Source organism: uncultured Shewanella sp., from assembly GCF_947501225.1.
In the GTDB taxonomy this organism is placed as follows: Bacteria; Pseudomonadota; Gammaproteobacteria; order Enterobacterales; family Shewanellaceae; genus Shewanella.
Window position 1 is genome coordinate 1 of record NZ_CANMUW010000012.1, and the last position, 57,671, is coordinate 57,671.

Sequence of the window (57,671 nt, forward strand, 5' to 3'; positions counted from 1 at the left end):
CACATCTCCATGAGATGTAGGCTGTATGCCTGCTGCGCCGTGTCAGTGGTTGCGCATTATAGGGATCTCGGAGCAGATCACAAGGCCTTTTTTCCACTTTCATGTTTATACGCCGAAGTTTTGTTCAGAGCGGTACTTTTTCGCTTAATTTTACTTCAGCTTGTTCATGAATCGGCCAGCGACTCCAAAGCAGGGTAACTATTAAGTTCATTTTTTCAGCAATAGGCTAGTGTAATGCTAAATAATTCATTACCATATACCTGCTATTAACAGTTATTTATCAATTCTTCAGAGAACATATATATGCAAAAGCCATTTCTTATTGTTTTGATTATCGCCATCCTCGGTGCGTTAGCGATTAACTTCGTCGCTCCAGAGCTAAACGCTGCCGTTGCTTTTTTTGTTGGTGCTATTATTGCGAGCGCTGTCTTTACCCTTCAAGGTCAAACTTCATCATCGAGTGACAATGCGTCCAGCGTTGAGCAATACACAGGCCCAACGATGACATTATATGTAGGAAACTTGCCTTATCGCGTACATGAAGGTGAAGTAAAGGAGTTATTCGGCAAATATGGACCGGTCAACTCAGTGCGTTTGGTTCGTGACCGTAAGACCGGTCGACGTAAAGGTTTCGGATTCATCGAAATGTCAGAGGCTGGTGCTAAGAAAGCCATGTCTAAATTAAATGAGTACGAGTTCCAAGAGCGTACATTAAAAGTGAGAGAAGCAAAGTCACAGGATTCAGACAAGAGCGAGAAGCCGGCAGCCAGTTAACTCGCTCCCTTAATTGTTAAAACTCATTAGTCAGGTTGGACTCTTTCAATCTTAGAGAATCCAATTTTGGCTAATGTGTTTTTAAGTCCCCCTTCAATTTCCTTAGCCGTATAGAGTGCAGTCATCTCTTTCTTACCCTGCTCAATAACTGCTACCTCCATAGAGTCTCTAACTCTGACTTCGTCCGCCGACTGACACAGGCTGGTTACTCTTGCCGCCACAGCCTTCGCAGAATCCAGTAACAGGACATCTTTACCTAAATAGTCCTTAATTTCGGCTTTCAACATCGGAAAATGGGTACAGCCTAATACCAGCGTATCGATACCGCTCAATTTAACCGGTTTTAATATGTGATCCATTTCGACTCGGGAGATCTGATACCCGGCAGCTTTTCTTTCTGACAACAATACAAGTTCAGATGAGCCATATAACTCAACCTTACAATTACCACCAAACTTCTCTATCAGCTCATGAGTATAGGGGCGCCTTATGGTTCCCGGCGTTGCAAGTACACCAATATGTCTCTTTTTTGATACTGCTGCAGCGGGCTTAATAGCGGGCACGACTCCTACAACGGGAATATTCAATGCCCCCCGGAGCTCAGGTAACACTAAGGTGCTTGCGGTGTTACAAGCAATAACGACTAAAGATGCCTCCAACCGTTTAACCATAGTGGTGATAAGAGCCCTACAACCATCAATGAGTATCTCCTCTTCCAACTCACCATAGGGCAGGCGTGCATTATCGAAAAGATAGCAATAGTCTTTATTCGGTAGTACTTGTCTGATCTCATCAAGAATAGATAGACCACCTATTCCTGAATCAAAAACAAGTATTGGTCCTGACAAATCACTTCTCCCCTTATATATACCTACACGAATTTTCACACAACATCCGTAAAATCGGAAGCCAGAAACTGGACATCCTCGCTATCTAGTATAATAATTCCGCCCCAAATCAAACCAAGGGTGATCAAGAAATGAATTTAGCAGCAATGGATCCTAGTACCTATGATGCGCAACTCGAAGAAAAACGTATCAAGCTGGAACAGATATTCACTGACTTTGATACACCAAAACTAGAAGTTTTCAGCTCCGAGCCAGCTCATTATCGTATGCGTGCCGAATTCCGCATATGGCATGACGGCGACGACATGTACTACTATATGTTTGATAAGTCTCTTAACAGCAAAGTTCGTTGCGACCAATTTCTGCCGGCAAGCGAATTGATCAATAAGGTGATGCCTGCTCTTATCGATGAGCTAAAGCCTAACCCAACGCTAAGACATAGGTTATTCCAGATAGATTTCCTCTCAACTCTAAGCGGTGAGATCTTGGTGTCTTTGCTTTACCACAAGCAACTTGATGCACAATGGGAAGTTGAAGCTAAAACCTTAAAAGAGAAGTTAGCAGACAGTTTCAACATCAATCTAATTGGTAGGGCTCGAAAGCAGAAATTGATAATGGACAAAGACTTTGTCATCGAATCTTTAACTGTTAACAACGAGCAGCTTCAATATCATCAGATTGAAAATAGCTTCACACAACCCAATGGTAAAGTCTCAGTGAAGATGCTCGAGTGGGCAATAGATGTCACTAAGAATAGCCAAGGTGATCTGCTGGAACTCTATTGTGGTAATGGTAACTTTTCGATTGCTCTGGCACAAAACTTCGAGCGCGTATTAGCCACAGAACTGGCTAAACCATCTGTTGAATCTGCTCAATACAATATCAAGATAAATAAGATTGATAACTTGCAGATCATCCGTATGTCGGCAGAAGACTTTACTGATGCAATGGCAAAGAAGCGTACCTTCAGACGGTTAGAGGGTATCGATCTGGACAGTTATAACTGTAATACCATTTTCGTCGATCCGCCCAGAGCCGGTATGGACCCGGACACGGTAAAACTGGTGCAGAAGTATGAGCGTATCGTCTACATATCATGTAACCCCAATACCCTTATCGACAACCTGGTGGAATTAAACAAGACGCACAAGATCACCCGTTTTGCACTGTTCGACCAGTTCCCATATACAGATCATATGGAATCCGGGGTTTTCTTAGAGAGGCGCTGATAGGGACCTACAGCAGAAAGGGCCGCAAGGCCCTTTCTCGTCACTGAGAATACAGCTGAATCATTGGCTTCATTTTAACTTCGCAACAAAACGTTACTTATTATCAGCCTTTTGTTGTAATACTTCGGCACCTTTGGCCACCATACGCAGCTGTATAACTAATCTATCGGCGAGTACCTTCCTGTCAACCCGCTTCATATCCAAAGCTGCAGCCCCCGCATTAAAGACCAGAGTCACCAGTGCCTCGGCCTGAGCCCTGGCTAACTCCGGGCTTCGTTTCGCAGTGGCTTCGGTATAGTGGGCCAACTCAGAGATAAAGTGTTCAATTTCACGAGCCACAGCCGCTCGAAATGGTGCCGATGTCCCGGAGCGCTCATGCAATAAAATCCTGAACACATTAGGGTTAGACTCTAAAACTTCCATGAAAGTGTCGACAGAGATTCGGATAACACTTCCACCCGCCTCGGCCCTCTGCCGTCCTTTTCGCATCATCTGTCTAAGGGTTAATCCCCCTTCATCGACCATGGTGAGCCCAAGCTCATTCATATCTTTAAAATGACGATAAAAGGAGGTCGGCGCAATTTTGGCTTCCCGCGCAACTTCACGCAAGCTCAGACTGGAGAAACTACGCTCAGCATTTAATTGATTGAACGCCGCATCGACGAGTGCCCGACGAGTCTTCTCTTTCTGCTGTGCTCTTATACCCATCATGCTGGCTCCGTAATCTTAAGAGTGATCACGAGATGATACATTTTTTGATAACAAAACGCAGCCCTTTGATATCGCTCATTGCTTGACCTATTTAGCATTGCAATGCTAAATTAGCGTACAGATGTACGCTCAAAATAGGACTAAAAAATAATAATGAATAAACCCCCGTTAATTTGGACCAATGTATCGCTATTTGCCATCACGTTTATTGGGGCCGTGTTCCTTGTACCTTGGTATGGATATCAGCATGGTTATGGCGCAGGTGAGTGGTTGGCTTTCATCGGCTTTGCCTTTGCCAGCGGCCTATCAATCACGGCCGGCTACCACAGACTGTGGTCCCACAAAACTTACAAAGCCAGTTCACCTGTACGCTTTATCTTCGCTCTGGGTGGCGCTCTTGCTTTACAAAACAGCGCCCTTCATTGGTCTTCAGATCATCGAGTACATCACAAACATGTCGATAACAACGACAAGGACCCCTACTCGGCAAACATGGGTTTTTGGTATAGCCACATAGGTTGGATGTTGAGGGAGTATCAGGCTCAGCGTTATCACGACTATAAAAATGTTCGGGATCTGCAAAATGACAAGATTGTCATGTGGCAGCATAAATATTACTTAGTATTAGTGGTCTTGATGAATATCGCTCTGCCCGCACTGCTTGGGTGGCTCAACGGTGACATTATCGGCATGCTCTTAATGGCTGGCTTGTTAAGACTGGTCGTTGTTCATCACTGTACTTTCTTCATCAACTCTCTGGCACATGTCTGGGGAAGTCAGCCCTATACCGACCGGAACACTGCCAGAGACAACGGCATAATTGCTCTTCTTACCTATGGTGAGGGGTACCATAATTTTCACCACATCTTTGAGAATGACTATAGAAACGGAATTCGGTGGTGGCAATACGATCCAACTAAATGGCTTATCAACCTGCTCAACTGGCTTGGTTTAGCAAAAGATCTACGTGTTACACCACAAGAGCGAATCGAGACTGCCATGTTACAGATGCAACTAAAGCGAACCCAGAGCCTGGTGGCGAACCTAAGCAACTGTGATGAAGCGTTAGAGAAACTGCAGATGGAGTATGAGCTGTTAAAGTCACACCTGGCAGACTACTACAAGGCAAAGAAGAGGTTGCTTGAAGCTAAGCGGAAACAGTTAGCCAATAAGCAGTTGGTTTTAGACGTTAAGGAGCTGAAAAAACGCTTCCATACTCAACAAAAAAACTGGCGGCTACTGACAGCAACTTACGCATAACCTATGCGGGAACACAGGGCTACAGGAAACGGTAGCCCTTAGGAGTCATAACCTGACGCCTAACCCATAAGCTGAGAGGTTTCAGATGAGAGCCTGTTATCGACTTGCAAAGTCGCACTTTATTGAAGTGATCTGGCTATAGGACTATGATGTCCGCCTAACAATCTTATCAACGGACTTTTTGCGTTCATGTCAGAATCAGAAATAAAGCTTACCGAATACAGTCACGGTGCAGGGTGTGGCTGTAAAATATCCCCAAAAGTCCTGAGCACAATATTAGCATCTCAACTTCCTGTCTTCGAAGATCCCAATATCCTGGTTGGAAACCAAACCAGAGATGATGCCGCCGTTTATAAACTCAACGATGAAACCGGTATCATAAGCACTACCGACTTCTTTATGCCAATTGTCGACGATCCCTTTACCTTTGGTCGTATCGCGGCAACTAATGCCATCAGTGATATCTACGCCATGGGCGGCACGCCCATGATGGCCATCGCAATCTTAGGCTGGCCAATCAATAAATTACCTCCTGAGGTGGCACAACAAGTTGTAGACGGCGGGCGACAAGCCTGTGCCGACGCCGGTATAATGCTTGCCGGAGGCCATAGTATCGACTCTCCCGAGCCGATATTCGGACTCGCTGTATCGGGACAGATCCCTCTTTCTGAGCTAAAGCAGAACAATACGGCACAAGCCGGAGACAGACTCTATATCACTAAGCCTCTTGGTATTGGCATATTAACCACGGCGCAAAAGCAGAAGAAGATAGCACCGGAGGATACCCAAATTGCCGCCGATGCTATGTGCCAGCTCAATACCTTAGGCCCTGTAATAGCTAAGATACCCGGCGTTAGTGCGATGACCGACGTTACAGGTTTCGGCCTGGCCGGGCACCTGATTGAGATGTGTCAGGGTGCCGGTTTAAGCTCAAAGATTAATGTATCCGCTATTCCACTACTTGCCAAAGCGGAACACTACCTTGACATGGGGTGCATACCGGGTGGCACTCACAGAAACTTCGACAGCTATAGCGAACACCTGCCAAAACTTAGCGATAAACAGAAGGCCATTATCTGCGACCCCCAAACCAGCGGTGGCTTATTGATCTCAGTTTCTGAAGAGGCGGAGAGTGAACTAATAGCTCTGCTCGCCAAGCACGGGGTTCCATCCGACTGCATCGGGAGCCTTGACGACTCAAACCAATCGACATTAGTGGAGCTCCTCTGATGAGCAAGAATATTGTTCCCAGGAGTGCCTACCGAGAGCTCATGCTCAGCGGTCACCCTATGATGGATGTCAGGGCACCTATTGAGTTCTCCAAGGGAGCCTTTCCCTCCAGCACAAACTTACCGCTCATGATGGACAATGAACGTCAGAAGGTGGGAACTTGCTATAAAAACAAGGGCCAGGAGGCAGCTATTGCACTCGGCCACTCTTTGGTAAATGGAAAGGTAAAGCAACATAGAGTCGAAGCATGGCTTGCCTTTATTCGCCAACACCCAAATGCCTACCTTTACTGCTTCCGCGGAGGACTCAGATCCCAGCTAACTCAGCAGTGGTTAAAAGAGGGCGGTATCGATATCCCCTATATTGAGGGTGGTTATAAAGCCATGCGTCAATACCTGATCGAGGTGATTGATGAAGCCCCCTCATTGAGCCCTATCCATATTCTCAGCGGCATAACCGGCAGTGGTAAAACTGACTTTCTGCTGCAACGCTCTGAGGCTATCGATCTGGAGGGCCTGGCTCACCACCGCGGCTCCAGCTTCGGGCGATATCATGAACCACAACCTAGCCAGATTAATTTCGAGAATAGCCTGGCAGTCTCACTGCTCAAACATCAACACAGGGCGGAAAAATGTCTGCTTGTCGAGGATGAGAGCTTCCTTATAGGGCGTTCGGCAATACCTAAGAAGTTTTACTCCGGTATGCAGGAGGCAGATATGCTTGTGCTTGAAGAGCCGGAGGAAGCCAGACTGGAAAGGCTGTTGAACGAATATGTTCATAAGATGCACTCCGGCTACGTAGAGCGCTTAGGTGAAGAAGCCGGGTTCGATGCTTTTTCACAGTATCTGACTCAAAGTATCACAGGGATTAAGAAACGACTCGGCGGCCAACTCCATGACGAGTTTCAATCGATCATAACCAATGCACTCGATATTCAACACCAACGTGGCGATACTCAGCCACACCTGGAGTGGATATCACTTCTGCTCACAAGATATTACGACCCTATGTATAGGTATCAGCTGGATAAAAAGCAATCCAGAATCATTTTCAAGGGCTCCCATCAAGCCATGCATGAATGGCTTGATGAGTATTCATCAAAACGATAGCAATCCCGGCACCTTATCCGGCTTGGAAAGCGGGAGCCTTTATAGTCAATTAAAGGCTCTTTCTGATAAGCTTTCAGTCCAAGGCCACAATAAGCCTTGTCACTCCCCTTCTCCCCTGCCCGATAGACTTCGACACATCCGAATCCCGGATAGTAATATAGCGCTTGGTAAAGGCGGCAAGTCTAGAGGGAAACGCATCGGCTAAGAGCGAGTAGTCGAGCTTCGAAAGATACACCAACTCCTGAGCTGACAGGGCAAGCTCGACGCGATTCACCATCTCACTCAAGGCTGGTGCATGTTTAGCTATATCTTCGTGAGTCATAGGCTGAGGCAGGTTACACTCGACAAGCATCCCGCACCTCCTCAGCAACCCAGAGCACCAATCACCTCCCAGAGAACCACTGACCAGGATGCGCACAGGTCTTATTGAGAGGTGCTGCAGCCAAAACAGCGCCAAAGGCGACCTGGCAGAACCTAAGAGCAAGGCCGCTTCCGTTCTGGGGATGAGGTCCCTATCAACCACAGTCACCGACCTAACTACCCTTGAGTGCAGATAAGCGATAAATCTTACCCCCAGTTCAGGCTGCCTGAGATAAAGAAACAAGCCAACGGCAAGATTAGTCATTGCCAACAACAGAAATAATACGGCAATACTCCAATTCAATATCCCCAGAATAATCATGGAGGCAGCTGCCGAAACCACCATAAAGAGTGCATTTAAAATGTTATTTGCCGCTATAGCCTGAGCACACTCTCCCTCTTCGGTTCTGGCTTGAATAAATGCATACAGAGGAACGATAAAGACTCCGCCACTGACTCCCACCATGAACAGATCGACCATCAAACGGTAATGCTGTGGCTGGTGGAGGAAAGTGACCGCGGAGTAGAGAGCTTCCTGCTCCCTCATCCCCTCTGGAACGGCCCAGTAAACATCGATACCAAACAGGGCTAAACCCAACAAACCAAATGGCAAAAGCCCCAACTCTACCCTCCTGAATGAGAGGTGCTCGCAGACAAAAGAGCCTACCGCAATACCGATAGAAAATAGCGCCAAGAGCAGAGAAACAACGGTCGCTCCCGCATGCAGGTGAATCCTGGCGAAATTTGGAAACTGTGTCAGGTAGGTCGCCCCAAGAAACCAAAACCAGCTGATGGCTACTATAGCCATCCATACCGAGGGAGTACGTTGTACTTTTTTGATGCTATTGATACTACCGGAAAACGGAGCAAAGCGAAGCTTCTTAGGTTCTCGTTTCAGCGGAATTGCCGGTATAAGCAGACTCGAAAATAGACCCGACAGCGCCAGAAAGCAGACTGTCAGGGCCGCAAAGAGTTTAGGAGCATCGCTTGCCACAATGAAGCCTGCTGTGATCGTGCCCGTAAGTATGGAGATAAAAGTTCCCATCTCCACCCATGCATTACCTTTCACCAACTCTTTCTCTTTCAGTACCTGAGGGAGAAGTGAATATTTAACCGGCCCGAAATAGGCGGATTGAACACCGGTCAGAAAGAGGAGTAACAGCATCACCAGATAACTTTGAGTGATGATGGCCATCGCGGCGCACAGCATGATCATCACCTCCAACAGCTTGAGACGCCTGATCAACAGGGCTTTATCAATATTGTCGGCTATGATCCCCGCATGGGCCGAGAAAAGGAAGAATGGCAATATAAACAGGCCGGCGGCCAAGTTGACAAAGAGGTTCACCTCAATGGGCAGACTATCAACCTGAGAGTAGGTTACAAACAGTAGTAATACATTCTTATAGACATTGTCATTCAAAGCGCCAAGACATTGAGTCACAAAGTAAGGAAAGAAGCGTCTGCTCAGTACCATATTCCTCCCTCAACTAAAGCTATACAAAAGTTACTTAACATAAGTCAGCAGTAATCTGGGCTCAGATTCACCAAAGTAATCCGCTTCATAGCCGGTCTGAACGAAACCTAAATCAAGATACAGGGCCTTAGCACTATTATCCGGAGCAACCGTCAACTGAACACGGGAGACAGATGAGGGAAGTCGACTCAGAAATTGGGTCAAAAGTTTACGCCCTATCCCCTTGCCTCTCAATGATTCACAAACGGCAACAGATAAGATCCAACACAGGTGCGTATCGGCTCCCGGAGCCGCAAGTAAATACCCCTGTGTGGTATCTTCATCATCGCCGGCCACCAGAAAGCCACCGGGCCAACAATCCAGCGCCTGACGAAAAAAGAAATCTGGATAACAGTGTCCGGGAAAACATCGCTGCTCGAGTTCGTTAACGCCTTGAAGATCACGCTTGTCGGCAGGACGTATCTGAATAGAGTTACTCATTTATTAAAATTTTATCCCACTCCAGGTGGGGGGAGCCGACGACAATAAAGTTTGGATTTTCCAGGCTTTCTCGCTCGTTATAGCTCAATGGCTGAAGCTCAAGATCCATTATCTGCCCACCTGCTTCCTCGATAATGATCTGCGCAGCGCCCGTATCCCACTCTCCCGTAGGGCCAATACGCACATAACAATCTGCTTTGCCCTCGGCAATGAGACAACTCTTCAGTGCGGCTCCACCCAGGACTATCAGTTCACAATGCCTTGGCTGGTTAAACAGCTTTAACACCGACTGAGGATCCTGGCGGCGACTTACAGCAAGCTTCAAAGGGGGCTCAGCACTATCTGCCAGTTGACGACTGACAATTCTCACTTCCGAGTTCTCATCACGCTTATAGGCCCCAAGTCCTGCAATAGCGTAATAGCACACCTCAGTCATGGGCGCATACACCACCCCCATGATAGGGCGGTTATGCTCTACCAGAGCGATAATTACCGAAAAATCACCACTGCCGGCAATAAACTCGCCGGTGCCATCGAGAGGGTCAACCAACCAATAGCGATCCCACTGCTCTCTCTGTGAGAATGGGATGTCGGCATCCTCCTCGGATAACACTGGAATATCAGGAGTTAATGCCTTAAGCGCTGAAGTGATACTATTATGTGCGGCTATATCCGCAGAGGTCACAGGAGTGTTATCCGATTTAACCTCTTTATCAAATGAGCCATTCAGATAGATATTTCGTATCTCCGAACCAGCTTGAACTGCAATATCAATAACTTGTTCTATATACTCTTCTGGCCTCATAACCGCTCCATAAGCCTCTTACCACTAAAAAGATTCAACAAAGAGTGCGTCTAAATAACACTAACTACAATTACAGTTTTAGGTATTTCTGGGCTAAAAACAAGGCACTCACACTCCTTGATTCGGAAAAATCCTCCTGTTCCAGCAGCGACTGCCAATTATCCAGAGGCCAGTGGATCAACTCTATGGGTTCGGGCTCATCTCCATCCAGTTGACTTTCAAATAGCTCCTCAGCGATAAAAATCTGCATCTTACTGGCAAAATAACCGGGGGCTAAACTGAGCTCCATCAGATGTGTAAGCTTAGCGGCTCCATAGCCAATCTCCTCCTGAAGCTCCCTGTTGGCCGCCTCATGAGCCTCCTCTCCCGGATCGATCAACCCCTTGGGGAATCCGAGTTCATAGGAGTGAGTGCCTGCCGCATACTCTCTTCCCAGAAGCAGAGTTTCACGGTTAAGTACCGGAACCACCATGACCGCACCACGGTTATTCCCTTTCATCCTTTCATATTGACGCTCGACCTGATTCGAAAACTTCAGATGCACCTGTTCAATTTTGAACAGACGACTTTGGGCGACTATCTCAGCGCCTAAAATTTCCGGCTTCTTGTCCTTCATGAAAGTCCCTGACTAAATTGCTATTTGCTTAACAATACAATCTTACTATCATGTTTTTAATCTACAACCAGAATTTGAACAGATTATATGTTTCCATGGAATAAGATAGACACGGTATTACTCGATATGGATGGCACCCTGCTGGACCTACATTTCGATAACCACTTTTGGTTAAGTCTGGTTCCTGAAGAGCTCAGTCGTCAGAAAGGACTCACAAGCCATGCGGCCCAACAACTGGTAGAGTCCGCCTACCAAAAGGTATTCGGTACCTTGGAGTGGTACTGTTTAGATTACTGGCAGAAAGAGTTACAGATAGAGATTCTTGAGTTACATAGAACCTTAGTCGACAGGATCCAGCTAAGGCAAGACAGCATGCCTTTCCTAACCGCTTTAGGCGAGCAGGGGAAGTCACGTATCTTAGTCACCAATGCTCATCCACACAGCCTTTCACTCAAGCTTGAGCATACCGAATTGGAGCGAGGGTTAGATATGATGCTCTCAAGCCACGACACAGGCTACCCCAAAGAGCACCCTGAATTTTGGCGCTACCTGTTTCAACATTTCAGTTTAGAGCCCAGCCGCTGCCTGTTTGTCGATGACAGCGAAGCGATCCTCAAGGCTGCCAGAGAGGCGGGGGTAGGATATCAGCTTGGAATTACCAACCCGGATAGCCAGAAGCCGGATAAGGTATTTAGTGATTTCCCCGCCATAAGTGATTACCACCTGCTATTAGACGACCTACTGGCCGATTAGACCAATTCACGCCCCCCCATAAGTATTCTGACCGCCAGGGTCTAAAGCGTTCCCTACGCTTTTAAGACATTTCCCATATCCATATGGGTCAGATGGCGGGAATGCCAATAACTGCAGGGAGCGATTATGGCCAGACACAAAAAAGGCACTGTTCAGTGCCTTTTAAAACTATCAAATGAAAACTGAGAGCTTCTGTTTAAAAAGGAAGCCGTCCCTGATAGCTGATCGGGTAATAACCCTGGCTATCCTTCTTGCCTAAGAAGCTCAGTGCCTTCTTAAGATCCTCCGGTTGAGATGGGGTCTCTTTTATCTTAGCCGAAACCTGCACCATCTTTTCCGCCTTCACCAGCACACTACCACTCAAGCCTAACTGGTTCATAGATTCATCGGAGTTCACCTTGACGTTACCGTCGACACAGCTCAAGCCCAGCTCGATATCCCCCAAGGGGTAATCGCCAAACTGATTTTTAACATTCGCACCGTTAAGGAAGAGCTTACCCGTTAACTGTTCGCACCACGGTTGCCCCTGTGCGAGCTCCTCGATAAACAGGCTGATGTCACCGCCCACTTTCGTTCGGAAAGGTAATCTGGTATCGCCTACCAGGAAACTGCCCGGCGCTTCAAACCGGAGAGCCTGTGCCTGTATCCCATCCATAGACAGGGTCACAGAACCTTTGCCGTTGACCACGGTTCCACGATTACCGCTCACAAGGTCTAACCTGACTTTACCGAGAAACAGAGACCAGGGGCTGAGTTCCCACTGCACCAGCTCCAACTGCCGCTTTTCGACGGTGAGCGACTCAACCTCCCCGGACCATATGGTGCCCGACACTCCGTTCAGACTTATCGTGTTAGGCAGGGGGGCCAGGCTGACGACCACGCTTGCGGGTAACAGCGCGATTAAGAACACCAGATAAAACAACACGCCAACGATAATTTTCTTTGCTAAATTCACTACAATACCTTAATAAAAACAGTTGCTTTTCACTCTAAGCACTTAACCACGTGGTTAATATCAACTTATTTCCGGCGTTATTTTGATAACTGGATGCGGCGAACACGCACTAATCCCGGTACATCCGATTCAGCGAGATCGATACTATCCAGCGACAGCCCTTTCTCCTGAACCAGTTCATTTAAGTACCCAAGCAAAGAGTCAAACGGTACATCATCCATCCATAGCTGGATCTTGTTCCCCTGAGGCTGCATACGCGTTATCTCTAACCCGAATGCACCGGCACTCTGGTTCACGGCGGCACTTAAGCTGCCTTTAAATTTTGCCTGAGCCCCGGTTTGCTTCAAACCGGCGATCTTATTTGCAGTTTGCTTAACGAAATTCAGTGTACTCTGCTGTGCCTGCAGTCGACGCTCAGCATCGAGCTCGGCATTGGATATCGGCGTCCAGATCCCCCAATAAAAAATTCCGATAACCAGCACTACCGCACATGTGCCTACCAACTGCTGCTCTCTCAGAATTAGTCCGTTCCACCACGCTTTAAGGTTTTCCATCTTACTTGCTCCTCAGCGTCAGGGTACTGGTAACGGCATCTTCGCCACTGTTCATCGCTCCCGAGTCCAGCTGATATGAACGGGAAACTATCGTCTTAAACTGTTCGATCTGGGCATAACTCTTAGCGGTCACCTGCATTCGCAACTCGTTGCGGGCGCTATCGAAACGTAATGTTGTCGGTTTCAAATCTGCAACCTGAGTAAAGGCCTCCTCCAGCCCCTCAAGCATAGAGAAAAACTCACTGCCTCCCCCCTGTCCCTGCATGCTACGAAGCTCTCTGTCCATCTGAGATCTGAGGTTGACGATACGGGAACTCCCCGGCACCACCTGCTTATAGATAGCCTCACTCTGCGCCTTTAAGCGCGCCTGTTCTGCGTCGAGTTGATAGATATTGAGGCCTTTATTTACCAGGGCCAGCAACAGAGCTATAGCGGCAACTACTGCCACGTTACGCCATAACATGAGATTTTTTCCAAACTCACGCTTAGGGGTGTAAACGCCTGATAGCAGATTCAAGGGCGCGTTTAACACTCCCTTAGCCAACACCAACATAGGTAACTCAAGTGCCTGCTCCTCTACCTGTGTACCTGGCAGTGACAGTTCACTATAGGCTGCAACAGATACAGGGCTTTCCGACTCTGCAGGAAGCAGTTTAGGCAACAGGCTATTGACCCACCCTTCACTCAGGGTAACACCCGCCCCTTCGCCGGTTCTCAACAGGTATTCACGATTGAACTTCATCGCAGCCCATTGACACTGCTCCAGTGGAAGGGCGAGACAATCGGGGACAAGACGCTTAGCCTTCAACCCCGCCTCACTGAGCCAGCTTAGCCAGTCCTGCATCTGTTCATGAGCCACCACGGCTACGCTCAGAGACTCACCACTGCGCGGACCGGGAACAAAATGAAGCAGATCGACGTTCTCGGCCAGACTCTCCTCGAGCATAAATGGTAGTGCCTGAATTGCCTGACGCTGCCCCTTTTCCGGCAGGTCGACCTGAGTCAGGGTGATGGATGAGGAGGGAACTAAAACATCTACGGGACGATTACCGGCGCGCTCAGTCAGACTCGACAGCGCAACAGCATCCTTTACTTCACCAGAGGCGATGATCTCTTGCTCCTGCTCAGACCAAACCAGCCAAGAGCAGGCCTGCTCTGAGCTTGTTCCTAAGCGGATAAATAGTCTTTCACTCACATTAACTCTCCACAATCCTCATCAACTCACCCGATGAGATTATCTCATTTTATTCTTTTACCACCCGGGAAGGGTGATATTAATATTTACTTCTGACCACCGAACTGTCGGGTCAGGACATCCATCTTATTGCCATTGCCTCGTTTGAGCACGCTATCGAGTCGAAACGTTGCGTTGTCGACCTTGGCACCCGCCTCCAACAGGAAGTAGTTGCTGTCGACCACAAAGGTTGTCTTTAAGTCCGCTTCAGATTGCAGGCTGGCCAGAGACGAGTTCTCCCAGAACTCCTCAATCTTCTCAAAGCCATCGCCGGGGCGTTGATTGATGATACTTTCGGCCTCACCAACGGAAATTTTATTATCAAACATGCCTGCCATCAGGGCAGCCTGCTCCACCTTCAAGGTGTTTACATTGAGCAACTGGCGGTCATCCCCCGGAATGACGCAGATATAGGGCAAAAGTTTCATATAGATATCTTGGGTATACCCCATAACGGCTCTGAGCTCACTTCGATGGCTCATCAGGGTATTTGCCGCCCTATATGGCACATTCCTCGACTCATAATCGGCATCTTCGGCGCCAAACGGACTCGCGGTACTATCCTCGTCGATATAATCTTTCAGGGTATGTGTCAGTCGCTCCGCCGAAAACTCATCCATGCCCACCGCCACCAGTAGCCCCTTATACTGCACAGCCGGCAGCGGTAGCTTGGGCTGGCCATTCTCAAGCTCTTTGCTCTCGATAGAGAGGGCATTGAGATTAAAACAGGATCGCATATCACTTATCTTGCCGGCAATTTCACCATGTTCGGCGGGAAAAACCACATCTGCCAGTGCCCAGTACTGCTGCAGGTGCACCGTGCCATCGGCATCATCGAGATCCTGTTTCAGCACCTTCTTGGTTATCTCTTCGGCCGAAATCGCATACCAATACGCCTGATCATATTGGGTCAGGTTCAGCGTACGCCTGACAGAGAGCTGATTACGGCTGTTAATGTTGGTCGCGATAATCGCCACCATAGCCACTATCAGGAGCACAACGATAAGTGCAACACCACGCTGCTTACCCGGAAGCTTAACCACTAGCCCTCGCTCCCGTCACGCTCATCACCATTACCGCTATTTGAACCGTTTCCACTGCCGTTATTATTATCGTTGTTATTATTGCCACCGCTATTGTTGCCGCCGTTATTACCGCCATTGTCATCATTTCCAGATCCCTCTGGCGCACCTTTTGGCAGCAGGAACTTGCGCTGTATCTTGCCATAGCCCTCTAATTCAATCTCCATAGCTATCGCCTTGGGCAGCTTAGTTCCGTCAACCTTTCTCTCCCACTTATCTTCCATGAAGAAGGAGTACTCTACCGAGATCACATCCTTAATAACGATAGTCTTGATGGGCTCACTACCAAACTCCGGCTCCGGATAGGGGTAGTACCAACGTTCCAGGTTATTTTCCCGCACCACATAGGCCACAGACTGAATGCTGCCCCTGGGCAGTAAACCGTCCGGGTTCAACCAACCGAGACGATAGAAGACCAAACCTTCAGATTCCGAATCCAGAATATCTTCGCCGGTCTGAAACACTGTGGTACCACGACCGCCTTCAAGCAAGCGCGGGGTACGGGCCACCATCTGCCCCAGATCCCGTTCGAGGGCGCCGAAGCCCTGCTGAAGCGATTTTAACTTTCCTGAAAATTCTTTAGTGGCGGCATCGTTTTGAAGCACCGTCTGCAAAACTGAGTTGGCGGCGAGTCCCAGCATGGAAAAGATGGCGATGGCGACTAACATCTCGAGCAGGGTAAAACCTGCCGCCCCTCTAGTCCTGATTGAGCACATAGCTGCTTACCTGAGCGAGGATACGCTGATATCGCTCATCATCGCTGACACTAATCCGGATCATTCTGAATTTATCATCCGTAGTTTTTACCACCTCTTTACGCCAATACCAGTCTCGCCCGGCCAGTTCAACCTGACCCTCTTTCTTACCAATATCCGGAAATTTCGGCTCCAATCTGGCCTCAACCATCTCATTATCTGCAACCCATTGCGCATAGGTCCGCTCCTCTAAGATAGGCATGTTGGCAATCTGATCGCCCAGGCTCTTAGTGATCGATACCGCGGCAATAGAAAATACGGCTAAGGCGACGATAACCTCCAACAGGGTCATGCCTTTAACGCTACGATTCACAACGATACCCAAGCATATGTGGCACCTTTAGTTTGAGTACAAACGGTCGAATCATTTCGCCGTGTCTGTAGTGCGAAAGTGTTAATCATCGAATCCATCGTCTCTACCCAGCGTTAACCGCCCCAGAGCATCCCCCACGACCAAAGCCTCAATATCTCTGCCTGATTCATCTTTGCCGGAGAAGATAAGCTCAAATGCGCTCATCTCTCCGCTGGGGAAAAGCATCACCTGAGGTTCAGGAAACTTCTTCTTATCCTCTTCAGACTTTTCAATCAGAGGCTCTTCGAACCAGGTGTCCTGCTCCTCATCCTCTTGCACCAAAGGTAAGCCATCGAGTATCAGATCCAGCTTGACTCCATGCTCCATCTGCCTCTCGGAAAGGAGCCGGTCCTGCACCAGAGGCTTCCACCTCCCCTCATCGTAAAACACATATTTATAGCTTTCATCATCGATCACTATGCCGATAAAGTGGCCACTGAGCACGGTTTCATCCAGCACCATCTCGGTAGACGCCATAAACTGCAGGGCCGTCCTCTCAAGCTCTCTCTGCTTATCGGCACCGCTCATCGACATCGTCACCGCAGAAGCAGCCAGCCCCATCAACAAGATGACCAGCAAGACCTCCATCAGGGTAAAACCTTTATGTAACTTCATCGGTAACGGTTAATCGGCAGCTCAGAGTTTTATTGGAAATCCTGCAGGTTCCAGTTACCGATATCATCTTCGGTACCCGGCTGTCCGTCCGGACCTGCACTGAATATATCGATCTTGCCGTTTTCACCCGGGCTAAGTAACAGGTAGTCATTTCTCCATGGATCCTGCGGCAGACGCTTCACATAACCATCGGTACGGTAATTACGTGGCTCGGGTGAGATAGTCGGCTTCTGTACCAGTGCTTCCAAACCCTGCTCTGTAGTCGGATAGATGCTGTTATCCAGCTTATACATATCTAAGGAGTTCTCTAACGCAACAATATCCGAAACAGCCTTCTGCAGATCGGCCTTGTCCTTATTCCCCATCAAGTTAGGCACAACCATAGAGGCCAGAATACCTAAGATCACGATAACAACCATCACTTCGAGTAAGGTAAAACCTTTCTGTTTGTTTCTTGCTTGCATTAACAACATCCTCTTATTGAGACCGCTCTGCATCACAACCAAACGCGAAGCAGAGAACCAGGTAAATTAGTTATTCAGTTACTGCTTATCCGGCTTAATGTCAGATTTACAGTTCAATTAAATTAACGATACAGTTTTGTCGATCGGGCTTTAGCCACTGATCATATTATTTAGCTCTAAGATGGGCTGCAGAATAGCCAGAACGATAAACAGCACCACGGCAGCCATACTCACCACTAGCATAGGTTCAAACACACCCAGGGCAATGTTCACGTTGGACTCAAACTCTCTGTCCTGATTATCTGCCGCTCGCTCCAACATATGTTCAAGCTGACCACTCTTCTCACCCGAGGTGATCATATAGAGCATCATAGGAGGAAAAAGTTTCGTATTCGTCAGGGCGGCGCCTAAGCTGGTGCCCTCCCTGACTCTTGCCGTCGCCTCTTCGACCGCGGCGCGTACTTTAACATTGATAAGCACTTCACTGGCAATACGCATTGCATCAAGCAGTGGTACCGCACTGGCGGTTAAAATACTTAAGGTGCGTGCAAAGCGGGCAGTATTCAACCCTTTGCTGACACGGCCAATTACCGGAAAAACGAGTAACAGGCTATCGTACTTCATCCGATACTCGGCTTTCATCAACAAGCGCTTAAACAGCACCAAGCCTATGACGATGACCCCTAAGATCATCAAGCCATAATCTCTGACAAAATCAGATGATGCGATCAGTAACAGGGTAGTCCAGGGAAGCTCCTGCCCCATATGTTCAAACTGTCCCACCACCTCAGGCACAACTGCGGCCAGTAGGATGGCGATAACACTGATAGCAACCAGGGTAAGCACGACAGGATAGATCATCGCCTGCGTCATCTTACTCTTGAGCTGATGCCTTCTCTCTGTGTAATCTGCCAGACGGTTAAGGACCACCTCAAGGTGACCGGACTTCTCTCCCGACGCCACCATGGCACGGTAGAGATCATCGAAGATATGCGGAAATTCAGCCATGGAGTCTGCAAGGCTATAACCCTCAACGACACGGGATCTCACCGCCATCACCATGCTGGCTAACCTGGCTTTCTCACACTGTTGGCCTACCGCCTTAAGTGCCTCCTCGACGGGAAGTCCTGCAGCAACTAAGGTGGCTATCTGACGTGTGATCAGTGCAAGCTCTGCAACGGAGATGCCGCGCTTAAACAAGCTTTTTCCCGACGATTTCGCTTTGGACTCTTTCTCAACCACAGGAGTGATCTCCAGTGGCATCAATCGCTGTTCGCGCAGTTGACCGCGAGCATGACGAGCCGTATCGGCTTCCATCACGCCTTTCTTCTGTTTTCCTTTAGAGTCTAAGGCCTTATATTCAAATGCTGGCATCTGTTACTCCTCGCGGGTGACACGCAACACTTCCTCAAGCGTTGTGATCCCTGCAAGTACCTTACCCATACCGTCATGACGAATACTCGGCGTCGACTGACGAATATGCTTCTCAATCGCCAGCTCACCGCGGCCCGTATGAATAAGCTCACGAACATCATCATCGACCACCAGAAGTTCATGTATCCCTGTACGTCCACGGTAACCGTTGTGACCACAAGCCTTACAGCCCTGAGCACGATATATCACCCGGCTGTCGTCGGCATCGATGCCCAGCAGCGCGCGCTCACTCTGATCCGGCACATGCTCAGACTTACAGTCGGAACACAGGGTTCTAATCAGTCTTTGAGCCAATACTCCCAACAGGCTCGAGGAGACGAGGAAAGGCTCGACCCCCATATCCTGTAATCGGGTAATCGACCCCGATGCGGTATTGGTATGCAGAGTCGACAGCACCATATGACCGGTTAACGATGCCTGAACCGCAATCTGCGCCGTCTCCAGGTCACGGATCTCACCAATCATGACCACGTCGGGATCCTGACGAAGAATCGCACGCAGTCCGCGGGCAAAGGTCATATCGACCTTAGTGTTGACCTGAGTCTGACCAATTCCTTCGAGTTCATACTCGATAGGGTCTTCGACGGTAAGAATATTGGTATCTTTAGAGTTAAGCTCGGTCAAACCGGCATAGAGAGTCGTACTCTTACCCGAGCCCGTAGGTCCGGTGACCAGGATGATACCGTGAGGCTTACGGATCAGCTCATCGAACTGAATACGCACCTGCTCTGTCATACCCAGTTGAACCAGGTCCAGGTTACCCGCATTCTTATCCAGCAGACGCAGTACCACACGCTCGCCATGGCTGGACGGCATTGTCGATACACGCACATCGACGGCGCGGCCGGCGATACGTAACGAGATACGGCCATCCTGAGGCACACGCTTCTCGGCGATATCCAGACGTGCCATCACCTTAATACGTGAAACCAGAAGTGACGAGAGTTTACGGTTCGGCTTGAGCACCTCTTTGAGTACACCGTCGACACGGAAACGCACGACAAGTTGTTTCTCATAGGTCTCGATGTGGATATCCGAGGCTTCCTCTTTAATCGCCTCCGACAGTAAGGCATTGATTAGCTTGATGATAGGTGCGTCATCATCACCTTCAAGCAGATCTTCGGTCTGAGGCAGCTCCTCGGCCAGAGTAAACAGATCCATCTCATTACCGATATCTTCCATCAGCTGCTGAGCCTCAGATGAGTTAGCCTGATAGGCCTGAGTCAACCTGGCTTCAAACTCGTCCGGCGCCAGCTGAACAAGAGGTAACTCCTGCCCCGTATAACGGCGCGCCTCGAGCAGGGCTTCAACCGGCGTAGCATCGGTATGGTATAGGGTAAGCGGTTGCTCACCGACACTGTCGAGCACCACCTCGAAGCGATGCGCAAAGGCGAAGGGTAATCGCTCCTTACTCGTCGAGTGAAACACCTCATCGCTTTCACTCTCTGCCGCCAGTCCCAGCTCACCTGTCACTTGAGCCAGTTCATCATTCTGAGAAGCTTGGATCTCACTCATCATCTTTCTCTTCGCTTGAGTTCTCTTGCTGATCTTTCTCTTTGCTCTCGGAGATCGTCTTCAGGGCCGGATCGGTTTCGCGCATATTAGTCGCCAGCCCCTTGCCCTCTTTGTAACGTTCCAGAATATCGTTGACCTCGGGAGGAAGATAATCAGACTGACTCCACTCTTCGAGTACAGGCACCTCGCTGTTTGGCATCAGGTTGATACCACGCTCCTGCTGCTCAAGCTGCAGTGCGCGGAAGTAGTTATACTTACGCCCTGCGATGCCCTCCATGGTGATGCCGTCGCGGATAATGGTCGGCTTGATAAATACCATCAGGTTTTTCTTCTTCTTGCCACTGGAAGATGACTTGAACAGATGACCGATAACCGGGATATCACCGAGGAAAGGCACCTTCTGCACACTTTCCTGCACCTCTTCGTTGATAAGGCCGCCCAGGACGACGATCTGACCCGAATCGGCCATAACCGTCGTGGTCAGACGACGGGTCGCGAAGGTCACGTCGACGCCGGTTTTACCGTTGATACCGGACACCTCCTGCTCGATGGTTAACTTAACCGAAGTGCCTTCGTTGATCTGCGGCACGACCTTAAGCTTAACCCCGACTTCCTTACGCTCGACCGTCTGGAACGGGTTGTTGTTATTCGAGCTCGAGGTAGAACCGGTCAAAATAGGCACCTCATCACCGACGATAAACGAGGCTTCCTGATTATCCAGTGTGGTGATAGAGGGAGTCGCCAGAACATTCGACTTAGTATCGCTGGAGACCGCCTGGATCAGCGCCCCGAAGTCGCCCATGGCCACGCCCCACGCCATACCATTCACCTTGCCCAGGGCCTGAGCCAACAGGGTGATATCACCTTGAGTGGCCGGGTTCGTTGTACAGGTACCATTTGAATCACAAACCTTGGTGCCATCTTTCTCTTGGGCCTGCCAGATACCGGCACCGATTTCGCCGATTGTCGGGCCTAAGTTGTTGAACTGAGTACCACCACCGGAAGCCGTGGCCCACTGCACGCCGAAACCGACATCATCACCCTCGGCGACCTCGACAATAATAGCCTCTACCAGTACCTGTGCACGGCGAATATCCAGCTGATTGACGACACTCTCTATGGTGCGCATCTGATCAGGCTCGGCGCTGATGACCAGAGCATTGGTATCGGTATGGGCCATGATGTTAATTTCATTACGACGCTTACTGCCGCCCGCCTGCGCGCCACCATCTTTATCATCGACCAGCTTCTGGGCAAAACCGGTCAACACCTCTACCAGATCTTCGGCATTGGCATAACGCAGGTAACGCACCTTAGTGTTGCCCATGCTGGCCTGCTCGGCATCCAGATTCTTAATCAGTGCCACCACACGCTGGCGACTCTTCTCATCACCACTGACAATAACCGCATTCATCCGCTCATCCGCCACCACCTTAGGCGCCTGTCCCGGCAGCTGTGACTTATTGGCGGTCGAACGGTAGAGGCTATCGATAATTCGTACAATCTCACCCGCAGATGCAAACTCGAGAGAGACCACCTGAACCTCTGTGTCACCCTGCTTATCGACGCGGCGCACGATCTCAACTAATTTGTTTACCACGGCCGCGCGGCCCGAGATCATCAATACATTGGATGGGTCATAGTTAACGACATTACCGCCACCGGCATTATCATTGAGCTGACGAAGCAACGGTGCCAGTTGCTTGGCTTCGGTGTTATAGAGGGCAACGATGCGTGTCACCATCTCATCGCCTAAGCCGGGTTTATCATCATCGGCAACCCGGATAGATGCGGTCTTAGCATCCTTATCCTTGATCACCTTGATGATATTGTTGTCCATCTCTACGACCGCATAGCCATAGACCTGAAGCACATTGAGGAAGAATTGATAATACTGCTCATCGTCCAGCAGATCATAGCTACGTACGTTGATCTTGCCGCGAACCGTTGGGTCGACGATGATGGTTCTATTCAGGTTTTTACCAACTATGTTGATAAACTCTTGAATATCAGTCCCTTTAAAATTTGCCGCATACTGCTCAGACCAAGCGATTTGAGGAGCTAAGAGTGAGGCTCCCATCACCACGCCTGCGATAAGCTTGTGACGAATTTTCTTATTATTCATTTGTTTACTTCCCCTAAAACCTTTTTATTGCGGCAGACTGAACAGGATCTCAACCAGCTGCCCTTCCCGTTCGATCATCAAAGAGATCTCGGTTAATTCAGGTAGTTGTGCCATTACTTCCAATGCCTGACTCATCTGAGTCAAATCATAGCCGTTTATTGATTTCGCTAAATCGTTAGCCTTAAAACCAGCCTTCTTGAATAGTTCTCTATCTTTTCCGGGATTCAAGCGGTAGCCCTGGAGCTCACCACCACGTTTTACCGGAGAGATTGCCAGATAGTCGGTCAATTTACTCGGATCGGCTAACAGCTCATCTCTCGAGCTCACCAGCTCCTTAGCAACCTGCTTATCTTTTCTCTTATCGACCTTACCCATCGACGACTTGGCTCGCTGCAACTGCTGATTCGCCTTACCACCGGTCTCATATTTTAGTCCATCCAGCATCAAGGTCTCATAGCGACCACTGTTAGTTATGATAATGCGATCCGCATAAACCTCTTTCAGCGAGGCCGAGGTACCTCTAATTTTATCACCTAAACTATAGGTGTTCTGACTGCCACCGGAGGCAATGACTGCTAACCCATGCTGTTGAGCTGTGGACGCCACAACCCCGGTCAATTGTATGGAGAGTGAGGTTTTAGGTGCGTCGGTGATCTTTTCTTCAACTGGTGCAATTTTAGGCTGTTCTGCCCCCGATTCGGCCCTACCGAACAGAGACAACTCCTTCAAACCAGAGATACTGACACGGCCAGCCGAACTGTGACTAACCGGAGTAGGTTGCCAGTTTGATGGTGAATCAGAAGCCGGAACCAGCTTCCAGGTGATCTGAGCCAGGAGGTAGATGGTTACTAATAAACCGACCCAAAAAGCCGCCAAACTCAAAGGCTTATGCGGTATTCCCGCAGCCTTACTAATAACTTTATCTAATAAATCCATATTGAGTGGACCCTCTGTACAGGTCTCTGTTCTGCTTAAGATAATTTAGGATGTCGTGACTCATGCTAACCCACACTGCTAATGGCAACAAGCCCATAACACCTGCTTAATTGGCGAAAATAGGCCAAATATGCTAACTTTACGCGCCTTAAAAGGGTGTGAAGCTGGTCGCTATATTAGGTGATCACAAGACTAAAAAGCGATTTTATTACCCAGCATGTGAAGTCGCCCATCATTAATTTCACTATGGAGACTCGATGAGTAAGTCGTCCGAACAACCAAAAGCCGTCCGTCTGGATAAATGGCTATGGGCCGCACGCTTCTATAAGACCCGTGCCATCGCAAAAGAGATGATTAATGGTGGCAAGGTTCACTACAATGGGCAGCGTACAAAATCCAGTAAAATTGCCGAACTGGATGCAGTGATCAAACTACGGCAAGGTTATGACGAAAAAGAGGTCGTTATAAAAAAACTGTCAGATCAGCGTCAAAAGGCAACATTTGCACAAACTCTGTACCAGGAAACGCCTGAAAGCATTGCTAAAAGAGAGACCTATGCTGAGGCGAGGCGCTTAAATGTACTGAATAACCCGGCTCCGGACCATAAGCCGGATAAGAAGCAGCGCCGACAATTAATCCGCTTCAAGGGGAGTTAATATCGAGTTCACCATTGAAGTCGCGATAAAAGGCCATATATTAAACACCAACAGAATAGTTTTATACCGAATGACATTGTGAGATTGAGAGATAAATGAGTAAAGACAATTTGCACCGCTACCTATTTGAAAATGCTGACGTCCGTGGCGAGTTGGTACAACTTGAGAAGAGTTATCAGGAGATCCTCTCGGCTCATACCTACCCGGCTCAAATCCAGGAGTTGCTGGGTGAGCTGATGGCCGCAACATCTCTGTTGACGGCAACACTTAAGTTCAGCGGTGATATCAGTGTTCAGCTTCAAGGTGACGGCCCGGTCTCACTCGCAGTGATTAACGGCAACAACCTTCAGCAGCTCAGAGGCGTTGCACGCTGGGACGGTGAACTGGCCCAGGGTGCCGACCTGCAGCAACTGTTTGGAAAGGGGCATATGGTTATCACGCTTACCCCAACAAAAGGCGAACGCTACCAGGGTGTTGTAGCACTGGATAAGGATTCTCTTGCGGCATGTCTGGAAGAGTACTTTACTCAATCGGAGCAGCTCCCCACTAAAATATCTCTGTTCGCCAACGGTAAACAGGCGGCCGGTATGTTGCTGCAGATCCTGCCGAGTGAAGCCGATCATAACGCCGAGTTTGAACACCTAGAGCAGCTTACCGCCACAGTTAAGGCCGAAGAGCTGTTCGACCTGGAGGCCGAGGAGGTGTTACACCGCCTCTATCATCAGGAGGAGGTTCGACTGTTTGACCCCATCGAAGTGACTTTCTCATGTACCTGCTCCAGAGAGCGCAGCGCCTCAGCGATTAGAACCGTATCGAAAGCTGAAATCGATGCGATCATCGCCGAACAGGGCAAGATTGAGATGGGCTGTGAGTACTGCAACACCACATATCACTTCGATTCAATTGATGTTGAAACAATTTTCAACAACACCCAGGCACCTGAAACGAAACAGTAGCCACGACTATCTCATAGTGAAATTCGGGAGGGCGCTTGTGAGCGCCCTCTTTTTTTGATTAAAAACACGATCTTCCTCACACATTCATATCTGCTTAAGTTACAATCACGTTTCAGCGCATCAAGACGCCGGTTTTTCAGAATAAAAATACAAGTCAGCAAAGACTGACAAATAATTCCGACCTTAAACATGGAGACCCTACAAATGGCGGATGGAACAGATCGTACCCACCTAAACCCCTCAACGGCACAACTCATTGAACTTGCTCTCGAACGAGGCGAAGGTGAACTGACTGCAAACGGTGCTCTAGTGGCAAAAACCGGTGAACGCACCGGTCGTTCGCCTAACGATCGCTTCATCGTTAAAGAGCCCGGCTCAGAAGCAGATATCGATTGGGGCCCGGTCAACAAACCCTTCGAGCAAGATGCCTTCACCGCACTATGGAACAGAGTCGAAGCTTATCTGGGTGACAAAGAGCTGTTTGTCTCAGAGCTGGAGGTAGGCGCAGATCCTGAACACTACCAACCGGTACAGGTCACCACCGAGACTGCCTGGCATCAACTGTTTGCCCGCAACCTCTTTATCGTACCGGAGCAGTTTAACGCTGCAGATAAACCTGTCTGGCAGATAATGAATGCGCCGGGCTTTGAATGCTTACCGGAAAGAGACGCTACTCACTCCGATGCTACCGTGATCATCAACTTTGCCGAACGCAAGGTGTTGCTTGCCGGCCTTAAGTACGCCGGTGAGATGAAAAAGTCTATGTTTTCGGTACAAAACTTCCTGCTTCCGGCAAAAGGCGTGCTACCTATGCACTGCTCGGCTAACGTCGGGATCCAGGGCGATACAACCCTATTCTTCGGCCTGTCAGGCACGGGGAAGACCACGCTGTCGGCCGATCCTAAGCGCTTTCTCATCGGCGATGACGAGCATGGCTGGGCACCTGGCGGTGTCTTCAACATCGAAGGGGGGTGTTACGCCAAGTGTATCGATCTGAGCCAGAAGAATGAGCCCGTTATCTGGGATGCGATCCGCTTCGGAACCGTTCTGGAAAACGTCACCATGGATGAGAATCGTATTCCCGATTACACCGACTCGACCCTTACGGAGAACAGTCGCGCCGCTTATCCACTGGAGCATATCGAACTGCGTAAAGAGGAGAACCGAGGCAATGAACCCCATGCGGTTGTCTTCTTAACCTGTGACGTTTCGGGTGTCTTGCCTCCTGTATCTATCCTCACCAAGGAGCAGGCTGCCTACCACTTCCTGTCGGGTTACACGGCTAAGGTCGGCTCTACTGAGATGGGATCGAGTTCTGCGATTCAATCTACTTTCTCAACCTGTTTCGGCGCACCTTTCTTCCCTCGCCCCGCAGGCGTTTACGCCGAGCTGTTGATGAAGCGTATCGAGTCATTCGGTAGTCAGGTCTATCTGGTCAATACCGGTTGGACCGGCGGCCCATACGGGATCGGTAAGCGTTTCGATATTCCAACGACCCGAGCCATCATAGATGCCATCGTCAATGACGATCTAAAGGGGGTCGAGACAGAGCATCTACCTAAGCTGAACCTGAATGTTCCTCTGGCTATTCCCGGTGTTGAGACAAAATTGCTCAATCCGGTAAACACCTGGGAAGACAAGGCTAAGTATGCAGAGTATGCCCAGCAGCTCGCCGAGAGCTTCACCGATAACTTCACTAAGTATCAGGTACCTGACTCGATTAAGAACGCTGGACCAAAAGCTTAGCCTGAATGTACCACCCCATTTGGATTGAAGATTAAAACAACATTCCCGGCCTGCTCACCCAGACCGGGATTTTTTTATCGGTGTCCTAGCCGTAAGCCTTTACCGCGTCTCTCAGCGCATCAATATCATCGCTGCAGAGGTGGCGCTTTAAGTCATCAAACTTCTCCCGGGGCCAGGAGTAGATATCCAGTGCCAATAGCTCGCCGATGAGCTCTGGGTTGAAACGATACTTGACCAGCTTTGCAGGACTTCCCGCCACCACGCTATAGGGTTCAACATCTTTGGTGACAATACTGTTAGCGGCGACGATAGCCCCCTCACCTATGGTCACACCCGGCATAACCATGGCTCGCATCCCCAACCAGCAACCATCTCCAAGATGCGTGTCCCCCTTACCCTGGTAAGACTCTTCGATATATTCCATGAAGGGGTATAAACAGAACCAGTCAGCCCTGTGGTTATGGTTGCCCCCCATAAGAATCACCACTTCGGCGGCAATGCAGACATAGTCACCGATATAAAGCTGATCGATATGCCAATTTGGCTCCCTGTTTTCACCCTCACGATCTCCGCACAGGTAACGGATCACAGACTCTTCGAAACCATTATCCCAGCAATCGCTGTAATAACTATGTGTGCCCTTGATATGAATATTCTTGTTTCGTACAACTTCATGCAACAGCTGAAATTTAGACCAGTGCTTTTTTGTCATGACAATTTTCTCTTAATATAATTTCTTAAGTTACCTCTGCCACGGAACGCTTGTATGTGGCGATGTGTTCACGTTCAAAACACATCACCTGTCAATTCTGGGATGATTTAATAGCGGAATCATTTTCATCATGTTCTCCTGCCTCTCTGACAGGCATTATAGCGAAACTTATTGATGCAGTAGTGAACTTGTTGAACAGAATTAGGCTCAACTTTCACTCATTCTCTCTTGGCTGAGATCTGAATGACCTCAACTGCAGCTCCCCATAAATCACAGGGAGTTATCCATTCAAAGAGATAGCAAATCAACCATTACGTGACCGCGCCTATTGTATTCATTAGTTATTTAATGAAAGATATCCGGCTAATAATAAAACCAATAATGAGTACCCGACATGTGTTTTAAGCACTTATCAGCCGCCATCTTAGTCAGCCTTTCAAGCTCCAGCGTTCTGGCTGACGATGAAGTCAGCTCTCAAGCAGCTGTGCCCCAAATAGCAACCACCTATATCAACGACAGCATATTGCCACCAACTATCGAGTGGCATGGCAGTAGTGAGGCCCTGTTACTCAGTGCCGAAGATGAATGGGCCACACCTTTCGAACAAAATGGACTCAAGACCAGCCCAGGCTATGACGAAACCTTCGCCTGGCTCGATAGGCTCATTGCACAAACGGATAAGCTAAAGAAGATCAGCCTGGGAAAGAGCCCTCAGGGCAGGGACATCTGGATGATCATAGCCTCTGAAGAGGGGGCCAATACCCCCGAGACTCTCAGAAAAAACAGCAAGCCCAGTGTGTTGGTGCAGGCTGGCATCCATTCGGGAGAGATCGACGGAAAAGATGCCGGTATGATGCTGCTGAGAGATATCATCATCGGTGATAAAGGTGCTCTACTGGATAAGGTTAACCTAATGTTCGTCCCCATTTTCAGTGTTGATGGCCATGAACGTTCTACACAATATAACCGGGTCAATCAACGCGGACCTGTCAATATGGGCTGGCGCACAACATCGAAAAACCTCAATCTGAACCGGGATTATGCCAAGGCAGACGCACTGGAGATGCAGCATATGCTGCGCGCCATCAATGAGTGGCAACCGGATCTGTATATCGATGTACATGTTACCGATGGCATAGATTACCAGTATGATGTCACCTTTGGTTACAACCAGCCACAGGGACTCAGCCCCGCCAGTTATCGCTGGCTCGAACAGGAGTATCGCCCGGCAATAGAAGCCGCACTTTCAGCGCAAGGGCATGTTCCGGGTCAGTTGGTATTTGCAATCGATAACACGGATATCACCAAAGGCATGTCTCTGTGGAATCCCAGCCCCAGATATTCAAATGGTTATGGCGATGCCCGTCACCTGCCGACCATATTAATTGAAAACCACAGCCTGAAACCCTTCAAGCAGCGGGTTCTCGGTACCTATGTCATGTTGGAGGCAACGCTTGAAACAGTTGGCAACCAATCGACTAAGCTCAGATCAGCCATTAAGCAAGATAGATACAGCTACCCACCACAACTCACCCTGACCTGGAAGAAACAGCAGCAGGAGGAGGGTTGGGACTTTAAAGGGATCAGTTACCGGTTAGAACAGAGTCCTATCAGCGGTAATGAGGTCGTACGTTGGACTGGTGAACCTAAGCTATACCCCGATCTCCCTGTCATAGGTAACTCAATGGCAGACATTCGGGTGCAGCGTCCCAGTGCCTACTACATACCACCACAGTGGCGCGAGGTTATCGAGCGACTCGATATCCATGGTATACGCATGACCCGGTTAGATGAGCCTACTCAATTAAATGTCGAGCAATACCGGCTTCGTCAGCCAGAGTTTTCCGGCAAGGACTACGAGGGGCGACAAAGGGTAAAAGCTAAAGCCGTGCTCCATTCCACCGATACCCTGTTACCTGCAGGCACAGTCAGGATAGATACCCGACAACCCCTTGGCGACCTGGCCATCTTGCTACTTGAACCTCAATCTCCGGACTCCCTGCTGCAATGGGGCTTTTTCAATCCCATATTTACCAGAACGGAATACATAGAAAACTATGCCGTTGAGCCTTTGGCTGCTCAGATGCTTCGGGAAAATCCGCAATTACAGGTTGAATTTAATGAAGCGCTCAAAGATCAGGCCTTCGCCGCTGACCCCAAGGCGCGTTTGCGATGGTTCTATCAAAGAAGCCCCTACTTCGACGAGCAATATCAGGTCTACCCCGTATTAAGGCAACGATAAGCCTGCGGTAAACAGCAGGTGCCACCATGACTGGCTGGTATTTCAGTCGGGTGGCACTTGTAACCATAATGCTTGATTATTAAGGGGAGTCGATGCTGATAGTGAGCGGTTTTCCAAAACAAATATCTTAGCGCCTTTGTACCGAGACAGTGGAAAAAGCATCCGCGTAACAGGGTGCCGCTCCATAAAGGCCTTTAACTCCCCGGTTTCTGCAAGTTCAAGCAACCCCTGCTCCAGCCTTACGGCAAGCCGATCGCTATCCTTACTAACAAACAGATACATAGGAAACCGATAGCTCAGCAGTATACTGTCAAAAGCGACAAGATCGCTCGCTCCTATTTGCTCAACCTCAGCATATACTTCAGGCAACCCACGGGGAAAGTAATCGCAACGCCCCTGCCTGAGCATGCTGTACATCAGCTCAAACCTTGACACCCGCTCGACCCGATAGCCGTTATCTTCTAATATATCCGAGTCGGGCCAATGATCGCCCTGGCAGGCAATCAGGGCCTTTAGTTGCCCGGCCATCACGATCTGAGTAAACTCCTGAACTTGCTCAGCCCGAATAACAGGCACCCTCATCCCAAGCAGCCCACCGAATAAAGGGACTCGAATTGCTTGATAATCCCGCTCCCGCTGAGTATTTGTCCCCGACCAGAACAGGTCGATATTGCCTTGGTTGAGCTCACTAAAGGCTCGCTTTTGCGAGATTGAGAGACTCGATTCAACGACCATAGCCTCACCAAATTCAGCTTCAGTGTGACTTAAAACCTTGTTAATAAGATCGATGTAATACTCATAACTGGCATCATCGCCGGTGTTTCGTTTCGAAACGGTTATCACCTCTTCAGAAGACGAGGGGAAAGGGGAAAAAAGCAGTGATACCAGAACCCAGCAGAAGAGTATTCTCATAGCAACAAACAGCAAAACAGGTGACTATTTTTAGCTTAGACCCAAAACTCAAATAGACAAAACCCAGGCCGGTGAAACGAGCAGTAGTGACAGATATGGTTGAGGCCCCGGTAATTGAGCCTCGATGCTTGGCTTGTCTGTTAATCCTGAACGGTAGGTTTTCTCGCCGAGACAGAGTAGCACAGGGGAATATTCTGCTGCTTATGCTGCATCCTGTATCGTATAACTTTCTCGCCCGACACCGAGTCGTGGATGCTCCCGGTCAAGCCCTCGAAACAGTCATAGGGGCTGAAATCAAATTCATTATAAGCCTTTAACTCCAGTCCGGCTTTCATCAGGGCATTTAACACCTCGGAGATGGGATGTGGCCAGCTCATCAAGGTATTTATCTCACCATCACAGTTCTCTGTATAGGTTCCCTCCTCATCTATATCCGGCTCTTTCTGGGCAAAATAACTATAGCCATCGAACAGCGCCTCCAATGGATGAAACTCTACCATATAAAACTGTCCACCAGCCTTTAAACAGTCGCTCACCACCCGCGCCCACCTATCCAGGTCCGGCAGCCAGGCTATGGCGCCATATGAGGTAAACACGATATCAAACTGACGAGCAACTTTTTCAGGGGTACTGTATACATCGGTACAGATAAACTCAGCCTCGGCCTCTATCTGCCTGGCAAGCTCTGCCGCTTTTTCTACCGCCGTCGAGGAGAGGTCGATTCCGGTGACCTCGGCACCCTCCCGTGCCCAGGATAAGGTGTCTAAGCCGAAGTGGCATTGAAGATGGAGTAAGCTTTTGCCCTTTACATCTAACTCACTCAGCTCTATCTCTTGCAGGGAACTATTTCCAGCCAGAAACCCTTCAACATCATAAAACTTCGAACCCACATGAACACTGGTACGCTTATCCCAGGCGGCTTTATTTATAGCCAGGTAATCCATCTCAACCCTCTTCTCTTAATTGCTGCGTATCCCATCACTATCGAGTTGAGAAAATTCACCAACTCCATAGGTCAAGCTCCCTACCTTTTGAGCATAAAAGCTAACACCTAAAGAAGAGAAACAAAACAACACAAGCAAAACACAAATAAAACAAATAGATACATAATTGGCACAAACAATGCTAATTGACCTGTGCAAACTCAATGCAATCAAATAAGAATAACTTTGATTTTAAAAGGAATAACAAGATGATCATGCGTCCCGCTCTCTTTGCCACTGTATTAAGCTTATCCCTCTCCGGATGCATCATTAATGTTAATGGTGCCGATATGAGCCCACTTGAACATCAACATAGGTCCATCCAACTCGATGCCAGTGAACTCAATGCTCTGGTTGCAGAAACAGGAGCTGGTTCGCTCGAAATCAAGGGAGTAGATGGCTTAACCCATATAACAATCGAAGCCGATATCTACACCCGAGATGGTGTAGATGCTGAACTTTCCCTCGAGCGTCAAGGAACGAAGGCGCATCTGATTGCCGATTTCGACTCTAATGTGAGCTTCGGAAACTCCCCCTACATGGATCTGGTACTGAAAGTTCCGTCACAGATGAAGATGGATATTGATGATGGCTCCGGCAGCATAGATATTTCAGGCGTTGATGCAGATATTAAGCTTCATGACGGCTCCGGCAGTATTGCTATACTGGGCGGAAAAAACCTTGATATAGAAGATGGCTCCGGTGGTATTACTCTGAAAAATGTCGATGGTGAGATCCAACTGGATGATGGCTCTGGCTCCATTGAGATAGAAGATGTCAACGGCGATATCACCATAAATGATGGTTCCGGCAGCCTTTCAGTAAAGAACGTACTGGGAAAAGTAACCATAGATGATGGCTCCGGTAGCATAGATGTCGTCAATACTAAGGGGTTAAACATCATAGACTCCGGCTCGGGTGATGTCAGTTTCGATCAGATAGATGGTCCGGTCAGCATGCATTAAGGCGCAGCCGACACCAAATAGTCTTCCCGGCGCGGGTGGCTAAGCCGGGCAATGTTACATTGTCCCAATTAGCCCCTGCCCACCCTCAGCTATAGCTATCCACTCGCCCTATCTCTTGCCCCTGGTCATGGCTTTACTCTTAACCTTAGTCGCCAGTTCTTCATATCGGTCATAAATTAGGGTGGCAAAATGCAGTATCAGTAGCCCATACAGGAGCCACTGGAACCCCGCCCCCTGAAGTTCTGTTCGATGAGAGTCTGGTTGGCATATCTGTTTTGTCAGCGGCATCATCATATTCCTCACGTTTGAGCTCAAGTAGAAGTTAAAGCAGGAGTTAAGAGTCACAACTACAAAAGATTACATCGAGTGAAGTGAAAGAAGTGTGAAGATACTGGTCAGAATATCTAAATTCAGCCCCATAATGATTAAACAATCTAGCTTATAAATTATAGATTGTTTAATGAAACAATATGATGGAGCGACATATCAGCGAGGTAAAAGAAGTTGGATCTATCTTCTCCCGACAAATAGGGCGAGCAGAGGTTTTCATAACCCTAACTGATCAAGGCAAGCTTTTTAGCCCTGGGCCAACGTTTAATTGTAATCTCCCTTTTCAAGGCATCAGACCTGGTCCCTACCGCCTCGTTATACACTAAGAGCAAAGGCCCCTTTCCACGCAAAAATTTTGCGGCTTTGGGCCCACCGGTTTGATGCTCCTTAAAGCGTCTCTCTACATCCAGTGTCACCCCGGTATAGAGATAGCCGTTGGCGCACTGGATCATATACAGGAACCACATAGGCTCACTCATCGAGCCTCAACCTCGTTAAGTCCCAGCAGGCCTAAAAGGAAGGCATATTCCTGAGCCGTATCCTGATACCTTCGATATCGGCCACTCTTGCCGCCATGGCCCGCCTCCATATCGATATGAAAGAGTAGCTGGTTGTTGTCAGTCTTATATTCTCTGAGTTTCGCGACCCATTTTGCAGGTTCAAAATACTGCACCTGTGAATCATGAAGTCCGGTCGTCACCAGCAGATGAGGATAGGCTTGATGCTTGATCTGATCATAGGGGGAATAGCTGAGCATGTAGTCAAAGTAGGGTTTCTCATTGGGGTTCCCCCACTCATCGTATTCATTGGTCGTCAACGGGATAGACTCATCGAGCATTGTCGTTACTATGTCGACAAATGGCACATGGGCCGCAACGGCAAAATAAAGTTCCGGAGCCTGGTTTATCACGCCTCCCATCAACAAGCCTCCGGCACTGCCACCGGCGGCAACAATGCGCTTCTTATCACCGTAGCCTTGCTCAATTAATCCTCTGGTCACGTCGATGAAGTCATCGAAGCTATGCTGTTTATTCAACATTCTGCCATCGTCATACCATGGTCTGCCTAACATCTCCCCACCACGAACATGGGCAATCGCATATACAACGCCCCTATCCAGCAAACTTAACACCGAGCTGTCAAAGTCGGGCTCGATCGTATGCCCATAGGCACCATATCCATATTGATAGAGCGGATTGGTACCATCTTTCTCGAAGGTATCCTTACGGTAGACTAAGGTGACCGGCACCCGGGTGTTATCTCTTGCAGTAATGAAAATCCGTTCCGCCTGATAGGCTTCGCTTTCAAATCCTCCTAAGACCTTCTCCTGCTTCAGTAGGGTTCGCGTCGGCAGATTAGTCAGGTCATACTCGTAGATTGACTCAGGTGTAGTAGGACTGGAGTAGTAGAGCCTTAACTTATCACTGCCCTGTCTGGCATTGATATCCAGACCCACCACATAGGCCGGATCATGAAACGGGATCTCAAAAGGCTCGCCCTCAACGTTTCCGTCCCGACAAATATCACTTTCGTCATCATAAGCCAGCGGGAAAACCCTAAGATGGCTCACCCCATGCTCACGGGTTTGCACAATTAAAAACTTCTCCAGCAGGAGAAAGTCTTCGATACGGTCTTGTTCACTTCCGGCAATGACCTCCTGCCACATCTGCTTATCGCCGAACTCTGTCTCACCGACCTTCATCAAGCGAAAGTTAACTGCCTTCCAGTTGGTCAGGATGTAGTAGGTACTACCCAGCTTAGCGACCGAGTATTCATGCCCCTCCTCTCGTGCCAGCAAGGGCTTAAACTCACCCAAAGGCATATCGGCATCGAGGACCGATACCTCGCTCGTAGTCGTACTCTCATTGAACAGGGTAATTCTGGATTCATCGAGTGACTTACCCAGAGAGATATAAAAACTATCGTCTTTCTCCTCGAATACCAAGATGTCTTCTGATTGTGGCGTCCCCAATTGATGACGAAAAACCTGAAACCCCAGAAGCGTTTTTGGGTCTTTGGCTATATAGAACAGGTGCTTACTATCGTTAGCCCACACGACGTGGCCATCGGTTCCGCTTAACTCATCCTCTAATAATTTCCCGCTGGCGATATCTTTAAAATAAACCCGATAGATACGGCGACTTAAGGTATCTTCCCCGAAAGCGATAATCGATTCATCCGGACTCACCGACACCCCACCAAGGCCGTAAAAATCATGACCTTCGGCGCGAAGATTAACATCCAGTAGCAGTGTTTCGACACCATTGGGTTCGCTTTGCCGTATCACCAGGGGATACTCAAAACCCGGTTTATAACGGCGGGAGTACCAATGAGAGTGCCAAAGATAGGGGACACTCGACTCATCTTTATCTAAACGACCAATAAGCTCATCAAACAGTGTCTGTTTAAACCCCTCCAAAGCGGAAAATTGTGCTTTCGTGTATCGATTTTCATCCGCTAAGTGTTCCAGCACCTTTCTGTTTTTCCTGGCATCATCCCTTAACCAGTGGTAATTATCGATACGTTTAATACCATGCAGATTCATCTCGGTAGGTATTTTCTCGGCAATAGGGGGACGAACAGAATCGGCAGGCGTCATAGAGGTGCATCCAACGGATAGGGTTAATAGGAGAAAACTCGAAAATAATTTATAAGTCATAAAGATTATACACATCCTTGTCAGGCTATACCTTCACCTTCCATTGAACATAGAGCCCTGGCCGGGTATATGGATAAAACCCGGCGATAAAACAGAGCAAGCAGGCTACTCTGCAGTGAATAAAACAATACAGTCAATGAGAGTAAAGCAATCGGATAGCTGTTTTCAATAAGGTTAGCTAAGCCGATGGCCCATATTTTGATGAAACTTTCCCCCTCGACGACATCCGATTATCGTTTTAAATACAGATCTAAGTTCACATTTGCTGTTTTGTCGCTTGTCATTTGTATAAAAGAAGCGCACCATGCTTGCGCTCGTCATCCTGACCACAGTCGGATATACGAGTAAATTCTCAGGGCGGGGTGAAACTCCCCACCGGCGGTGATAGCTTTCAGGTCAGCCTGAAACTTAAGCCCGCGAGCGCCCAAACCGACTTAATTATCCTCGAAGAGTTACCCTCGAAGGAAACCGGTCAGTTTGGGGTCAGCAGATCTGGTGACCTTTGGTTTTCAGCCCGGTTATTAAAGCCGCTGTAAGCCTGACTACTCCAGAGCCGACGGTAATGAGCTTACTACTGCGAGGTAGCGAGCCTGAGTCCGGATGAAAGAGAATGTAAGATAGACTGGCTACACACTATGGCGGGCCTGCACTCGAACGAGTGACTCAGTGCGCGAATGAATGTGTCTGATCAGTTTACCTCTTATTTCACACCCTCACTGTATCTGCAATGTCGGTGTCATTTTCTGCACGCCCTGATTCTGGAAAACCCAAAGTTGTTTATTAAGGATTTAAACCATGAATCAGTCATTACTATCCCCTTTTGGCACAGCTATCGAGCGTGTCGAAACCGCACTAGCTGCGCTAAAACAAGGCCGGGGTGTTCTCGTTGTCGATGATGAAGACAGAGAAAATGAAGGCGACCTCATCTATTCGGCCGAAACACTAACCAATGAACAGATGGCACTGCTTATTCGTGAAGGTAGCGGCATAGTTTGCCTTTGCCTTACCGATGAAAGAGTGAAGCATCTGGCACTTCCTCCCATGGTCGAGGATAACTCGAGCCAGTATGGTACCGCCTTTACTGTCAGCATAGAGGCGAAAGTGGGAGTCACAACCGGGGTATCTGCCGCCGATCGTGTTACGACAATCAAAGCAGCAATCGCGGATGACGCCCAACCCGAAGATCTGGCACGTCCCGGACATGTATATCCACTACGTGCCCAACCCGGCGGTGTTATGACTCGCCGAGGCCATACGGAAGGAACGATCGACCTGATGGTGCTGGCGGGTCTGAAACCAGCCGGCGTACTTTGCGAGATCACCAACCCAGATGGCACCATGGCCAGATTAGCCGAGATCATCAGCTTCGGAGCCAAGCATGATCTTCCCGTGTTGACCATCGAAGATATTGTCGAATACCGGAAGTCTTTAATGGCTGAAGCCAGTTAACCCTATACCAAAAGCTACGATAGTCACTAAACAAAAAGCAGAACCCCCTGCTTTTTGTTTATCGCCAATAACCTTATGAATAATATGGTTATTGGCAACCCTCACTGTCCTGTATATAAAACAATCACATATATTATCATTAATAAATATAACAAAAATAATGCTTTAGTCGAATCTTTGACACTCCATAAATAAAACCGTGACCTAGATTAGACTTCCATGAAATAACTATGACACATCTATGAAGCTATGATATTTATCCGTGACTCAATATTTTACGGTCCCCAATAGACTCTTGAAACACCGTAGAGCAACTTTGGCACGGAGCACTTAAATGTCATCAGTAATGAATTGGCTTAGCTTAAAACAAAAGTTAATTTTGTTTGCTTCAATTCCAATGCTGTTACTGACCCTGTTTGGCTCTATGGGCATGCTACACCTCTCTGACAGCTATCAATCCGCTCAAAAAAACTCACTCGCAATCGAGATCACCCAAAAAGTTGAAAACCTGATTTTCGAACTACAAAAAGAGCGAGGTCTCTCAGCTGGTTATATAGGTAGTGCCGGTGACAAATACCAGAAAAGACTGACAGCTCAAAGAACCGATACCGATCAACATCTGGCTCAACTGCTGACAGGTCAGGCTATCGAACAACTTTACCGGGCGATGAAGGAGGAGCAAAACAAGATAAGCCCTCTGCAGGACAGTCTGAATCAGATAAAAACCATGAGTCATGAGATTATTTCAGTCCGTGAAGATGTCACCAGAAAATTGGAAAAAGAGTCATTCCATTTCTATTCCGAGTTTAATCATCAGCTGCTAATTTTTATATCCCAACTACAGCAACAGACAGAAGATGTGCCTCAGGCCAGAGCCTATAATGACCTGCTCAATGTCCTTATGATTCAGGAGCTGGCGGGAAAAGAACGTGGGCTGATGAATCATCTGCTTTCAGCAAACCTTATGGAAGCCAGCGCCTATATCAGCATACATACGATAGAACACGAATTAGATAATGCCGTATCTCAGTTACTATCGACGGCGACCGATGAAAACAAGCTGTTAATCAAAGAGTTATTAGCCAGCAGTTCTAATCTCGACTATCTCGTTATGCGCCAACATGTCAAGACTCAGATTGAGGTGATCGAACAGGCGCAGGAGATGAGTGTGTCTATGGGTTATGGCGGGTTAATTCATGACTTCAAAAACTATCTCCTCAGAGGTGAACAGGAGTACCTGGATAGCTTCAACCGCAATCTGAAACAGATTAACTTTCAGCTGGTCAGGCTCAAACAGCACTCCGACCTTACCGATAGCCAACATAGTGCAATCGAACAGATAGCAGAGACAGTTAATGATTACCGGATTCAGATTGAGCAGTTAAGATTACTGAAACGGCAGGGGATCACGATACAGGAACAAGATAGCCGGGTTAGAATAAACGATGAGCCTATGCTCAATGCTTTATCACTCCTTCAGTATCAGGCCCCGAGTGTCGACAGTGAGGAGTGGTGGCAAGTTGCCAGCGAACGAATCAGTCACCTGCACAGGGTCAGCTCGGTGATAACGGCAGAAATAGCTAAACTCTGCTCCCAGCAAAAAAATCTGGCGATCATCTACCTTGTGATAGGACTCCTGACAGCCCTGTTCACGACTTTTCTGCTCCTCCTTCTGGGGCGTAGCATGATGAGAAACCTGGTCGGTAGCATTGCGAGCATCGCCCGGGATATGCAGAAGATGGCCCACGATCCTCATCTGGAGCTGATGGTGCCGGTAAGAGGCAATGACGAAATAGCACAAATGTCCCAGGCACTTAACCTTATGCTAAAAGAGCGCCTCAAGGTTAACCGTCAGCTCAGTCTGGCTGCGGCCGTATTCGATTACTCGGCAGAGGGGATCATGGTTACCGACAGAGATAACCATATTGAGCTAATCAACCCCGCATTTACCCAGATAACCGGTTACACCCTGGACGATGTGAAAGGCAGAAACCCATCGATATTAAACTCGAACCAACAGCCTCATCATTTCTATGACGCCATGTGGAAATCGCTGAAAGAGGTGGATAAATGGGAGGGAGAGATCTGGAACAAACGTAAAGACGGTCAGGTCTACCCCGAATATTTAGCTATCACGGTCGTCAGAGATGAAGCGGGAGAGATCACCCACCACATAGGCCTCTTTCTCGATATCAGTAACAGAAAGAAGTATGAACAGGATATCTGGTATAAGACCAATTATGACCCACTCACGAATCTGGCAAACCGGCATCAATATACGCTGAAAATTCAGCAGGAGATGTCAGTTGCCAGGCAGCAGTCTCAGCAACTGGCTATTCTCTTCATCGATCTCGATCGCTTTAAATATACCAATGACATCTATGGTCACTCCGTCGGTAACGAGCTGCTATGTCTGGTCGCCGCGAGATTAGAGTCAATCCTGGGTAAGCATGACTTCGTTGCCCGTCTCAGTGGCGATGAGTTCGTCATCATACTCTCAAATGTGAAGCACAAGAGTGAGGTGCGCCAGTTCGTTGAGGGAGTTATCAACCACCTCTCGTCACCTTTCGGGCTCAGTAATAATGAACTTATGATCTCTGCCAGCGTTGGCGTAAGCCTGTACCCGGAAAACGGTGATGACGGGGAGCTGTTAACCCGGAATGCCGAAACGGCGATGTATCAGGCGAAAGGTGACGGCCGTAACAGCTACCGCTACTTCTCCGCCGATATGAACAGCAATATGTTAGAGCGTGTTCAGCTTGAGCAGCGGCTGAGACGGGCCGTTCTGCAGGAGGAGTTTTGCCTGTTCTATCAACCTATTGTCGATCTGACCGATCGAACCATAGTCGGCGTTGAGGCACTTATCCGCTGGCGCGACCCAAAATACGGGCTCATTTCGCCTGACAAGTTTATTCCCGTTGCCGAGGAGACAGGGCTCATCGAACCCATAGGTGAATGGGTAATACAGCAAGCACTCACAGATCTAAACCAATGGCATGCTGCCGGCTTTAAAATCAACATGGCGATCAATGTCTCAGGCAGACAGCTTATCAACTCCAATCAATCCTCCTTCAGTTGCTTGCTGAGCAGCATGTTACAGAAGCACAAGATCGCTCCTCGATACCTGCATCTTGAGATAACAGAGTCCATGCTGATGGATGACACCGAACTTTGTCAGCAGAAACTCGAGGCCATTCGGGATCTCGGTGTCGATATCTATATCGACGACTTTGGTACCGGATACTCCTCGCTAAGCTACCTCAAGCGCTTTCCAATCTCGGTCATTAAGATCGATAAGAGCTTTGTCGATAACATGTTAGAGCGTCAATCTGACGCGAATCTGATTAAAGCAATTGTGATGATGGGACAGAGCCTGGGATTAAGACTCGTTGCCGAAGGCATAGAAACAGAAGAGCAGTGGGAGTTCTTGCAGAAGCTGGGGTGTGATTTCGGCCAAGGCTACCTGATCTCCCGGCCGCGCCCTCTCAATGAACTGTCCGGATTACTAGTCGACAACCTCAAGCCTGCGCAAGAGCTTGAACAGGAGCTCTGCTCGGCGCTCTAGAAGAAAGCGAGTTTCTCACGATCAAAAAGGAGCAGAAAATCTGCTCCCCGGTCATTAAGCGACGGCGCCAAATCAGGCAAGGCTGCTGGCGTAAGCCGCTAGCCTGTAGACAGACTACTCACCCGCCGGAGTCATGACACTGCCAGACTCTTCGATAGCCATCTGAGCCAGATCTTTATCAACAAAGAACAGGGCCTTGCCATCTTCACCTACCAAACGGATCTTATCGACAATCGACTTGAAGAGCTTCTCCTCTTCATGCTGCTCAGAGACATACCACTGAAGGAAGTTGAAGGTAGAATAATCCTGGTTAGTAAACGCAGCGTGAGCGAGTGCATTGATCTTGCCGGTGATCATCTGCTCATGTTCGTAGGTGTATTCGAATAACGCCAACAGAGATGCGAACTCTGACTGCGGAGCCTCAATAGCGCCGAGTAACGGCATGCCACCCGTTTCACTGACATAGGTAAACAGGCGGTGCATATGCTGCATCTCCTCTTCTGCGTGAGCGCGCATAAACTTAGCCGCACCTTCGAAGCCTTTATCTTCACACCATGCACTCATCTGCAGGTATAGGTTTGAAGAGAAGAACTCAACATTAATTTGAGCGTTTAATTGATCAATCATTGTTTGTGCTAGCATTTTTATTCCTATCAATGTTTGGGCCGAATCATTGTCATCAAGCTGGCATAAAAAAGCAATTAAATTTACTTAAGCCACTGTTTAACAAATACAAATAATTATCATTAAGCATGTAGATGATGCTCTCCACCTCACCCCGTAACATTTGCTAACCAAATGATGCAGACCTGTTAACACTTTACTCCTACTATCTAGCTAAAAAAATGAACTTATAAATAAAAAGAGCTCTCCCCACCGACTTCAGGCGTCAGGAAAGACAATGAATTTGACTCGAATAAGCACTCACAATCCGGCAGGCACTTTAGTCACCTTACTGCTGATCGCCATTTTTGGTGCCTTAGCCATAGCTAAGTTACCCATCCAGTTGCTGCCCGATATCCAGCGTCCACAAATCTCCGTTTTCAACAACTGGCGCTCCGCTGCGCCCCAGGAGATGGAATCAAATATAATAGAGCCTCAGGAGAATGTGCTTAGGCAGGTTCCCGGAGTCGTAGAGATGACCTCCAACATCTCTCAGGGCTTTGGCAGGGTGTCGTTAACTTTTGAGGTGGGAAGCAACATGCAAGAGGCGATGATCAATGTGATCAATGCCCTCAACCAAACCCCGCCCCGCCCTCTCGATGCCAACGAGCCCTTTATCAATGTCGGTGGCGGCGGAGGCACACCGAACCTGGCTTCACTGCTCATCCGAATGGCCCCGGATAACCCGGATACCGATTTCGCTAAATATCAAAAACTGATCGATGATGTTGTAGAGCCCAGACTCAGGCAGGTCACCGGGGTCGGCAGCGTACAACTTCAAAGCCGACGACCTAAAGAGCTACACATTCAGTTTGACCCCTATCGCGCAGCGGCATTAGGGATCACCCTTGAGCAGCTGCGAAATACACTCTCAAGGGCCGCAGACATCTCCGGCGGTACGGCAAACGTGGGCCGTCGCCAATATATGGTGAGATTTATCGGCCAATATACACCGGAAAATTTAGGTAACCTGATCGTCACCTATAACGACGGCCGTCCGGTATACATCAACGAACTCGCCGATGTCGCGGTTGCAAGTGCGGAGGTGCAGGGCTTTACCAAGCGTAATGGCTATCCGGCCTATTATATGACTATCGAAGGCACCTTCGACGCGAATACCGTTACCGTACTCAACGGTGTGAATATGGCTATCGACGAACTCAACGGCGGGGCTTTGAAAGACGCCGGCCTGGTGATGGACCTCTCTTTCGATGCCTCCGTACATATCAAGCGTGCCATCTTATTAGTTAAGGGAAATTTGGCTATAGGCGTACTATTAGCCCTGGTGATACTGTTCGCCTTTCTGCGCAGCTTCCGTGCAACCTTAATGATCGCCTCGACCATTCCTGTCGCCCTGCTTATCTCATTCTTCTCTCTTGAAGCCATGGGCCGAACCCTGAATGTCATCTCGTTGGCAGGTCTTGCCTTTGCCGTAGGACTCGTACTCGATGCCGCCATCATTGTTCAGGAGAACATAGTGCGACTATTGCAGCGAGGCAGAGGGCTAAGACAGGCCATCGAGGAGGGGACCGGACAGGTTAAGGGGGCGCTCATGGCATCGACAGCCACTACGGTCGCCATTTTCCTTCCCATACTCTTCATGCCAGGCGTCGAGGGGCAGCTATTTTCCGACCTTGCCCTCACGCTATCGGTTGCCGTCATATCCTCCTTTATCAGTGCGATAACCTTGATCCCCGTCTTCAGCCTCCTGTGGTTAAAGCTGCCGGAAAAAACGGCACAGCAGACGGAGAGAGCGAACCTATGGTCCAAGCTGACCCAGCTTATCCGCACCCTTACCGGAGACAGGAAGCGTGCTGCAATCTGGTGCGCCCTATTGATCATTGGTAGTGGTATCACCACCCTTACCCTGATGCCGCGTCCGGACTTTCTGCCCCAGGCGAGATCTGATGGCATATTTGCCTTCTTCTCACTGCCTCCGGGATCCAACGTACAGACCTTAGAGAAAGAGGTGGGCGACATCATTATTGAGCGGCTCAAGCCTTACTACGACAAGGAGAAGGCCCCCTACATCAAGGGTTACAACTTCTCCATGTACGCGGCATTTAACGTGCTGTTCATCTATCCTGAAGATCCCGCTCAGGCCGATGAGATGATAAAGCTGCTCAACGAAGAGATCTTAATCGGCCTGCCGGATACCCAGGCCTTCACCAACCGTGGCTCACTGCTGCAGTTTGGCTTCAACGGCGGCCGGGCGATCAACATCGACCTTCAGGGACCGGATATGGAGGCCTTGATGACGTCTGCCGGTAAGGGGATGAAGCTTATCACCGACGCCCTTCCCGGCGCCGTCGTTCGCCCTCTCCCGGGATTATCGATGGCTCAGCCTGAGCTTCAACTGCTTCCAAACGAGCGGCGACTCGCTCAAGCCGGCGTCGACAGAAGTCAGATAGCCAATGCCATTCGGGCCTATACATCCGGCCTGTTTGTCGGGGAGTACTTCGATGGTAACGAGCGTATGGATATCCTGTTAAAAGGCCCCAAATGGCAGGTTCCCGAACAACTCTCAGCAACCCCGATATATACCCGTGCCGCGGGCATTCAGACCATAGGTGAATTGGCAAGTATCAAACGTACCGTGGGCCCGACTCAGTTGCAGAGGGTCAATGGCAAGCGCAGTGTGAGTTTATTGATATTTCCACCAGCCGATATGTCTCTGGATGAAGCCCTGGAGATCATCGACGAGAAGGCGGTTGCCGATCTTAAGGCGAGTCTGCCCGCCAACAGTTCGCTTAAGTTCCGAGGCAGCGCCGACAAACTGGATCAAACGATAAAAGATATGGGTGCAAATTTCCTTCTTGCGGTGGTTATTCTGTTCCTGCTGATGTCGGCCATGTTTAAGTCGGCAAAAGACAGCCTGCTGGTACTGCTCTCAATGCCACTAGCCATCTGTGGTGGCGTGATTAGCCTCAGACTACTAAACTTATTTAGTTTTCAAAGCTTAGATCTACTGACCATGATTGGCTTCATCATCTTGTTGGGCTTAGTCGTCAACAATGCCATCCTGTTAGTCGATCAAACACGTCAGGGAGTCAGGGATGGACTCAATATCGATGATGCTATCTATCAGGCCGTTGCCACTCGCGCACGCCCGGTCTATATGAGCACCCTAACCTCTATCTTTGGCATGCTGCCACTCATGCTGGTACCAGGCGTAGGCAGCGAAATCTACCGTGGACTCGCGGCAGTTATTGTTGGCGGCATGACATTCAGTGCCCTGTTTACTCTGATACTGATGCCGAGTCTGTTGAGATTAACACATAGTCTATCGAGCAATACGCAAACCACGCTTAACCCATTAACTCACGCTACTGCAACCGACTCCGGAGCCAAGTGATGAAACTGCTTACTATTATTCCGACAATTTTCGCACTCTCACTGACCTTGTCGCTGCTCTCACCCCATGCCGCCAATGCTGCAGATGAAGATAACAAGAGCGCACCACCCAGCCTGGTCAGCGTGGTATCGGTAGAAAACCGTGCCCTCTCACCAAAGATCATGGTGATAGGCTCGGTTCACTCCCGAAGCAGCGCTGAATTAACCGCGGGTATAGACGGTAAACTCGAATGGGTTCAGGAAGCTGGAACCCGGGTCAAGGCGGGAGAGGTGGTCGCCAGACTCGAACAGACGCGCCTTGCCCTGCAAAAGGAGCAACAGGAGGCGCAGATCGAGTATGAGCGGGTCGGACTGACGCGCCTCGAGCGTGAGTATCGACGCCTGCAACAACTGATCGTCAGCAAGAGTGCCTCCGAAACCGAACTGGATAAGTCACGTTCCGACAGAGATCTCGCTGCTGCTAACCTGAAGCTGGCACAGATAAAACTGAAGATGATCATGGATGACCTCAGCCGTACCGAAGTCAAGGCCCCCTTCTCCGGGATCATCACCGAACGTAAACACCAGGCCGGTGAAGACATCGGCCGTTCGGTCTCAATCGTATCGATGACAGATCCCGACAACTTAGAGATACGTCTGCACGCCCCCCTGAAGCATAGCCGACGCGTTAAGACCGGGGATGAGCTCCATATCTACCATACCGAGGGTGAGTTTCAGGCCAGCATACGCAGCCTGATCCCGGTATCGGATATTCGCTCGCAAACTTTCGAAGCCAGAATCGATCTTCCCATCGAAATGCAGGATGCATTCAGTGTTGGCGAGCTGGTCTCTCTGGCGCTGCCGATCGCTCCGAAGCAGCTCACCACATTGGTCCCAAGGGATGCTATCGTACTTCGCGCCGCCGGTGCCTATCTATTTAAGATAGACAGTGATAACAAAGCGGTAAAAACAGAGGTAGAACTCGGCGATGGTGAAGGTGACTGGATTGCCGTCAATGGCGACCTGAACGCTGGCGATAGCGTAGTTATCCGTGGCGCCGAAACGCTTCAGGATGGGCAGCAGGTCAAGCTTCAATCCCTCCCGGGCTCAACGGTTGCAACGGCAGGCTAAGCGGGGGTAACAGGAAATACAGCCTCTCATAGATGGGCTGTATTCCTCTGTGAATATAATTTCATACAATTCTTAATTCATACCGATTAAAAACTGCAGCTGAGATCATGGCCTTCTGGCTTCACCGTGGCATAATGAGCAACAACTTTTTACTCAATTCGCCTGTATTCACGTATCTTAAGGTAGCCCGATGCCCAGTAAAGCAGATCCATGTTCTCAACCAACTCTTATGCATCCAGATGAAGCGATCGCCCTACTTCTCAAGCAGGTCAACACAATCGATGACTCTGAGGTTGTTCAGCTTCCTCAAGCCTTGGGGCGTGTACTGGCAGAAGATTTAGCCTCAAGTATCGATCTTCCTCCGTTTAATAACTCAGCCATGGATGGATATGCCTTTCGTTTCGACGATCTCGCCGATAGCGAAAGCCTGACACTGACTGGCCAATCTTTTGCCGGCCACCCGTTCACCGGAGAAGTAAAGCCCAACACCTGTATCCGTATCATGACCGGGGCTCCCGTTCCCGACGGCTACGACACGGTACAGATGCAGGAGAAGGTAGATGCCAAAGGCGACACTATCTATATAACAGCACCTAAGGCTAAAGGTGCCAATGTTCGCTGTCGTGGTGAAGAGGTAAAAACCGGCGGCAAGGTGCTCGTCTCCGGTACTCAGATAGGCGCAGCCGAGATGGGTGTGCTGGCGACAATCGGTGCAAGTCAGGTCCGTGTCACACGTCAGATAAAGGTCGCCTTCTTCTCAACCGGTGATGAGTTACGCCCCATAGGCACCGAACTCGCCCCAGGCCAGATATATGATTCAAATCGCTACAGCATTCAGGGCCTCCTGAGCCGTGCCAACGTAGAGTGGATCGACATGGGAGTCATTGCCGACGACCCTGAAGCGATACGCCATGCTTTTCGCAACGCCTCGGCCAATGCAGATATGGTACTCACTTCCGGCGGCGTGTCGGTCGGTGATGCGGACTACACCAAGCAGATCCTAGACGAAGAGGGAGAGGTGACCTTCTGGAAGCTTGCCATCAAACCGGGTAAACCCTTCGCCTTCGGCCACCTTGGCAAGGCGATCTTCTGCGGGCTTCCCGGTAACCCGGTATCATCTATGGTGACCTTCTATAAGCTAGTCTGGCCACTCATCAATAAGATGCAGGGGCTGCCTCAAAGCAAGCCATTACAGTTAAAGGCGAAGCTCAACGGAAGTTTACGTAAATTCCCGGGGCGGGTCGAATATCAACGCGGCATCCTGACTACCAATGACAAGGGTGAAGCCGAAGTCAGTATCACCGGCAGCCAAGGTTCCGGCATGTTGACCTCTATGAGCCAGGCCAACTGTTTCGTGATCCTGAGTCAGGAGCAGGGCGATACCCCTGATGGCACTCTGGTCACGGTTGAGCCTTTCAACTCAGTGCTTTGCTAGCATCTTAATATTGCCAGCAGCTAAACACTCAGCGAAATAACATTCGCTTTTGATTATTCGTTCAGGAACAAAGCAATATGAGCTCGACCCAAGATAACGATGAGATTTTGTCTGATAGCGAGATGCTCAGATACAGTCGACAGATCTCCATCAAGGCGATGGATTTCGACGGGCAGGAGAAACTTAAACTCGCCAAGGTCCTGGTGATCGGAGCCGGCGGACTTGGCTGTGCGGCCACTCAATACCTTGCCGTGGCGGGTGTAGGCCAGATGACTATTGTCGACTTTGATACCGTTGAGATATCTAACCTTCAGCGCCAGGTGTTGCATCAGGACAAGAATGTCGGTCAACCGAAAGTGGAATCGGCAAGGGAGACCCTAAGCCAGCTCAATCCCCACATTCAGATAGACACCATAAATGGGGTGCTCGACGATCCTGAGCTTGATGAGCTGGTTGCCGGACATACTCTGGTGATGGATTGCACCGACAATGTGGCCGTGCGCGAACAGCTGAATAAAAGCTGCTTTACTCACAAGGTACCTCTGGTCTCTGCTGCTGCCATCCGTATGGAGGGTACGGTCACCGTATTTGACTATCGAGGTGAGCACCCTTGTTACCACTGCTTCAGCAAGCTGTTCGGTGAACAACAACTCACCTGTGTCGAGTCGGGGATCCTGGCACCTGTGGTCGGCATGATCGGCTGTTTACAAGCCACAGAGGCCATTAAGGTTATCTCAAATATGGGCAAGCCGCTCACGGGACGTATCTTGATGGTCGACGCCATGACGATGGAGTTTCGTGAGATGAAAATTGCGAAACAGGCTAATTGTTCGGTCTGTGGCGCTCGGTAAACGGATAAATAGCAGCTCCGCTAGCTTGCAGTAAATCAATCTTGTGCCAGTGCGATTGGATAAGCCATTATCTAATCGCCACTTCATTTCAACCGCTAAAACTATCAGTCAACACACTGATATTCTCTGGTAATAATGTAAGAGTGGCATTGCTCATCAATGCAGGTCTTAGTCTCCAGCTCGAATGCCTTAGCGCCGGAAAATCCCCAGTAGCCGCAGCGCTGCTCGGCTAACTTAAGCCCATCGCTCTCATCGGCGACCTGCTTACCTAAGAGCTCATAGCTTAACCGCACCACAGCATCACTCTTAGAGCCACCAATGGCTCTCCAGCCATTGGGGCTCGCACAGCCCGAGACCATTAACACGACTGCTGCCGCTATCGACACCTTTAACACTGAACTCATCATGATACAGCCCATATCACATTATGTAGAATTATCGTCGCATACTAACCTATTATTGCCTGCGACGAATTCACTACTCCGCATATAACCGACAAAATCACAAATTCCCCTGCAAATGTTACAATCTGGTATACATGTTGTACCCTCTGAGTAACGACTCGATTACCGACACCAATCAACTCAGATGAATGAAGAGACAGAGAGCCACTCCATGCCTATGACTAAGCTGCCCCGCAATCCCGATTATGATGAGGCATGCGACATTTGCGACCACTGGCAGCTCAACGATTGGCAGCCTGTGCTCGATATCATCACTGCACGTCATGAGATAGCTGTGAGCGGCACCTCTCAAAACTTCTATGGCACGAACCCTGTGTTCGAACTGATGTTGAGCGCCAGAGCAGGTGAACAGAATACATATATTGTCAAGATTCTCGCACCAAACTGGCACAGCCAGTTTCAGAGTGAATACCTCAGTCTCAAATGGCTTAATGAACATGAGCTAGGCGTCAGAGTTCCTAAGCTAATCGACTCGGGTGAGATAGATAACTGGAAATACCTGATCATCGAGAAACTTGAAGGGGTCATGCTGTCATCGGTAATAGACACACTGACCCTGGAGAATAAAGTTGAGATAGCCCAGGCTCTCGGCCGCTTCAGTGCCAGGTTGCATCGGCTCGATGGGGCCGGAGTCGAAGAGATGAGACTCGATTGGCCGGAGTTCATTCGGCTACAGAGTAGAAACTGCTACGAAAAGCGCAAGAAACAACAGGTTCCTGAGGTCTTGCTGGCTGATTTAACCTCCTATCTTGAGCGGCATATCTCCAGACTCGATAGTCACTTAAAGAGTGATAGTAACCATCTTATTCATACAGACCTTCACCCGGGTAACTTACTGGTGACATCCGATGCGGGTCACTACCGCCTGGCAGGAATTTTTGATTTTGGTGACGCGCTTGTTTGCCCCGACCCACTGTTCGAGTTCGCCTCTCCGGCACTGCTGTTCGCACAGGGGGATCCCAGAATATTTCATGCCTTTCTCGACGGCTATGGTTACCGGGGAGAAAGGGACACCAGCCTGCAACAACATATGATGGTATTGAGTCTGTTAAGACATACGGGCGATCTCAACTACCTTCTTCACCATGTCCCCCACTGTGTGGATGAGACCCACTGGCAGGCACTGGAATCTAAGTTCTTTCCGCTATGAGCCTTGCCGGACATAACGCGCAATCAATCTATAGTGCGGGCCTCAGCCATCAGCAACCCCTTCTCCACCCAAAGTAATACCCTTACCCCTTTGACGTACCGCTCTAAGGCTTGCTCACCAGACTCAAAGTGAGGCAAAACCCCATGAAGTTCTGCATCATAGCCCACCTCATAGAGCGTCACCTTGTTTCCGCTACTCGTTTGGTAACGGATCTGGGCCGCGCTGCTCCCCTGAATTGAGCAATACCGGCCACCAAGCAGCAGATAATTTTGCCGGGAGAAAAGGGTAGATTTCACCACAGAAAAATTCAACTCGGTAAAGTATTCACGTATAGGCTCAATACTCTGAGAATCGATCTCCAGAGGTTTCATGTTGATATGGTTCATCGCAACTTCGTCGGCGATTTTACGGCTCATATCGACCCCGGAAGGGTGAAAGTTGAGACTCATGGTTACAATCAGGATAAGGCTGGCAACCAGGGCGAAATAAGATCTAACACGCACCTTAGCATTGCCGTCATTCCGAATCAGCTCTTTACTGCCAGCTTTCAATTGCGTGGCGGCCGATGGATCTTCAGCCATATGGCCGGAAAGTAAAAGTTCAAACCTGGCCAACCGTTCACTGTCTAACTGCTGCCGCTCGATAAACCACTTAGCCGACTGTTTAAACGACCCGCTCCCCTTGTCGGAATTAATAGTCATGATCTTGCTCCGGCTAAAGCGGTCGTGTGCTCTTTGGTGGCATCAAAAACCTTCTGTCTTATACGATGTAACCGGGAGAGAATTGTCCCCCTGGGTTGATTAAGCTCCTCGCTGATTTCAGATGCACTATAACCGTCTATGGCCCAGAGGTAGAGCACTTCCCGCTCGGCCGCATTTAAAAGATTGAATACCTGCTCGATGAGATGATGCTGTATCTGCAAGGTCTCCAGACAGGATTCATCAAGCAGGAGCGGCGTGTGTTCCTCAATCGCCTCAAAGGCTATCTTTTGTTCCCGGCGACACTCATCGACAAACTGATTACGAATGATCTTGCGTATATAGGCATGGGAATATTCGACCTCTTTATTGCGCCGAATCCATTTTTCCAATGAGGTTTGCAACAGGTCTTCGGCACTGCCGTGCTCGGCTGTTAGACAGAAACAGTAACGATACAACCCCTGAAGCTGTTCCCGGGATAACATCTAAACCGGCTCTCTCAGGCGAAAACCACAAATCCACCCCTTGGCGATAAACTCCGGCATGGCGCTCATATCGATAGTCGCCTCGGTCATCTCTCCTAAGGTCTCTTCGGCACCGAACGCCGCTAACAGCTCAAAACCGGCGCGGGAGATACGTTCAACCTTAGGTTTAAAGGGATCTCGGCTGATGCAGAGGTGATAACGATCCTGAGGCATATCGATCTCAATATGATCACTGTCTTGTTGATGACTCAGCCAGATCTCATAGAGAGGAAAAGAGGAGTGCAGAATAAACACATCTGGCCTGAGTACCATAACGACCTCCTCTTGCTGTCGTTCGTTCAGTCCTGCGATCTCAACCAGCTTATAACAGCTGAGGCCATCTGCGGCGTAATAACTCTTAAGCAGAAGCCACTCCATCTGAGCCAGTTCGGGGAGATATTCCAGCCCTTCAAATGCCGGATTGGCTTGCAGTACTCCCTCAAGAAAGTGCGAAAAACCGTCACCATAATGGTTCAGATTGCTCTCCTGCATAGGGTTAGCATCAAGATAGTCCCGGGCCAACCTGGCGAAACAACTTTCGCCGACAATCTGCTGACAGATGGGAAAGGCTTTAACCAGAGTAGCCTTTAAAGCCTGTAGGGTATTATTACGGTATATCTCTATTCGCGCCGACTCATGGGAGTTGACCAGTGAAAGAAACTCGTCATCACAGCCTTCCGGGGCCAGCGCCTCCATAAATGAGTCCTGCCACTGAGCTAAACGCATACCCTCCCCTCCTTATCACCATCGCCGCTCCAGTCAGAATCGATGCGGCTTGCAGCACAGCGCCCACCTTCTTCAGCGCCCTGTAATATCGCCGCAGCAATATTTCGTTCGGCGAGTAACCTCTCCAGTGGTGGCAAGTCATTATCCCATTCGATCATGCTTGGAATTGGGCCATGTTTAGCGATAAACCCCTTGAACTCATGCCAAACATCTTTGTCTACCGGATGGTTGTGGGCATCGAGCAGGTACTCCCCCTTATCGTGGAAGCCTGCAAGGTGGATCTGTTTCACCCGCTCGACCGGAATCGTCTCCATGAATGTCTTCATATCCTGATTAAGATTCCTGGCCGTAACATAGGCGTTATTAATATCCAGAAGCAGATAGCAGTCGGCCTCTTTCGCTACCGCCGCCAGAAATTCACCTTCGGTCAACTCATTAAATTGACAACTCACATAGGTAGCCACATTTTCAAGCAGAATTCTTTCACCCAAAAACTCCTGCACCAAAATGATGCGTTGACTCAGATGCCTCACAGCCTCTTCTGTGTAGGGTAAGGGCAAGAGATCGGGGACTTTACGTTCGGCATTGCCGGAGAAGCTCGCATGTTCCGAATACCATAGGGCTCCCGTAGACTCCTTAAGCGTCTTGATCTTCGCCAGGTAGTTCGTGTCGATGGGAGGCAGGCCGCCAAGAGAGAGGCCGACACTGTGAAGTACCAAAGGATATCGTTCCGCAATCGCCTCGAGCATCTGCTTATTCAACCCGCCCTCGACTATCCAATTATCCGCCAAGACTTCAAACCAGGGAATATCGGTCTCATCGGCAGCTAAGATCTGCTGCACATGGGGGATACGCAGGCCTATTCCTGCGCCACTCAGACTCCCCCGCGTCATCAGGATTTAGCCGGCTTCACGGCTTTAACGACACCGCCGGTGATCTTTTCACAGGTTCCGGCAGGTACATAGATCCACTCATAGGGCAGGTTGTCAGACTTAGCTTGTCCGGCACAGCCATGACTGCCATCGAGCGCGCCACAATCGTTTGCTCCGGCCTTAGCAATACCCGCACACTTTTCCCACTCTGTGGGCTGTTCCGGAACCGCATTGGCCCCCACTGAGATACCCGCAGCCAAAATACCCGCAACCGTTAATCCCAGAGCTTTGTTAGTAGAGTTCATAGCGTTCTATCCTTATAGAAAATGAGGTGTACATATCTATAACGAATACTAGACCCTATTTGATTGCAGCAAATGTAAAACAATTGTTTCATTCCATTTCCTGACAGCGGCTTTCAAGGTACCAACACCGGGAGATCTGTGAGCAGATACAAAAAAGCACTTCAAAATGAAGTGCTTTTTATATCTACAGCTTGGCTCCCCAATCCCACCGGAGAAAGGGGCGGAAACTTGAGCTACAGGCTTAACCCATGAAGCTTAGATAGCCTTGCAGGATAATCGCATTCACAATATCGATGAAGAAGGCGCCTACGATAGGTACGACCATGAAGGCCTGTGGTGAAGGGCCGGTTCTCGAAACAAGTGCGCCCATGTTCATCACAGCCGTCGGCGTCGCCCCCATACCAAAACCACAATGACCACCAGCCATCACGGCAGCATCGTAGTTACTTCCCATCAGTCGGAAGGTAACAAAATAGGCAAAGAAAGCTAAGGTTAACGTCTGCAGCAGAAGGATAATCAACAAGGGCACGGCCAGATCGAATATCTCCCAAAGCTTAAGGTTCATCAATGCCATAGCAAGGAAGAGTGATAAGGAGACGGTACCCAAAACATCCACACTCTCACTATTGATCTTATAACCACGAGATAGCTCGGTGATATTGGTGATAACAACACCCAGGAATAGTGCGTAGACAAAGTCCGGCATTTTCAACCAACCAATATCCATGGTGGAGACAAATGAGCCTATCCACTTCGCTCCCGCTACACACAGAAGCAGCAGGAAGAGAACCTCAAGGATACTCTTAGCCGTCACCCTGTCCTCTTCTAACTGATCATAGGTAACCAGATCTGGATGATCTTTATGGTGATTTCCGCCTACACCATAGGAGGAGAGCAGATCATTTTTATTGATCAACCTCTGCGCCACCGGACCCCCGATGATCCCGCCCATAACCAGGCCGAATGTTGCTGCAGCCATAGCGAACTCGAGGGTATTGATACCATAGGTTTCTGAAAAGGTTTGTGCCCAGGCCGCACCGGTACCATGGCCACCCGACAGGGTGATAGATCCGGCGATCAGGCCCATGAGAGGTTCTAATCCCAGCGCCGTAGCTAAGCTGACACCAACAGCATTTTGAATCACTATGTAGAGAGAGGCGATACCTAAGAAGACAAAGACCTTGCTGCCCCCCTTAAGCAGTAACTTATAACTTGCGGCTAAACCCACAGTACTGAAAAACATCAGCATCAGGGTATTTTGCATCGACAGCGTAAATTCCAATGCAATGTTATTAAAGTGCAGAATCGTGATGATCGCGGCGACAATAAGGCCACCGACGATAGGCTCAGGAATATTATATTTCCTGAATGAAGCAACGTGACGATTGACTGAGTGGCCAATAAAAAGCACCAAAATAGCCACTAAGAACGACTCTAGTTCACCTATTGAATAAACTGTATTCATGAAACTCCTATTTGAATATGCAAAGCTAAACTGCGCTAACCCGAAACATCAGAATTCAGGCCAGCAATAACTTTACTTTCTTTCGGTCAACACCGGACAGCAGAGAGATGTTCGGTGCTTATGATGAGACAGCCGAGCATTCTGCCATAACTCACCCTGTTTACGGTATTGCAGAATTAGCAAAAGGGCATATTCGTCGCAAATAATGAGGAAAAAATACAGTATCAGGAGATTAATTCACCAACTCGGTGAATTAACAAGCAGCACAATCAGGAAAGGTGAAGCAGTTTTACAGAACAATATCAGAAATAGCCTATCTGAAGCTGAAGACTGGGCTCAATCTTCAGCCTTGAGCCCCTGCTCCTCTAAGGCCAGTCTGGCACGTTCATCCTTGGAGATATACTTAGGTTTATTACTAGCGTGCAGCTTGGCATTGGCTTTTTTTGCTTTGCTTTTTAGTGTTTGATTGATCTTCTTTCTGCGGTTCATCTGTCGGCCCGGTATCGATTGAATCAGCTGGTCATTATATATCAGCAAGGCGGATATTACCTAAACACTCACACCAGCATTTATTTGCACAGCTTCGGTTTTATATTAGCATTAGTTAAACGAACTACTACCCATAAGCCCTACCATGACGATACAGGCTCCACTTTTTCTGGCAACACTGACCCTGACTCTTTTTCTGATTAGCCTGGCGAGCTCTGCTGATGAGCGACAACCCCGCTCAGTGGTATCACCTCTCATCGCGGTAGAGAATAGCTGGCCTCCCTATGCCGACGAGATGGGAGAGGGCCTGTCCACCTCCATTGTAAAGCATGCATTTTCTGCTGTAGGTATCACTCCCAAAATCCAGGTACTACCTTATGCAAGAGTGCTTTATGACATAAAAAATGGCAATATCGCTGGCGGGTTTAATGTGAGTAAGCAGGCAGCTACTGAAGCCATCTACCTATTTGGCAGTTCTCCCCTGTTCATCGCCAAGTCTTCATTCTTTTTCCGTCCGGGCGAAGGGGCTCAATTCACCGGTATTGACGATCTTCCGGACGACTTTAAGATAGGACAAATTTTCGGCTACGAATATGGGCAGACATTTGAACATGAGCAGCACAGATTCAGGGGGATGAAGGTCTCAAGCCAGACTCAACTCATCAACATCTTACTGGCAGGCAGAGTCGATGCCGTGATCATGTACGATGAGGTTGCAAAGTACACTCTGGATAAGATGAAGCTGGATACAACGAGCCTGTATAAAGGCTTTCCCAACCAGGAGAGCAGAATTCATCTTGCCTTTTCTCTGAAACACCCGGACTCAGAGACACTCGCAGAGGCATTAGACAAGGGTATAGAGATAATCAGAGCGAATGGCGTTTATGACAAAATAGTCGCCGGAGAGTTAGACTGATAGTTATCGCTATCAAGCTCCCGTCTGCATCTTCAACTCAAACGTCTCGCAGCTCTAGCAGGTTTATCTGGTCACAACCCAGAGCGCATGCAAGATGCCAGGAATAAAGAAGAGTAGGCACAAGATAATGTTAATCAGCAGCGCTTTGCCTACACCCGTCTTCAAAAAAACGGCTACGGGTGGTAACAAGATAGCGATAATGATGAGTAGCAACTTATCGATATTCATCTAAACATCTCCCTAAAAGCCTTCACTGACGTTTGGGCCAATCTAACCTCTCAGGCTCAGCCCATACTTGCAACTGCTTAACCGCCCCCGGAGTGGTAAATTCTATCCCATGGGATGGGTATTGCGTGTATTGATAGGCTTTGCCCTGAAAGGTAAAGCTCAGACAAAATGCATGCAGGTACCCTCTATCGGCCTCGCCGCCCCCATAGAGCCGATCGCCTAAAATCGGCACACCAATGCTCGCAAGTGCCACCCTCAGCTGGTGAGTCTTACCACTCAAAGGTTTAAGCAGATACAGCCTCACCCCCTCGGCAACCGACTGAGAAAAAAATTGAGTTACAGCCGGATTATCCTTAGAGCGCAGCAGCTTATACATGCTTCTGCGTGATTTCGCCATATCGCCGACAATTGAGCCCTGCTTCTTCTTTGGCTTACCTTTGGCAATCGCCACATAGTATTTCTGCACCTTATGTTCGGTAAAAAGCTGCGTAAACTCTGCAGCGGCACCACTACTCTTGGCAAACAGCAGTAGCCCGGAGGTGAGGGTATCGAGCCTGTGAACGGAGTAAAGTTTAATCCCGCGATCTTGCTCAACCTTAGCCATGACCCCGGCCGTTCCGTCCTGGCTATGAAAATGGACATCATGGGATTTAGCTATAACTAAAAAATCTGCTTCATCTGCAACAATCTGGTACATCTATAGCCTGCTAACTATCTATTAAGTCGAACAAATATACATAAATGAGGGGGCACCTTTGTCTCAATCACTACCTGACTGAGCTAGAAGGTAATACTCACGATTAACCCCGGCTCGTTATCCATCAGTTTAATCCGAGCGTCATGTCTGGCCAGGATAGCTTTCACCAGCGATAATCCTAAGCCTGTCCCCTGATTATGACGACTCGGGTCTAACCTCACCAAACGATCGAAAACCCTCTCTTTGGAATCATCGGGTATGCCCGGACCGTTATCCCGGATCTGTATCTCTCTGCCCTGCTGCACTATCTCAATATTTGCACCTTCACCCGCATACTTGATCGCATTATCGATCAAATTAAACAGTGCCTGAAACAGCAGATACTTATCGCCGGTTAATTTGGCATCGGTTCCCGTGGAAACAGTGAGCGTCTGTTGGTTCATCTCGGCCATAGCTTCGGCCATCTCGAACAGATCTTCGCACAGATGCTTGAGGCTCAACTCCTGCAGCTCCAGTGTCTGTTGCCCCTCCTCTATACGCGTCAGAGACAACATGGCATCGAACGTCGCCAGACAGTGGTCCAGTTTCTCGGTCAATATGGCGCAGGCTTCGGGTAGCTCTTCGCAGGACTTGTCCGGTAACTGCTCTAAACCTATTCTTAAGTGTGACAGAGGCGTTCTGAGATCATGGGCAATGTTATCTGTCGCCCCCCTCACCGCCGCAAGATTATTTTCCAGCGTATCGAGAACCCGATTAAACTTGCTCGCCAACATATCAAACTCATCACGTCGCCAACTGACCGGAAAGCGTGTCGAATACTCCCCCCGTTCGATGCGTCGACTAAGTCGGTTATATTGAACCAGCCGCCGTAAGATA

54 protein-coding genes, 1 pseudogene and 1 riboswitch (1 of these 56 running past the window's edge) are annotated in these 57,671 nt (G+C 49.0%); of the genes and pseudogenes, 19 read left to right on the forward strand and 36 right to left on the reverse strand.

The annotated features are described in order from the left end of the window. The first annotated feature begins 303 nt into the window (after positions 1-303). On the forward strand, positions 304-774 hold the full coding sequence (locus Q1B47_RS15730; protein ID WP_299795546.1) for an RNA-binding protein: 471 nt from the start codon (positions 304-306) through the stop codon (positions 772-774). Between the two features lie 26 nt (positions 775-800). On the opposite strand, the gene murI is transcribed toward Q1B47_RS15730, so the two are convergent. Then, positions 801-1,622, reverse strand: a complete 822-nt coding sequence (gene murI / locus Q1B47_RS15735) for a glutamate racemase (RefSeq protein ID WP_299795548.1) — start codon at positions 1,620-1,622, stop codon at positions 801-803. A gap of 131 nt (positions 1,623-1,753) precedes the next feature. On the opposite strand from murI, the gene trmA reads away from it, so the two are divergent. Beyond that, entirely contained in the window at positions 1,754-2,851 is a 1,098-nt protein-coding gene (trmA, locus tag Q1B47_RS15740) for a tRNA (uridine(54)-C5)-methyltransferase TrmA (RefSeq protein WP_299795550.1), read from the forward strand. Between the two features lie 93 nt (positions 2,852-2,944). Here the strand turns inward: trmA and fabR are convergent, their stop codons facing one another. Then, positions 2,945-3,559 carry an HTH-type transcriptional repressor FabR gene (fabR, locus tag Q1B47_RS15745; RefSeq protein WP_299795844.1) on the reverse strand — a complete coding sequence of 205 codons (615 nt, stop codon included), beginning with the start codon at positions 3,557-3,559 and terminating at the stop codon, positions 2,945-2,947. A gap of 156 nt (positions 3,560-3,715) precedes the next feature. On the opposite strand from fabR, the gene Q1B47_RS15750 reads away from it, so the two are divergent. The 3 genes from Q1B47_RS15750 (at position 3,716) to mnmH (ending at position 7,161) form a co-directional block, all read left to right on the forward strand. Then, on the forward strand, positions 3,716-4,822 hold the full coding sequence (locus tag Q1B47_RS15750; RefSeq protein ID WP_299795552.1) for a fatty acid desaturase: 1,107 nt from the start codon (positions 3,716-3,718) through the stop codon (positions 4,820-4,822). Between the two features lie 189 nt (positions 4,823-5,011). Further along, positions 5,012-6,052, forward strand: coding sequence for a selenide, water dikinase SelD (selD, locus tag Q1B47_RS15755; protein WP_299795554.1), 1,041 nt, complete (start codon positions 5,012-5,014; stop codon positions 6,050-6,052). Then, positions 6,052-7,161 (forward strand): tRNA 2-selenouridine(34) synthase MnmH, encoded by a 1,110-nt coding sequence (gene mnmH / locus Q1B47_RS15760; protein WP_299795557.1) that lies wholly within the window; start codon positions 6,052-6,054, stop codon positions 7,159-7,161. The genes selD and mnmH overlap by 1 nt, the downstream gene beginning before the upstream one ends. 73 nt (positions 7,162-7,234) lie before the next feature. Here mnmH and Q1B47_RS15765 read toward each other — a convergent pair whose 3' ends face one another. From Q1B47_RS15765 to nudE, 4 genes are all read right to left on the reverse strand, one after another. Further along, positions 7,235-8,998 (reverse strand): MFS transporter, encoded by a 1,764-nt coding sequence (locus tag Q1B47_RS15765; protein WP_299795559.1) that lies wholly within the window; start codon positions 8,996-8,998, stop codon positions 7,235-7,237. Between the two features lie 30 nt (positions 8,999-9,028). Next, entirely contained in the window at positions 9,029-9,478 is a 450-nt protein-coding gene (locus Q1B47_RS15770) for an N-acetyltransferase (protein ID WP_299795561.1), read from the reverse strand. Then, entirely contained in the window at positions 9,471-10,283 is an 813-nt protein-coding gene (cysQ, locus tag Q1B47_RS15775; RefSeq protein WP_299795563.1) for a 3'(2'),5'-bisphosphate nucleotidase CysQ, read from the reverse strand. Before cysQ ends, Q1B47_RS15770 begins: the two co-directional genes overlap by 8 nt. A 70-nt stretch (positions 10,284-10,353) precedes the next feature. Next, on the reverse strand, positions 10,354-10,899 hold the full coding sequence (nudE, locus tag Q1B47_RS15780) for an ADP compounds hydrolase NudE (RefSeq protein WP_299795565.1): 546 nt from the start codon (positions 10,897-10,899) through the stop codon (positions 10,354-10,356). A gap of 87 nt (positions 10,900-10,986) precedes the next feature. Between nudE and yrfG the strand changes: the two genes are divergently transcribed. Beyond that, a complete protein-coding gene (gene yrfG, locus Q1B47_RS15785; protein ID WP_299795567.1) occupies positions 10,987-11,652 on the forward strand; it encodes a GMP/IMP nucleotidase in 666 nt (221 codons plus the stop codon). Positions 11,653-11,848: 196 nt separating this feature from the next. On the opposite strand, the gene Q1B47_RS15790 is transcribed toward yrfG, so the two are convergent. The 12 genes and pseudogenes from Q1B47_RS15790 to gspC form a co-directional block, all read right to left on the reverse strand. After that, entirely contained in the window at positions 11,849-12,607 is a 759-nt protein-coding gene (locus tag Q1B47_RS15790) for a type II secretion system protein N (protein WP_299795569.1), read from the reverse strand. Positions 12,608-12,684: 77 nt separating this feature from the next. Continuing rightward, positions 12,685-13,161, reverse strand: a complete 477-nt coding sequence (locus tag Q1B47_RS15795; protein WP_299795571.1) for a type II secretion system protein M — start codon at positions 13,159-13,161, stop codon at positions 12,685-12,687. A 1-nt stretch (position 13,162) separates the two neighbouring features. Continuing rightward, positions 13,163-14,356 carry a type II secretion system protein GspL gene (gene gspL, locus Q1B47_RS15800; protein ID WP_299795573.1) on the reverse strand — a complete coding sequence of 398 codons (1,194 nt, stop codon included), beginning with the start codon at positions 14,354-14,356 and terminating at the stop codon, positions 13,163-13,165. An 86-nt stretch (positions 14,357-14,442) separates the two neighbouring features. Continuing rightward, complete coding sequence (gspK, locus tag Q1B47_RS15805) at positions 14,443-15,438, reverse strand: type II secretion system minor pseudopilin GspK (RefSeq protein WP_299795575.1); 996 nt, start codon at positions 15,436-15,438, stop codon at positions 14,443-14,445. After that, the gene (gene gspJ, locus Q1B47_RS15810; protein ID WP_299795577.1) at positions 15,438-16,193 is read right to left on the reverse strand and encodes a type II secretion system minor pseudopilin GspJ; all 756 of its coding nucleotides are present in this window, start codon (positions 16,191-16,193) and stop codon (positions 15,438-15,440) included. The genes gspK and gspJ overlap by 1 nt, the downstream gene beginning before the upstream one ends. Continuing rightward, on the reverse strand, positions 16,174-16,545 hold the full coding sequence (gene gspI / locus Q1B47_RS15815) for a type II secretion system minor pseudopilin GspI (protein ID WP_299795579.1): 372 nt from the start codon (positions 16,543-16,545) through the stop codon (positions 16,174-16,176). The genes gspJ and gspI overlap by 20 nt, the downstream gene beginning before the upstream one ends. Positions 16,546-16,626: 81 nt before the next feature. Beyond that, positions 16,627-17,266 (reverse strand): annotated as a pseudogene (gspH, locus tag Q1B47_RS15820) (type II secretion system minor pseudopilin GspH). Further along, entirely contained in the window at positions 17,229-17,663 is a 435-nt protein-coding gene (gspG, locus tag Q1B47_RS15825) for a type II secretion system major pseudopilin GspG (protein ID WP_299795581.1), read from the reverse strand. Before gspG ends, gspH begins: the two are co-directional and overlap by 38 nt. Positions 17,664-17,813: 150 nt before the next feature. Beyond that, positions 17,814-19,037, reverse strand: coding sequence for a type II secretion system inner membrane protein GspF (gspF, locus tag Q1B47_RS15830; RefSeq protein ID WP_299795583.1), 1,224 nt, complete (start codon positions 19,035-19,037; stop codon positions 17,814-17,816). 3 nt (positions 19,038-19,040) lie between these two features. Next, positions 19,041-20,612: a type II secretion system ATPase GspE gene (gene gspE, locus Q1B47_RS15835; protein WP_299795585.1), complete on the reverse strand. Its 1,572-nt coding sequence runs from the start codon at positions 20,610-20,612 to the stop codon at positions 19,041-19,043. After that, on the reverse strand, positions 20,605-22,737 hold the full coding sequence (gene gspD / locus Q1B47_RS15840) for a type II secretion system secretin GspD (protein WP_299795587.1): 2,133 nt from the start codon (positions 22,735-22,737) through the stop codon (positions 20,605-20,607). The genes gspE and gspD overlap by 8 nt, the downstream gene beginning before the upstream one ends. 24 nt (positions 22,738-22,761) lie before the next feature. Continuing rightward, positions 22,762-23,673: a type II secretion system protein GspC gene (gspC, locus tag Q1B47_RS15845; protein ID WP_299795589.1), complete on the reverse strand. Its 912-nt coding sequence runs from the start codon at positions 23,671-23,673 to the stop codon at positions 22,762-22,764. Between the two features lie 257 nt (positions 23,674-23,930). On the opposite strand from gspC, the gene hslR reads away from it, so the two are divergent. From hslR to Q1B47_RS15860, 3 genes are all read left to right on the forward strand, one after another. Continuing rightward, positions 23,931-24,329, forward strand: coding sequence for a ribosome-associated heat shock protein Hsp15 (gene hslR / locus Q1B47_RS15850; protein ID WP_299795591.1), 399 nt, complete (start codon positions 23,931-23,933; stop codon positions 24,327-24,329). Positions 24,330-24,424: 95 nt separating this feature from the next. Next, positions 24,425-25,285 (forward strand): Hsp33 family molecular chaperone HslO, encoded by an 861-nt coding sequence (hslO, locus tag Q1B47_RS15855; protein ID WP_299795593.1) that lies wholly within the window; start codon positions 24,425-24,427, stop codon positions 25,283-25,285. A gap of 204 nt (positions 25,286-25,489) precedes the next feature. Beyond that, positions 25,490-27,031 (forward strand): phosphoenolpyruvate carboxykinase, encoded by a 1,542-nt coding sequence (locus Q1B47_RS15860; RefSeq protein WP_299795595.1) that lies wholly within the window; start codon positions 25,490-25,492, stop codon positions 27,029-27,031. Positions 27,032-27,116: 85 nt separating this feature from the next. Here the strand turns inward: Q1B47_RS15860 and Q1B47_RS15865 are convergent, their stop codons facing one another. Then, a complete protein-coding gene (locus Q1B47_RS15865; RefSeq protein ID WP_299795597.1) occupies positions 27,117-27,743 on the reverse strand; it encodes a CatB-related O-acetyltransferase in 627 nt (208 codons plus the stop codon). 394 nt (positions 27,744-28,137) lie between these two features. Between Q1B47_RS15865 and Q1B47_RS15870 the strand changes: the two genes are divergently transcribed. Next, the gene (locus Q1B47_RS15870) at positions 28,138-29,985 is read left to right on the forward strand and encodes a M14 family metallopeptidase (protein ID WP_299795599.1); all 1,848 of its coding nucleotides are present in this window, start codon (positions 28,138-28,140) and stop codon (positions 29,983-29,985) included. 42 nt (positions 29,986-30,027) lie between these two features. Here Q1B47_RS15870 and Q1B47_RS15875 read toward each other — a convergent pair whose 3' ends face one another. Together Q1B47_RS15875 and Q1B47_RS15880 are read right to left on the reverse strand one after the other, a co-directional pair. Continuing rightward, entirely contained in the window at positions 30,028-30,897 is an 870-nt protein-coding gene (locus tag Q1B47_RS15875; protein WP_299795601.1) for a transporter substrate-binding domain-containing protein, read from the reverse strand. A 140-nt stretch (positions 30,898-31,037) separates the two neighbouring features. Beyond that, a complete protein-coding gene (locus Q1B47_RS15880; protein ID WP_299795604.1) occupies positions 31,038-31,841 on the reverse strand; it encodes a class I SAM-dependent methyltransferase in 804 nt (267 codons plus the stop codon). A gap of 248 nt (positions 31,842-32,089) precedes the next feature. Between Q1B47_RS15880 and Q1B47_RS15885 the strand changes: the two genes are divergently transcribed. Next, positions 32,090-32,845 carry a hypothetical protein gene (locus tag Q1B47_RS15885; protein WP_299795605.1) on the forward strand — a complete coding sequence of 252 codons (756 nt, stop codon included), beginning with the start codon at positions 32,090-32,092 and terminating at the stop codon, positions 32,843-32,845. A gap of 108 nt (positions 32,846-32,953) precedes the next feature. Here Q1B47_RS15885 and Q1B47_RS15890 read toward each other — a convergent pair whose 3' ends face one another. From Q1B47_RS15890 to Q1B47_RS15900, 3 genes are all read right to left on the reverse strand, one after another. Further along, a complete protein-coding gene (locus tag Q1B47_RS15890) occupies positions 32,954-33,133 on the reverse strand; it encodes a hypothetical protein (protein WP_299795607.1) in 180 nt (59 codons plus the stop codon). Between the two features lie 266 nt (positions 33,134-33,399). Further along, positions 33,400-33,654 (reverse strand): GIY-YIG nuclease family protein, encoded by a 255-nt coding sequence (locus Q1B47_RS15895; RefSeq protein ID WP_299795609.1) that lies wholly within the window; start codon positions 33,652-33,654, stop codon positions 33,400-33,402. After that, positions 33,651-35,774, reverse strand: a complete 2,124-nt coding sequence (locus tag Q1B47_RS15900; RefSeq protein WP_299795611.1) for a S9 family peptidase — start codon at positions 35,772-35,774, stop codon at positions 33,651-33,653. The genes Q1B47_RS15895 and Q1B47_RS15900 overlap by 4 nt, the downstream gene beginning before the upstream one ends. A 404-nt stretch (positions 35,775-36,178) precedes the next feature. Beyond that, positions 36,179-36,450: riboswitch (FMN riboswitch) on the forward strand. Positions 36,451-36,629: 179 nt separating this feature from the next. On the opposite strand from Q1B47_RS15900, the gene ribB reads away from it, so the two are divergent. Next, positions 36,630-37,283: a 3,4-dihydroxy-2-butanone-4-phosphate synthase gene (gene ribB, locus Q1B47_RS15905; protein ID WP_299795613.1), complete on the forward strand. Its 654-nt coding sequence runs from the start codon at positions 36,630-36,632 to the stop codon at positions 37,281-37,283. A gap of 334 nt (positions 37,284-37,617) precedes the next feature. Continuing rightward, entirely contained in the window at positions 37,618-40,848 is a 3,231-nt protein-coding gene (locus Q1B47_RS15910) for an EAL domain-containing protein (RefSeq protein ID WP_299795615.1), read from the forward strand. A gap of 114 nt (positions 40,849-40,962) precedes the next feature. Here Q1B47_RS15910 and ftnA read toward each other — a convergent pair whose 3' ends face one another. Next, positions 40,963-41,490: a non-heme ferritin gene (gene ftnA / locus Q1B47_RS15915; RefSeq protein ID WP_299795617.1), complete on the reverse strand. Its 528-nt coding sequence runs from the start codon at positions 41,488-41,490 to the stop codon at positions 40,963-40,965. Between the two features lie 259 nt (positions 41,491-41,749). Here ftnA and Q1B47_RS15920 point away from each other — a divergent pair, with 259 nt between their 5' ends. The 4 genes from Q1B47_RS15920 to moeB all read left to right on the forward strand — a co-directional run bounded on the left by Q1B47_RS15920 (position 41,750) and on the right by moeB (position 48,261). Then, a complete protein-coding gene (locus Q1B47_RS15920) occupies positions 41,750-44,866 on the forward strand; it encodes an efflux RND transporter permease subunit (protein WP_299795619.1) in 3,117 nt (1,038 codons plus the stop codon). Next, the gene (locus tag Q1B47_RS15925) at positions 44,866-45,975 is read left to right on the forward strand and encodes an efflux RND transporter periplasmic adaptor subunit (RefSeq protein WP_299795620.1); all 1,110 of its coding nucleotides are present in this window, start codon (positions 44,866-44,868) and stop codon (positions 45,973-45,975) included. Before Q1B47_RS15920 ends, Q1B47_RS15925 begins: the two co-directional genes overlap by 1 nt. 190 nt (positions 45,976-46,165) lie before the next feature. After that, positions 46,166-47,410 (forward strand): molybdopterin molybdotransferase MoeA, encoded by a 1,245-nt coding sequence (gene moeA, locus Q1B47_RS15930; protein WP_299795622.1) that lies wholly within the window; start codon positions 46,166-46,168, stop codon positions 47,408-47,410. Positions 47,411-47,487: 77 nt separating this feature from the next. After that, the gene (gene moeB / locus Q1B47_RS15935; RefSeq protein WP_299795624.1) at positions 47,488-48,261 is read left to right on the forward strand and encodes a molybdopterin-synthase adenylyltransferase MoeB; all 774 of its coding nucleotides are present in this window, start codon (positions 47,488-47,490) and stop codon (positions 48,259-48,261) included. A gap of 104 nt (positions 48,262-48,365) precedes the next feature. Here moeB and yecR read toward each other — a convergent pair whose 3' ends face one another. Beyond that, positions 48,366-48,668, reverse strand: coding sequence for a YecR family lipoprotein (yecR, locus tag Q1B47_RS15940; RefSeq protein ID WP_299795626.1), 303 nt, complete (start codon positions 48,666-48,668; stop codon positions 48,366-48,368). A gap of 181 nt (positions 48,669-48,849) precedes the next feature. On the opposite strand from yecR, the gene Q1B47_RS15945 reads away from it, so the two are divergent. Further along, entirely contained in the window at positions 48,850-49,875 is a 1,026-nt protein-coding gene (locus tag Q1B47_RS15945) for an aminoglycoside phosphotransferase family protein (protein WP_299795628.1), read from the forward strand. Between the two features lie 23 nt (positions 49,876-49,898). On the opposite strand, the gene Q1B47_RS15950 is transcribed toward Q1B47_RS15945, so the two are convergent. The 7 genes from Q1B47_RS15950 to Q1B47_RS15980 all read right to left on the reverse strand — a co-directional run bounded on the left by Q1B47_RS15950 (position 49,899) and on the right by Q1B47_RS15980 (position 55,002). After that, positions 49,899-50,576 carry a hypothetical protein gene (locus tag Q1B47_RS15950; RefSeq protein ID WP_299795630.1) on the reverse strand — a complete coding sequence of 226 codons (678 nt, stop codon included), beginning with the start codon at positions 50,574-50,576 and terminating at the stop codon, positions 49,899-49,901. Then, positions 50,573-51,058 carry a sigma-70 family RNA polymerase sigma factor gene (locus Q1B47_RS15955; protein ID WP_299795632.1) on the reverse strand — a complete coding sequence of 162 codons (486 nt, stop codon included), beginning with the start codon at positions 51,056-51,058 and terminating at the stop codon, positions 50,573-50,575. Before Q1B47_RS15955 ends, Q1B47_RS15950 begins: the two co-directional genes overlap by 4 nt. Beyond that, positions 51,059-51,823: a DNA-binding domain-containing protein gene (locus tag Q1B47_RS15960; RefSeq protein ID WP_299795634.1), complete on the reverse strand. Its 765-nt coding sequence runs from the start codon at positions 51,821-51,823 to the stop codon at positions 51,059-51,061. Continuing rightward, positions 51,814-52,716, reverse strand: coding sequence for a DUF692 domain-containing protein (locus tag Q1B47_RS15965; protein WP_299795636.1), 903 nt, complete (start codon positions 52,714-52,716; stop codon positions 51,814-51,816). The genes Q1B47_RS15960 and Q1B47_RS15965 overlap by 10 nt, the downstream gene beginning before the upstream one ends. Continuing rightward, the gene (locus tag Q1B47_RS15970; protein ID WP_299795638.1) at positions 52,716-53,000 is read right to left on the reverse strand and encodes a DUF2282 domain-containing protein; all 285 of its coding nucleotides are present in this window, start codon (positions 52,998-53,000) and stop codon (positions 52,716-52,718) included. Before Q1B47_RS15970 ends, Q1B47_RS15965 begins: the two co-directional genes overlap by 1 nt. Before the next feature lie 241 nt (positions 53,001-53,241). Continuing rightward, positions 53,242-54,465 (reverse strand): sodium/glutamate symporter, encoded by a 1,224-nt coding sequence (gene gltS, locus Q1B47_RS15975; RefSeq protein WP_299795640.1) that lies wholly within the window; start codon positions 54,463-54,465, stop codon positions 53,242-53,244. Positions 54,466-54,801: 336 nt separating this feature from the next. After that, positions 54,802-55,002, reverse strand: coding sequence for a DUF2986 domain-containing protein (locus Q1B47_RS15980; protein WP_299795642.1), 201 nt, complete (start codon positions 55,000-55,002; stop codon positions 54,802-54,804). 97 nt (positions 55,003-55,099) lie between these two features. Here Q1B47_RS15980 and Q1B47_RS15985 point away from each other — a divergent pair, with 97 nt between their 5' ends. Beyond that, complete coding sequence (locus Q1B47_RS15985; RefSeq protein WP_299795644.1) at positions 55,100-55,870, forward strand: transporter substrate-binding domain-containing protein; 771 nt, start codon at positions 55,100-55,102, stop codon at positions 55,868-55,870. Between the two features lie 63 nt (positions 55,871-55,933). Here the strand turns inward: Q1B47_RS15985 and Q1B47_RS15990 are convergent, their stop codons facing one another. The 3 genes from Q1B47_RS15990 to Q1B47_RS16000 all read right to left on the reverse strand — a co-directional run. Further along, positions 55,934-56,098: a YqaE/Pmp3 family membrane protein gene (locus tag Q1B47_RS15990; protein WP_299795646.1), complete on the reverse strand. Its 165-nt coding sequence runs from the start codon at positions 56,096-56,098 to the stop codon at positions 55,934-55,936. A gap of 22 nt (positions 56,099-56,120) precedes the next feature. Further along, positions 56,121-56,795, reverse strand: coding sequence for a TIGR01621 family pseudouridine synthase (locus tag Q1B47_RS15995; protein WP_299795648.1), 675 nt, complete (start codon positions 56,793-56,795; stop codon positions 56,121-56,123). A gap of 83 nt (positions 56,796-56,878) precedes the next feature. Beyond that, positions 56,879-57,671, reverse strand: partial view of a HAMP domain-containing sensor histidine kinase gene (locus tag Q1B47_RS16000; protein ID WP_299795847.1) — the 3' portion only. Its footprint extends 431 nt past the window's final position; 793 of the gene's 1,224 nt are visible here — the last part of the coding sequence; its start codon lies beyond the right edge, outside the window; the stop codon is at positions 56,879-56,881.

What these genes read in the sequence shown, in the direction of transcription:
- yecR (WP_299795626.1), bottom strand. Translation starts at nt 48,668, where the DNA reads ATGATGAGTTCAGTGTTAAAGGTGTCGATAGCGGCAGCAGTCGTGTTA.
- Q1B47_RS15750 (WP_299795552.1), top strand. Translation starts at nt 3,716, where the DNA reads ATGAATAAACCCCCGTTAATTTGGACCAATGTATCGCTATTTGCCATC.
- hslR (WP_299795591.1), top strand. Translation starts at nt 23,931, where the DNA reads ATGAGTAAGTCGTCCGAACAACCAAAAGCCGTCCGTCTGGATAAATGG.
- Q1B47_RS15965 (WP_299795636.1), bottom strand. Translation starts at nt 52,716, where the DNA reads ATGACGCGGGGGAGTCTGAGTGGCGCAGGAATAGGCCTGCGTATCCCC.
- Q1B47_RS15910 (WP_299795615.1), top strand. Translation starts at nt 37,618, where the DNA reads ATGTCATCAGTAATGAATTGGCTTAGCTTAAAACAAAAGTTAATTTTG.
- nudE (WP_299795565.1), bottom strand. Translation starts at nt 10,899, where the DNA reads ATGAAGGACAAGAAGCCGGAAATTTTAGGCGCTGAGATAGTCGCCCAA.
- Q1B47_RS15985 (WP_299795644.1), top strand. Translation starts at nt 55,100, where the DNA reads ATGACGATACAGGCTCCACTTTTTCTGGCAACACTGACCCTGACTCTT.
- Q1B47_RS15885 (WP_299795605.1), top strand. Translation starts at nt 32,090, where the DNA reads ATGATCATGCGTCCCGCTCTCTTTGCCACTGTATTAAGCTTATCCCTC.
- gspC (WP_299795589.1), bottom strand. Translation starts at nt 23,673, where the DNA reads ATGGATTTATTAGATAAAGTTATTAGTAAGGCTGCGGGAATACCGCAT.
- trmA (WP_299795550.1), top strand. Translation starts at nt 1,754, where the DNA reads ATGAATTTAGCAGCAATGGATCCTAGTACCTATGATGCGCAACTCGAA.
- gltS (WP_299795640.1), bottom strand. Translation starts at nt 54,465, where the DNA reads ATGAATACAGTTTATTCAATAGGTGAACTAGAGTCGTTCTTAGTGGCT.
- Q1B47_RS15865 (WP_299795597.1), bottom strand. Translation starts at nt 27,743, where the DNA reads ATGACAAAAAAGCACTGGTCTAAATTTCAGCTGTTGCATGAAGTTGTA.
- gspF (WP_299795583.1), bottom strand. Translation starts at nt 19,037, where the DNA reads ATGCCAGCATTTGAATATAAGGCCTTAGACTCTAAAGGAAAACAGAAG.
- yrfG (WP_299795567.1), top strand. Translation starts at nt 10,987, where the DNA reads ATGTTTCCATGGAATAAGATAGACACGGTATTACTCGATATGGATGGC.
- gspJ (WP_299795577.1), bottom strand. Translation starts at nt 16,193, where the DNA reads ATGTGCTCAATCAGGACTAGAGGGGCGGCAGGTTTTACCCTGCTCGAG.
- Q1B47_RS15895 (WP_299795609.1), bottom strand. Translation starts at nt 33,654, where the DNA reads ATGAGTGAGCCTATGTGGTTCCTGTATATGATCCAGTGCGCCAACGGC.
- selD (WP_299795554.1), top strand. Translation starts at nt 5,012, where the DNA reads ATGTCAGAATCAGAAATAAAGCTTACCGAATACAGTCACGGTGCAGGG.
- Q1B47_RS15920 (WP_299795619.1), top strand. Translation starts at nt 41,750, where the DNA reads ATGAATTTGACTCGAATAAGCACTCACAATCCGGCAGGCACTTTAGTC.
- Q1B47_RS15770 (WP_299795561.1), bottom strand. Translation starts at nt 9,478, where the DNA reads ATGAGTAACTCTATTCAGATACGTCCTGCCGACAAGCGTGATCTTCAA.
- moeB (WP_299795624.1), top strand. Translation starts at nt 47,488, where the DNA reads ATGAGCTCGACCCAAGATAACGATGAGATTTTGTCTGATAGCGAGATG.
- Q1B47_RS15730 (WP_299795546.1), top strand. Translation starts at nt 304, where the DNA reads ATGCAAAAGCCATTTCTTATTGTTTTGATTATCGCCATCCTCGGTGCG.
- Q1B47_RS15875 (WP_299795601.1), bottom strand. Translation starts at nt 30,897, where the DNA reads ATGAGAATACTCTTCTGCTGGGTTCTGGTATCACTGCTTTTTTCCCCT.
- Q1B47_RS15955 (WP_299795632.1), bottom strand. Translation starts at nt 51,058, where the DNA reads ATGTTATCCCGGGAACAGCTTCAGGGGTTGTATCGTTACTGTTTCTGT.
- Q1B47_RS15880 (WP_299795604.1), bottom strand. Translation starts at nt 31,841, where the DNA reads ATGGATTACCTGGCTATAAATAAAGCCGCCTGGGATAAGCGTACCAGT.
- Q1B47_RS15860 (WP_299795595.1), top strand. Translation starts at nt 25,490, where the DNA reads ATGGCGGATGGAACAGATCGTACCCACCTAAACCCCTCAACGGCACAA.
- Q1B47_RS15765 (WP_299795559.1), bottom strand. Translation starts at nt 8,998, where the DNA reads ATGGTACTGAGCAGACGCTTCTTTCCTTACTTTGTGACTCAATGTCTT.
- hslO (WP_299795593.1), top strand. Translation starts at nt 24,425, where the DNA reads ATGAGTAAAGACAATTTGCACCGCTACCTATTTGAAAATGCTGACGTC.
- Q1B47_RS15890 (WP_299795607.1), bottom strand. Translation starts at nt 33,133, where the DNA reads ATGCCGCTGACAAAACAGATATGCCAACCAGACTCTCATCGAACAGAA.
- fabR (WP_299795844.1), bottom strand. Translation starts at nt 3,559, where the DNA reads ATGGGTATAAGAGCACAGCAGAAAGAGAAGACTCGTCGGGCACTCGTC.
- ribB (WP_299795613.1), top strand. Translation starts at nt 36,630, where the DNA reads ATGAATCAGTCATTACTATCCCCTTTTGGCACAGCTATCGAGCGTGTC.
- Q1B47_RS15990 (WP_299795646.1), bottom strand. Translation starts at nt 56,098, where the DNA reads ATGAATATCGATAAGTTGCTACTCATCATTATCGCTATCTTGTTACCA.
- gspD (WP_299795587.1), bottom strand. Translation starts at nt 22,737, where the DNA reads ATGAATAATAAGAAAATTCGTCACAAGCTTATCGCAGGCGTGGTGATG.
- gspG (WP_299795581.1), bottom strand. Translation starts at nt 17,663, where the DNA reads ATGCAAGCAAGAAACAAACAGAAAGGTTTTACCTTACTCGAAGTGATG.
- gspE (WP_299795585.1), bottom strand. Translation starts at nt 20,612, where the DNA reads ATGAGTGAGATCCAAGCTTCTCAGAATGATGAACTGGCTCAAGTGACA.
- Q1B47_RS15950 (WP_299795630.1), bottom strand. Translation starts at nt 50,576, where the DNA reads ATGACTATTAATTCCGACAAGGGGAGCGGGTCGTTTAAACAGTCGGCT.
- cysQ (WP_299795563.1), bottom strand. Translation starts at nt 10,283, where the DNA reads ATGAGGCCAGAAGAGTATATAGAACAAGTTATTGATATTGCAGTTCAA.
- Q1B47_RS15945 (WP_299795628.1), top strand. Translation starts at nt 48,850, where the DNA reads ATGAATGAAGAGACAGAGAGCCACTCCATGCCTATGACTAAGCTGCCC.
- Q1B47_RS15795 (WP_299795571.1), bottom strand. Translation starts at nt 13,161, where the DNA reads ATGGAAAACCTTAAAGCGTGGTGGAACGGACTAATTCTGAGAGAGCAG.
- Q1B47_RS15995 (WP_299795648.1), bottom strand. Translation starts at nt 56,795, where the DNA reads ATGTACCAGATTGTTGCAGATGAAGCAGATTTTTTAGTTATAGCTAAA.
- moeA (WP_299795622.1), top strand. Translation starts at nt 46,166, where the DNA reads ATGCCCAGTAAAGCAGATCCATGTTCTCAACCAACTCTTATGCATCCA.
- Q1B47_RS15970 (WP_299795638.1), bottom strand. Translation starts at nt 53,000, where the DNA reads ATGAACTCTACTAACAAAGCTCTGGGATTAACGGTTGCGGGTATTTTG.
- Q1B47_RS15960 (WP_299795634.1), bottom strand. Translation starts at nt 51,823, where the DNA reads ATGCGTTTAGCTCAGTGGCAGGACTCATTTATGGAGGCGCTGGCCCCG.
- Q1B47_RS15900 (WP_299795611.1), bottom strand. Translation starts at nt 35,774, where the DNA reads ATGACGCCTGCCGATTCTGTTCGTCCCCCTATTGCCGAGAAAATACCT.
- mnmH (WP_299795557.1), top strand. Translation starts at nt 6,052, where the DNA reads ATGAGCAAGAATATTGTTCCCAGGAGTGCCTACCGAGAGCTCATGCTC.
- Q1B47_RS15870 (WP_299795599.1), top strand. Translation starts at nt 28,138, where the DNA reads ATGTGTTTTAAGCACTTATCAGCCGCCATCTTAGTCAGCCTTTCAAGC.
- ftnA (WP_299795617.1), bottom strand. Translation starts at nt 41,490, where the DNA reads ATGCTAGCACAAACAATGATTGATCAATTAAACGCTCAAATTAATGTT.
- Q1B47_RS15925 (WP_299795620.1), top strand. Translation starts at nt 44,866, where the DNA reads ATGAAACTGCTTACTATTATTCCGACAATTTTCGCACTCTCACTGACC.